Below are 57236 nucleotides of genomic sequence, written 5' to 3' on the forward strand. Positions count from 1 at the left end.
AGGCGCGAGAGCTGCGTGTCCGTGTAGGAGAACAGCCGTCCCTGCAGCAACGGGTCGTTGGAGAAGTCGATGCCTTTGACCAGATGGCCCGGGTGGAAAGCGATCTGCTCCGTCTCCGCGAAGAAGTTGTCCGTGTTGCGGTTCAGCGTCAGCTTGCCGACCTTGCGCACGGGGATGAGCTCCTCCGGCCAGATTTTCGTCGGGTCGAGGATGTCGAAATCGAACTTGAACTCATCCTCTTCCTCCAGCACCTGCAGGCCGAACTCCCATTCCGGATAGCGGCCGGCCTCGATGGAGTCATGCAGGTCGCGGCGGTTGAAGTCGGGGTCCTTGCCGCCCAGCTTCTGCACCTCGTCCCAAACGAGCGAATGCGTGCCGAGCACCGGCTTCCAATGGAACTTGACGAAGCGCGCCTTTCCCTCCGCGTTGATAAGGCGGAACGTGTGGACGCCGAAGCCCTCCATCATGGCGTAGCTGCGGGGCAGCGAGCGGTCGGACATCGCCCACATGACCATATGGGCGGTCTCCGTGTTCTGGACGACGAAGTCCCAGAACGTGTCGTGAGCCGACTGCGCCTGCGGAATCTCGTTGTGCGGCTCCGGCTTGACCGCATGGATGAAGTCCGGGAACTTCATCGCGTCCTGGATGAAGAAGACCGGCATATTGTTGCCGACGAGGTCGAAGTTGCCCTCCTCCGTGTAGAACTTGACGGCGAAGCCGCGCACGTCGCGCACCGTATCCGCCGAGCCGCGCGAGCCCGCGACGGTGGAGAAGCGCACGAACACCGGCGTCTGCTTGGACGGGTCCTGCAGGAAGCCCGCTTCCGTCAGCTCCGCGAGGGGCTCGTACACCTGGAAATAGCCATGAGCACCCGCTCCGCGCGCATGCACGATGCGCTCCGGGATGCGCTCATGATCGAAATGCGTCATCTTCTCGCGGAAGTGGAAGTCCTCCATCAGCGTCGGACCCCGCACGCCCGCCTTCAGCGAATGCTCGTCCTCGGCGACGTGAAGGCCGGTATTGGTCGTCAGCTTCTGTCCGTCGTTGTCTACGGTGAAGCCCTTCAGCTGCTCGGTCTTGTCCGTCTCGTTCCGGTGCCCCTTCGGCTGATTGCTCATGAAAAGAAGTTCCTCCTCTAAATCGAGTTCTAGTCTTCTCTCCTTTAACCGACGAGGACTGCTGCCAATCAAACGAATGCGAGCACGGCTAAGCGGCGCTCGGCTCCGGGCCTTCCTGCGGAGCCCGATCCGATCCCGGCTGATTCGTTCCGGCCGCCTCCGTCCGCCGGAATTCGCCCAGCTCCCGTCGCAGCCCGTCGGACATGTCCCGCAGCTGCTCCGTCGATGCGGACACCTCCTGCATGACGCCCCGCTGGGCGGCGCACAGCTCCTCCGCCCGGACCGAATGCTCGGCGATCGATGTCGCCAGTCCGAGCAGATCATCGCTCGTCGCCAGCAGCTCCTCCATCGAGGCCGACAGCTCCTCGGCGGCGGTCGACACTTCCTGCGCCTGGCGCGCGACGACGGCGATGGCTCCGTTCACCCCGTCGAAGGCGAGGCCGGTCCGCTCCAGCTCGGCAGAGCCCGCCTTCGTCTCCTCGAGCCCGCGGTCCATCGCCTCCGCCGCCTCTTCGGCCTGAAGCGCCATGCCGCGCACGGTCTCGGCGATCTGCACGGAGGAGGCCGACGTCTCCTCCGACAGCTTCTTGACCTGCTGGGCGACGACGGCGAAGCCTCGTCCATGCTCGCCTGCGCGCGCCGCCTCGATCGAGGCGTTGAGCGAGAGCAGCTTCGTCTGCTCCGCCACGCCGGCGATGACGTCCGTCACCCGGCCGATCTCCCTCGCCTGCAGCACGAGGCGCTCTACGGACGCAGCCGCCTGGGCGATCGAGCGGCCGACCGAGTCCATCCGTCTGCGCGCCTCGTCCATTCTCCGCTTGCCTTCTTCGGCGCGAAGCCGGGCCTGCTCGGACGACTCCGCCGTCAGCGAAGCGGACTCGGCGACGCCGCTCAGGCTGAGCGCGCCTTCCTCGAGCGCCGTGCGGTTGTCGCCCATCCGCTCCCGCTGGCCAGCCGCCGAATCCGAAATGAGGCGCACCGACTCGAGCATGCGGACCGAGTCCTTCTCCGCCGCCGCCGAGCTGAGCGCCAGCAGCCGGGCGGAACCGCCCAGCTCGTCCGCGCTCCCGCCGACGGCATCCAGCAGCTGGGACAGCCGAGCCTTCATCGCGTTGACCGAGTCGGCCATCGCGCCCAGCTCGGCGATGCGCGGCCGCTCGATGTCGTCCACGGCCAGATTGCCGGCGGCGATCTCCGCCGACAGCCGGGCCGTCGCCCGCGTCGGCCGGACGATCCGCTGCGTCAGCCAGGCGGCCGCGAACGTTCCGATGAGCACCGTCGCCGCCACGACGGCCGCCATCAGGCTACGCGTCCTCGCCACCTGCTCGTTCGACGCCGCTACCGCTTCGTCCAGCCGCGTCTGCTCGAACGCGGCCAGCTCGTCCGCCTTTGCCGTCAGCTGCGCCGACAGCGGGACGCTCTGCTCCACCATGAGAGAGGAGTAGCCCTCCGTATCGCCCCGCTGACGCAGCGTCGTCAGCTGCGCGACGATTTTTCCGTACGCCGCTTCGAGCTGCTTCAGCTCTTCGGCGAGGCGGATCGCCTGCTCCTCCTCCAGACCGGCCTGCAGCCGCTCCATTTCCGCCGCAAAAGCCTTCCGGTCCTGATTGTACGCGGAATAGTTCTTCTCCTGGCCGGTGATGAGGTACCCGCGGATGTTCCTGTCCTCGCTCGCCGCGGCATAGCGCAGGTCTTGGATCGATCCGATCGCTCCCACCCGATTCTCGATGAGCCGCTCGTAAGACCGATTGACGGAGCTGATCTGCAGCCAGCCGGCGGCGCCGACGACGGCCGTGAGCACAAGCACGCCCGCGAATCCGAGCGTTAGAACGGTACGAAGCTTCATGGGTTCACCCTCGCTTAGGATAGATTGGGATGGGACTTTATGGATACATTAGACTATATATAGGCCTAAATTACCATACAATCATGCCAGGATTTTGTATAAATGAATCTTTAGACCTATCCCGATTCATCCATTAGGCTTTCATTGATTTATCTAGTATTATAGATATAAGAACCATTACCTGCTCTCAAGGAGGAATTTTCCGATGACCGCCCCTGACCCGATCCCCTACTCCCTGCTCGACCTCGCTCCCGTCACGGAAGGCTCGGATGCGGCCGAGTCGTTCCGCCGGACGCTTGAGCTCGCGCAGCTCGCCGACGAGCTCGGCTACACGCGCTATTGGCTGGCCGAGCACCACAACATGCCCGGCGTCTCCAGCTCGGCCACCTCGCTCATCATCGGCCATGTCGCCGGCGGCACGAAGCGGATCCGCGTCGGCTCCGGCGGCATCATGCTGCCGAACCATGCGCCTCTGGCGATCGCCGAGCAGTTCGGCACGCTCGAGTCGCTCTATCCCGGCCGCATCGACCTCGGACTCGGCCGCGCCCCCGGCTCCGACCAGCCGGCAGCGCGGGCGCTGCGCCGTGGCCTGACGGCCGGAGGCCAGGATTTCCCCGAGCTGCTGAGCGAGCTGCGCGGCTATTTCGACCCGTCGCTCGGCACGGCCGCTCCAGGCGTGCGAGCGGTGCCGGGCGAAGGTCTCGACATTCCGATCTGGCTGCTCGGCTCCAGCGGCTTCAGCGCCCAGCTCGCCGGCGAGCTCGGCTTGCCGTTCGCGTTCGCGAGCCATTTCGCGCCCGACTATCTGCTGCCGGCGCTATCGCTCTATCGCAGCAGCTTCAAGCCGTCGCGCCATCTCGATCGGCCCTATGCGATGGTCGCCGTCAACGTCATCGCCGCCGATACGGACGAGATCGCCGCGTGGCTCGCTACGTCCCAGCAGCAGCAGTTCCTGAACATCATCCGTGGCCGTACGGGCAAGCTGCAGCCTCCGGTCGACTCGATGGACGGCCTGCTGTCCCCGCAGGAGCAGGCGATCCTGACGGGCACGCTGCGCTATTCCATCGCCGGCAGCAAGGAGACGGTCAAGCGGCGGCTGCCGGAGATCCGCGAGGAGACCGGAGCCGACGAGTTCATCGTCGCCAGCCAGATTTACGACCATCCGGCGCGGCTGCATTCCTGCCGCTTGACGGCCGAGGCGTTCCGCGAGCTCGGCTGAGCGGCGCCCATAACGGACAAAAGCGAGCTTCTTCCGCCAGGGAGAAGCTCGCTTTTTTGGGCTACGGACTTCGCTGGACGCGCCCGTCCGATAGCCGGACGCGGGCTTGCGCCGGCGGCCGGAGCCTTTCATTTCCATATTTCGGATTGATCGGCTATTGAAGTAACTGTATAATAGCTCATGCCCATTGTTATCCAGCAGCACGGCATGACCGTTCCGATGAAAGAGGGGGATTCCGATGATCGGAGTCATAGTCGTAGATCCATATCAGCTCGTCCGGCGCGGCATCACGTCGATCCTTTCCGGAGTGGACTCCATCCATGTCGTCGGCGAGGCGTCCGACCGCAAGGAGGCGCAGGCGCTCATCCAGAGCCTGCGTCCCGACATCTGCATCATGAACAACCGCATCAATCAGCAGAGCGGTCTGGACGTCATCGGCCAGCTCAGGCAGGCCGGAGCGGCTTGCCGGTTCGTCTACCTGACCTCGTCGATGCCGCCGGCGGAGCTGAAGCGCGCGCTCGAGCTTGAGGTCGAAGGCCTCGTCCTCAAGGAAGCGCTTCCCGAGGAGCTGATCCATGCGATCCGCATGATCTCCCGGGGCCGCAAGTATTATGATGTCGAGCTGCTCGAATCGCGGCTGACGGATCAGCCCGCCGACATCACCGCCGGCCTCACGCCCAAGGAGAGCGAGGTGCTGCAGATGCTGAGCGAGGGACTGTCCAACAAGGAGATCGCCGCGCGTCTGGTCGTGACGGAGTATACGGTCAAGAAGCATGTGAGCCAGATCCTGTCCAAGCTCGACCTGCCGGACCGCACCAAGGCAGCCTTGTACTATCATCAGAGCCGGTCCGCGATCGGCGGCTGAGCCGGACCCGGCCTATAAGCAGAGCCGGCGGACTTTCGTCCGCCGGCTCTTTTTTGATGCGTTCGCGGCGGTCAGTCCAGCGGCCCCGCGATGCCGCCCCAAGGCAGCAGGCGCAGCAGCGCATAGCCTTCGATCTCGCCGGACGGCACCTGTCCGAGCTTCGGATTGCGGCTATCCAGGCTGGCCCCGGGGTCGCGGTTGTCTCCGAGCACGAACACATGCCCCGGCTTCACCCGCTGCGCCTCCATGTCCTCGGGCATGCCGACGGCATAAAGCTCCGGGAGCGCTTGGCTGTCGACGTAGACGATCCCGTCCCGGATCTCGACGACATTGCCGGGCACGCCGATGACCCGCTTGATGAGCCGGTAGCCGAGGGTGCTGCTGGCGATGATCGCGACGTCGCCGCAGGACGGCTCGTCGAGATAGCGGGAGAGCTTGTTCACGAGCAGGATGTCCCGATCTTCCAGCGACGGCAGCATGGATTGCCCCGACACGCGGCTCAGACCCGCACTCTGCGTGATAAGAAAGACGGCGGCGGCAGCCGCCGCCATGTACCGAATCCAGCCCCACACCTCTTTGCTGCGGCCGCTCACGGAGCTTCGCCGCCCTCATAGGTATCGCCCGAGACGGTCGGCGGCGGGGAGGCGGCCGGTACGTCGACCCCGGACAAGGAAGCGAGCGCGGATGCCGTGACGGCATCCAGACGGGAGGCGTACGCCCGCTTCTGCTCCTCGCTGTCGAAGCTGCGGGAGGCAAGCAGCGATTGGGCGTAATCAGCGATCTCCTGGCGCTTGGCCGCTTGCAGCTCGGCGGAGAACCGCTCGAACTCGGCCGCCTGGCGCTCGAGATCCGAGCGCAGCTGCTGCTGCAGCCGCTCCGCCTGAAGGGCGGTCTCGTCCTGGATCGCGCGGTCCAGCTCGGTGACAGCCGCGTCGGCCTGCATGCCCGCCCAGGCCATGATTTTGCTCTTCAGATCGACGTCGGCATAGGCCGCTCCGGCCGTTATCGCCATCGCGGCCGCGACCGCTCCCGCACCGATGGCCGTCCTTCTCGCCCATCCATAGCTTCCGGCCCTCGCTCCGCTCCGCTGCTTCCTCATGTCGGTTACCGCTCCTTCTCGTTCAGGCGGGTGAAGCGAAGGACATGCCGGGAATTCCCGCCATGCCCCATTCCTCCGCTGCTGTATTCGTGGAATTACTTGATGACGGCCGCGGCTTCCAGAGCGGCGAGCGCAGCCGCCGTCTTCGTGTCGGCTTCAGCCTTCACATTCGTCTTAGCCGCTTCGACCTGCTGCTTCGCATAGTCGTTCAGCTCGGCGCGCAGCTCGGCGATTTTCGCTTCGATGTTGGCGCGGATCGCTTTGTCGGACGTTGCGGCTTGATCCTGGATCAGCTTGTTCAGCTTGTCCTGGCGGTCCTTGATCGTCGCCGTGAGGTTGTCCGTGGACGACTTTTGATAAGCGGCGACATCTTTGCCGACTTGCTCCACGCTTTTCTTGGATTGGTCCTCCACGGAGCTTTTCAGGCCGTTCTCGCCATATTTCTTCGCTTCGCTCTTGAGTCCGTCGACCGTCGCGTTCACGCCGTTCACGAAGCCTTGGAAGTCCGAAGGAGCTTTCGCGCTCAGGCCGTCGGCCGCCGCGTTCACTTGGGTGATGTAGTCGTTCTTCTGCTTGTTGATGGCCAGCATGGAAGCGTCGGACTGATCTTTCTGGTAAGCCGTTACGCCGGTTGTGGAATCGGTTTTCAGCTGATTGTACTCATTGTTGTAGCTGCTCAGCTTTTTCCCGTAATCGATCGTCGCATCCACAGCGACCTTGGTCGTAGCCGCGCCGAATTTCGTGTTGTACCAGCTGTTGAACTGACCGGCGATGTCAACGCCTGCGAAGGCCGTTCCCATGCTGGCTACGATGCCTGTAGCGACGACGCCGACTGCGATTTTCGTTTTGAGCGATTTGATGGCCATGATGGAATGATCCCCTTTGAATTGGTTTTGGTTGCGATATGTAAGGCTTCCCGCATTCGGCTTGGCGCCGATTCGAGCGCTTAATCCCCCTGCGTCAGCTCCGTCAAAAGCTCGTCCAGGCTGCGTTCCAGCTCATCATCCGCGCGGGCTTGCGCGGCCGCCGCCGCTTCCTCGAACCTCCGGTCGATGGCTCCATTCGGCCCGGCAAGCTCGGCTTCCGCTTCGTCCAGCTCGCGAAGATAACGTTCCAGATGCTCGCTGTAGGTGTCGAAAGCTCTCTGACGCGCTTGCTCCGCGGCCTCTTCGACCTGCTTCCCGTAGGTTGGCGCGGCCTGCTGAGCGAGCAGGTCGGCGGCTTCCCGGAACGACTCGGCGGCTTGGCGCTCCGCCCCCCAGCGCAGCTCGTCCGCTTTCTTGCCGAAAGCGTCTGAATACCATTCCTGCACAGCCGCTGTGAAGCCCGCCTGGCCAAAGGCTGTTCCCGAACCGATCGCCGCCGCGAGCCCTAGCGCTGCCGTCGTGGCAGCCAAGCTTCTCCGTTTCATCCCGTTCACCTCGACCTTCCGTCCCAAGAGCTTTCGTCCTGCTGTCTGTACTCAGTATAGAGGGAAGTCCTGCGTCGAGGCCTCCCCCCCGAGGATACTTTGCGGTGTTCCTGGCTGCCCCAATTTTTCCAATCCATTGGAATACTGCGGTCGAGGTTTTGCGAGCGGTAGGATGCTACTCTTCCTTCACGAGTTGTCCATCCCAGCCCTAGTGTAGTGAACGAACGATCCAGGAAAGGTATCCTTTGGCACCATACCGTCATCGAATGCTGTCGACGAAAGTCGGAATTTGTCATTCTTTGGACCTAGAGGACCGTCAGGCTGCCTCTGGACCGTCTTCCGTTTACCGAATCAGTCGTCCGGTTATATTACTTCCACGACAGGAAACGCAGGTACGGATACAAGCTCGACGAATCCACGAAAGCGAGGTCATTGGAGATGAGCAAAAAAATCGTAGGCGTATACGACACGGAGCAGGCGGCGATCGAGGCGATCGAGCTGCTGAAGGAGCGGGGCGTAGAGAGCGAGGACATCTCGATCCTGGCCCGCGACAAGGGCGATGTCTCGACGATTCAGGAGGAGACGGGCACGATGGCGCCGGAAGGCGTCGCGGCCGGCGCGGCAGGCGGCGGCATGCTGGGAGGACTGACAGGCCTGCTCGTCGGCATCGGCGCGCTGGCGATTCCGGGCATCGGCCCGATCGTCGCGGCCGGCCCGATCGCCGCCGCGCTTACGGGCGCAGCGGTCGGCGCGGGAGCCGGCGGACTGGTGGGCGGCCTGATCGGCCTGGGCATCCCGGAGAACGAAGCTTCTCTTTATAATGAATACGTCCAGGACGGCAACATCCTGGTGCTGGTCGAATCGCGCGCCGAGCGGGACCACACGGTGTACGACTCCCTGCGGAGCACGGGCTCCATCAACGCCCCGTCGTATGAGCGCGACGTGCAGCCGTACAACCAGACGGCAGCGGCGACGGATCTGCCCGGCGATGCAGGCGCCGTGCCAGCGGGCGAGGTGTATCCGGACGGCACGCCGGTGCGTGGCGGACGCGCCGATGCGTCGACGACGATCGGCGTCGACGGAAGCAGCTACGTCGACACGGACCTGGACCGCGATCGCGACGGCCGGGTCATGGGCAGCGACCGCGATCCGGTGGACGGCAGCTATCGCGCCGCCGACGGCTACGCGGAGCCGGGCCGCACGCGGGACGCGCGGTATTATGACAAGGACGGCGTCCGTCGCGACGGCCCGCCGCTGGACCAGGACCGCGACGGCGACGGCGACGTCACGCTCAAGGAGCGCGCCCAGAACCTGCGCGACAAGTTCTAGGGAAAAAGGGGCTGCTCCATTAGCGCCTCTATCCGAAGAAGCAGCGGCTTCATCTAGGTGCAGCCGCAGGAAAAACGCGAGAAGAAGCCGAGGCTCCGGCTTCTTCTCGCGTTTTTGGTATGGAGGTGTCGGCGCTCATTGCAGGCAAAGGCAAACCGGACCGGCGGACCGAGCAGCCGACGGTACGCCGCAGCCTGCCCAAGCCTTGATGCGGAAAGGTTTCTTTTAGGGGCCTGGAATGCTGGCTGGGCCGTCGCTGGGCTGGGCCGTGGGCCTGGGCAGCTCGAAGCTCGATGTCCTCTCCGCCATAACGACTCGTGGTGCGCTTAGCGGCCTTTTTTTCGCGTTTCGGACAAGCTAACGACGCATGTGACGCTTAAACCCTCTAAACACCCTGATTCAGCTCGTTTTCTTGAGCTTTTTTAACGCTTCGCTCACCACACATCGTTAGCTTGATGGGCACTCACAATAGAGCCTTCTACCAAGCTGATGCGTCGTTAGCCCACTGGCTTCGGTTAAAGGAATCGCAGCGGCAGCTTCGAATCTCCTCTCAACGAACTCCAAATGGATGCGTCTGCTGCCAGCGGCTCCGTGCGGACATGGCTTGTTTCCCCGTCGGCACTTACGCTGATTTTTTCAGAGCAGGCAGCGTCGGGCAAAAGACAGCGCTTGGAAGTTCAGTCCTTAGCCTGGTCTAAAAAAACGTCCCGAGCCGCTTCGAAGCGGCTCGGGACGTTTTGACCTATCTATCGGGGAGGCGCTCCAGCAAGGGAATTTCTTCCCTTGCTGTACGCGGCCACGCCAGCCTCCAGCCGGGCGGGCCGCCCGGCTCAGGAAGCTTCGCCCGCCTCCTGGAACGCAGCCGCGGATTCGCGACGGCGCGTCATGACGAGGTTGAGCACGATCGCCGTGATCGAGCCGGTGACGATGCCGCTCTGCATCAGCATCGACACCTCGGTCGGCAGCTGCGCGAACATCGACGGCACCGTCGCGGAGCCGAGTCCGACGGCGAGGCTGCAGGCGACGATCATGAGGTTGCCTTCCTTGCGCAGGTCGACCTCGGACAGGATGTTCATGCCTGCCGCGGCGACAGAGCCGAACATGACGATCATCGCGCCGCCGAGCACGGCGTTCGGGATGACGGTCGTCAACGCCGCCAGCTTCGGCAGCAGGCCGAGCAGCACCATGATGCCGCCGGCGGCGAAGATGACGTTGCGCGTCTTCACCTTGGTCAGCTGGATCAGGCCGACGTTCTGGGAGAACGCCGTGTACGGGAAGGCGTTGAGCACGCCGCCGAGCATGATCGCCGCTCCCTCGGAGCGGAGGCCGTTCACGATCTGGCGCTGCTCGACCTTCTGGTCGGTCGCCTTGCCGACGGCGAGATAGACGCCCGTCGACTCGACCATGCTGACGATGTTGACGAGGATCATCGTGCCGATCGCCACGAGGCTGAACTCCGGCGCGCCGAAGTAGAACGGCGTCGGGACGTTGACGAGCGACGCCTCGGCGACGCCGCCGAAGCTGACCATGTCCATCGCATACGCCGCACCCGTGCCGGCCGCGAGCCCGACCAGCACCGCGACGGCCCGCAGGAAGCCGCGCGCGAAGCGGCTGACGAGCAGGATGACGACGAGCGTCAGCAGCGCGAGCAGCAGGTTGCGCGGCGCGCCGAAGTCGGCGGCGCCCTGGCCGCCGGCGACGTTGTTCATCGCGACGGGGATGAGCGACAGGCCGATGATCGTCACGACCGAGCCGGTGACGACCGTCGGGAAGAACCGCAGCAGCTTGCCGTACAGCGGCGCGGCCAGCACGACGAACAAGCCGGAGACGATGATCGCCCCGTAGACGGTGGCGAGGTTGTACTCGGAGCCGATGACGATCATCGGGCCGACGGCCGTGAACGTGCAGCCGAGCACGACCGGCAGGCGGCTGCCGAACCAGCGCGAGCCGATGACCTGCAGCAGCGTCGCCAGGCCGCAGGTGAACAGGTCGGCGGCGATCAGATAGGCGATCTGCTTTTCGGTCAGGCCAAGCGCGCCGCCGATGATGAGCGGCACGACGACCGCGCCGGCGTACATCGCCAGCACATGCTGCAGGCCGAGCGCGGCGACCTTGCCGGGAGCGAGCGGCTTAGCCATGCGAGCCTCCGCCCTGGGCGCCGGAGGCCGCGGCTGCGGCCTCCGCTTCGCGCACATAGGTCACTTCGCCGGGGCGCATGGACGCGATCCGCGCCAGCGAATGCACCTCGACCCCGAGCGCCTCCAGCAGCCCGCGGCCTTCCTGGAAGCTCTTCTCGATGACGCAGCCGACGCCGCGCAGCTCGGCGCCCGACTGCTTCACGATGTCGACGAGGCCGACCAGCGCCGCGCCCGTCGCGAGGAAGTCGTCCACGATGAGGACGCGGTCCTGCGGCGTCAGGTACGACTGCGAGATGCTCACCTGATACGTCTCCCCGCGGGTGAACGACACGACCTCGGAGGTGAACAGGTTCTCCGTCAAGGTGACGGCCTTCTTTTTCTTCGCATAGATGAAAGGCACGTCCAGCGCGATGCCGGCGGCCATGGCGAACTGGATGCCGCTCGCCTCGATCGTCAGCACCTTGGTGATGCCGCGACCCGCGAAGATGCGGGCGAACTCCTGCCCGATCTCCAGCGCCAGCCTCGTGTCGACCTGGTGGTTCAGGAACGAGTCCACCTTCAGCACCTTGTCGGAGAGGATCAGCCCTTCCCGGCGAATCCTTTGCTCCAGCTTTTCCATCATTCGTCGCCCCTCTTCCCCTCGATTCCTCTCATCCGGCAAAACAAAAGACAGACCTCCCCTGGCGCGCTGCTCCAAGTGAGATCTGTCTGCGATGACAAGTCCTGTCGGCGCCCGGACGAAGCGGCCCGGCTGGCCTGATTCCAGGTCCAGTCCGGCCGCCCGCGCGGGCGCTCCCACTCATAGTCGGACGATTGCGATGGTCGTCCGGTAGAAACTTATGGGCCATATCCCCATGATTATACGAGCTTGTATTCAGTTATCTTTTACGTATCCTACACAATTCGACAAGGGCTGGCAAGCCCCAAAATCCGACATCGCCGCGCCTCTAGCTCGCTCGCCCGCCCTTGAGCCGCTCGTCCACCCGGAGCATCAGCAGGCCGCTGGCCAGCAGCAGCGCCGAGCCCGCGTAAAACATCAGGTCGAGCGTGAAGTAGTCGATCAGGAATCCGCCTGCGATGACCGCGATGCCGGAAAACAGCGCGATGCCGGTCTGGTAGCGGCCGATCTTCTCGCCCCGGCCGGGCTCCCCGTCGGTCAGATCGGCGAGCAGCGCCTTCTCGCAGGTGCGCTGCATCGCTCCGAACGCGCCCATCGCGATCTGCAGGACGTACACCTGGGCGATGCTCGTGGCGAGCGGGAACAGCAGGAACAAGCCGGCCATGCCCCACGAGCCGATCAGCATCAGCGGCGTTCGGCCGAATCGGTCGGACGAGCGGCCGAACCAGCCGTTCAGGAATGCCGAGCCGATCGTGAACAGGCCGTAAGCGATGCCGTATTCCGCGAAGCCGCCTCCGATCTCCTTGACCTGAATGAGGTAGAACGGAAAGACGATGCCCGACCCGAGCGTCATCGCGTTCTGCGACAGCATGACCCAGCGCAGCGCGCTCCGCTTCATCGGCCCTCTCCCCTTTCTTCGCTTCCATAAGTCTCGTACCACTCGTTCCAGAACAGGCTTTTCGGATCGACGTTCCGCTTGACGGCCGCCAGCTCCTCCCAGTCCGGGTAGCTCCGGCGGAACTGCTCCAAGGTCGCATAAGGCTGATAAGTCAGGTAATAGGTGCCTCCGAACGACTGGGCCAGCCCGATCATCCGCTGCGTCAGCCGCTCCAGCCTCTCGATTCGAGCCTCGCTCCGCTTCTCGTTCATCAGCAGCACGAGCGCTGCCCGGTCCTCCGAGGCGCTGTAGGACAACGCCGACTCGCCGTTCTGCGGCATGTAGCGGACGGTGATGTTGACGACGTTCAGCGGCTCCTCCCGCAGCAGCTCCCGCAAGCCGTCTACGAACGCCTCGTACCGGTCCAGCGGGATGAAGTATTCCTGCAGCAGGTCGCTATGCTGCGCATCCCGATACTCGAGAAAGTCGCTCTCCGGCCGCATCGCGTTGTTGCGCGTGATGAGCGCGCCTTGCTCCGAGCGGAAAAGCCGCTCCTGGAAGCTCCAGCTCAGGCTTTTCCCCCATCCGTACTTGCGCTGCAGGCCGAACACGAATCGCGTCAGCTCGACCGCCCGGTCCTGCTTGAGCTCCCGGTCGCCGCGCTCCAGCGGCAAGCCTGTCCGCCGGTACTCCGTCATGTACATCCGCTCGAGAAAATGCTCCGGCGCCGTCGACAGCCTTGCGATCAGCAGCCCCGTATCCGGCGACCGGGCCGCCTCCTCGAACCGCTGCGGGAACTCGCGGTACGTCAGGATGCTTGTCCGCGCCTCGTACACCTCGTCCGCGGTCAGCTCCAGCGTCGCCTCGAGGATGACGCCGAGTCCTCCGAAGCCTCCGATCGCGGCGCGGAACAGCTCCGGCCGCTCCGCGCGGCTCGCCGTCACGATGCTTCCATCGGCCAGCAGCACCCGGATGGAGCGGACAGTCGAGATGAGCGGGCCTTCCGACGGATCGCGTCCGTGGATATTGGCGCTCAGCGAGCCGCCTAGAGTGAACAAATTCTGGGACTGCATGACGCGCACCGACAGGCCGAGCGGGTTGACCGCTTGTTGGATATCGGCCCAGGTAGCGCCGGCCTCCGCTGTAATGGTCCTCGCCTGCTCGTCGATCGCGAGAATGCGATCATACCGCTTCATGTCGAGCACGACCGCTCCCTCGGCAAACGTCTGTCCGCCCATGCTGTGGCGCGTGCCGGCGATGCTGATCTTGCGCCCCTCTGCGGCCGCCTCCCGGATGGCCCGGCGAGCGTCCTCCGCGCTGCGGACGGCGACTGTCCGGTCTACACGCGCGCTGACGACGCGGCCCACATCGGTCGCCTCCTCGCCGCGAGGCAGGGCCGACCTCGCCTGCAACGACAGCGCCAGCAGCAGCGCATAGACCGCGCAGGCGGCCAGCGCGACCCGCCAGCGGCGCCCGCTGCTCATCCGCCGGCCTGCCGGGCCTCGGCGGCCAGGCCGTGGCGGTACTGTCCCGGCGTCATGCCGGTCCAGCGCTTGAACGCCCCGTGAAAAGCGCTCGGCTCCGAGAAGTGGAGCAGGTAGGCGACCTCCGCCACGCTCAGCTCCTGCTTCGCCAGGTAGCGGAGCGCCAGCTTGCGCCGCATCTCCGCGGCGACGCCGGCGAACGTCGCGCCCTCGCGCTGCAGCTTGGCTTGCAGGCTGCGCGCGCTCATGCCGAGCGCCCGCGCGGCCGCGGCCAGCGAAGGAGGCGCCGCTCCGGTCCGCTCCAGCAGATAGCGCGTCAGCTCGCGCGTCGTCGCCTGGCCTTTTTCCAGCGACTCCAGCATCCGGTCGGCCAGCGCCTGGAACTCCTGCCGCAGCCTCTCGTCCCTCGCCATGACAGGCCAGTCCAGCACCTCGGCCGGCAGCCGGATCGCATCCTCCGCCGCCCCGAACGCCGGCACCAGCCCGAACACGTCCCGGTACCGCTCCGGTTCCGCCGCCGGCGCGTGCCGGAACGACACGCCCGCCAGCTCCACCGGACGGCCGACAAGCCGCAGCAGCGAGCGGCAGAGCGAGGCGACCATGTCCTCCGTGCAGTGCCGGGACGCCTCCAGCGCCGGGTCGTTCAGCCGGAAGCGCAGCTCCGCCAGGCCGTTCTCCGCCGGCGCAGCCTTCAGCTCATAGCCGCTGCAGATCATTTCGTGGTACTTGTTCATCGCCTGCACCGCTTCGCCGGCTGTGGCGCAGTGCTGGACGACGTAGCCCGCCACGCCGAGATCGGCCAGCTCCATCTCCGCCCCTTGATGCAGGCCGAACAGCGGATCGCCGGCGAAGCGCGCCGCCTCGTCCATGAGGCGAGCCATCTCCCCATGCGCGATCCGGGCATCGCCTCGCTTCAGCAGCTCCGGATCCAGCCCCGCTTCCCGGCAGAAGCGTCCGGTATCGAGCCCGCGGGCGGCCATGCCGCGCACCGATGCCGCCAGCAGCGTCACCGTCATTCCGTTTTCCCTCATGCGATCCCTCCTGTGCGCGTTCCGTCACTACCCTCGCGCCTTCGCTCACTGCGCGGCGCATTACGGCCAGTTTATCATAGAATCAACCTCATCCTGGAAGAAAAAAGGAGACCTGCCCATGTCCCGCCGCATCGCCGTCATCATCGGCCATCCCGATTCCGAAAGCCTCTGCCACGCGCTGGCCGCCGCCTATATCCGCGGAGCCGAAGCCTCCGGAGCGGAGGTCAGCGTACTCGATCTGGCTTCGCTGGATTTCGAGCCGAACCTGCGCTACGGCTACCGCAAGCGCACCGAATTGGAGCCCGATCTGCTGCATGCCCAACATACGCTGCTGGGTGCCGATCACACCGTCTGGATTTTCCCGATCTGGTGGGCCTCCATGCCTGCCGTCCTCAAAGGCTTCCTCGACCGCGCGCTGCTGCCCGGGTTCGCTTTCCGCTACGACGACAGCAAGCCGCTGCCGGTGAAGCTGCTGGGCGGCAAGAGCGGACGCATCATCGCCACGATGGACTCGCCAGTTTGGTATTACCGAACCCTACTTAGGGATGCCGGCATCACCGTCATGAAAAAGGGCGTGCTGGAGTTTTGCGGCATCCGCCCGGTCGGCGTCACCCGGCTGGGCTCCGTCCGCGGCTCGAGCGACGAGCGGCGCAGACAGATGCTGGCCCGGGCCGAGCAGCTTGGGCGGGCGCTGAAGTGAACGTGGCCGAGACTCGCTGCAAGCGGCTGTTCACGCGCCTATGCCCATGGATGACGGCTTGATTCATCCAGCCGCTGCCCCTAGCCCTCGTTCCTCCCGCCCGACCATGGCCGCTCCTCATGCAAAAAGCGTCCAGATCCCGATGATGCTGAACAGAGCCGTATTCGAGTTGATCGGCAGCAGCCTGCCGTCGCAGTAAGTCCAGCCTCGCGGAGCAAAATTCGTAGCGAACAGAGCCACATGCCCGAGCATCGGAACCAACGCCGAAGCCGCCTTTACTAAAATCGGGCACGCGCCAACAAGAAGAACATCGCTAGAGCTTTGACCTTCGGAACCGCTCTGACAGAGGATCGAATTGACATCATCCTGAATCTGGCCTATTATGCATCTTAGACATAACAAACTTTATCCATCGGAATAGGAGGTGATGAATTCACGAAAGCACGACAACCGCATCGAACGAGCTAGCGCCAGATCGAGCATCGGCGGGCTGACCAGATCACTGGAGGCTGAGGATTTTTTCCCAGGCCTCTTTTTGTCGTTCTTCCAAGGACAACAAATGAGGGAGCTTCGGGTGAAGTGAACCATATCTGATGAAAAGAGAGGTCTTGCGAATGAACAGGTTCAAATCGAACCCCCTCCGGCTGCTTGCTTTGATTGCCTTGATCGTTTCCCTTCTCTCCGGCATCGCCTACTCCTACTCCGATCCGAAGGATACGACAGCCTTCGCGGCACCGGCCCAGCCCAACATCGTCTTCATCCTGACAGACGATCTCGACGAAGGCGTCTTTGAGAAAGACGCCGGCCTCCAGGCCCTCTTGGCTCAGAAGGGCACCACGTTCAACAAGAACTTCGTGGAGCTGTCCCTCTGCTGCGCATCCCGGACCTCCATCCTGAGAGGACAGTACGCGCACAATACGGGCATCTATACCAATGACGCCTCCTCCGGCGGCGGCTTCCAGACGGTGTTCCGCAAAGGACTGGAGAACTCCACCGTAGGCACCTGGCTCCAGGATGCCGGGTACAGAACCGCCTTCTTCGGCAAATACCTGAACGGCTACCCGAACGGGGCTCCTTCCTCGACGTATATCCCGCCAGGCTGGACAAGATGGTTCAGCCCGAACGGGGGAAGTCCGTATTCGGAATACAATTACACCGTGAACGATAACGGGAGCACCGTCTCCTACGGCAATTCCGAAGCGGACTACGGAGTGGACGTCATCTCCCAGAAAGTCTCCGCCTTCATCAGGAACACGACGACCTCCTTTCCGAACAAGCCCTTCTTCACGTGGGTCGCGCCTTATGTCCCCCATGGACCGGCCACCCCTCCGGCTCGCCACAGCGGCAAATACGCCGGCGCGCAAGCCCCTCGCACGCCGTCCTTCAACGAGGCGGACGTGAGCGACAAGCCGGCTTGGATCCGGAACAAGCCGCTCCTGACGGCCGCGCAGATCGCGACGATCGACAACCTGTATCAAAAGCGGCGGGAATCGCTGCTGGCCGTGACCGATCTGGTGCAGAACGTCATCGATACGCTGGCCGCTCAGGGCGTGCTCGACAACACCTATATCGTCTTCACTTCCGACAACGGCTTCCACCAGGGGCAGCACCGGCTCAACTCCGGAAAGAACACGGCCTTCGAGGAGGACCTGAACGTTCCTCTCGTCATTCGCGGACCCGGCGTTCCGGCGGGTCAGGTCGTCAACCACTTCACCGCCAACGTCGATCTTGCGCCCACCTTTGCCGAGCTGGCCGGGGCGGCCGCGCCAAGCTTCGTCGACGGCAGATCGCTCGTCCCGTTCCTGAAGGGAACGACCCCTGCGGCATGGCGGCTGGCGCTGCTCAACGAGCATGCCGGACCGGTCACCCTCAACGCGAACACCGCGAGCGGCGTGCTGGAGCCTCAGGACCCGGGAGACGCGCAGGCTCTGGCTTCGGGAGGAGCTCCCGCCTACGTCGGGCTCAGGACCAAACCGGTCATCACGACCTCCGTCAAATCCTACGGTCCGCTCAACTACGTCGCCTACAGCACAGGGGAGCATGAGCTCTACGACTTGAAGACCGACCCCAATCAGTTGGACAACGCCTTCCCGGCATTGACCGCCGCTGACCCCGCTCTCCGGCAAAAGCTCGATGCTTGGATCGGCAAGTTACAGAATGCTTCGGGTCAAGCCCTTCGGGACGCCGAAGAAACGGTTCCGCAGTAGTCCGCCCTGGACTGCATCTGCACGCGACAAAGGCGCTCCGGCCACGGAGCGCCTTTCGTTCGTTCTTCTGCCTTTTTCCCCGCGAGGGCTGGGTAAGAGGGGGCTTTTCTGATACAATAACGAAAAATTCACTCAGAGTAGGGGATCGATATGGAGTACATCAGCACGAGAGGAAAAGTGTCCGGGGTCGGCTTCATCGACGCCATCCTGATGGGGCTGGCCGACGACGGCGGCCTGCTGGTGCCGGCCCGCCTGCCGCAGCTGTCCGAGGCTACGCTCCGGCAGTGGCAGGAGCTCCGCTACCAAGAGCTCGCCCTGGAGATCTTCTCCCTGTTCATCGGGGACGAAATTCCGCGCGACGAGCTGAAGCAGCTCGTCGACGACAGCTACGCCACGTTCCGCGACGAGGACGTGACGCCCGTACGCGGCCTGAGAGACGGCCTGGACGTGCTGGAGCTGTTCCACGGTCCGACGTTCGCGTTCAAGGACGTGGCGCTGCAGTTCCTCGGCAACCTGTACCGCTACGTCGCGGCCAAGACCGGCTCGACGATCCATATCCTCGGCGCGACGTCCGGCGACACCGGCGCCTCCGCGATCGAGGGCGTGCGCGGCAAGGAAGGCATCCGCATCTGCATCCTCCACCCCCACGGCAAGATCAGCCAGGTGCAGGAGCTGCAGATGACGACGATCGACGACGCCAACGTGCTCAACCTGGCGATCGACGGCACGTTCGACGACGGGCAGCGCATCATCAAGGAGCTGTTCGCCGACGTGGACTTCAAGCACCGCTACCACTTGCGCGCGATCAACTCCATCAACATCGCCCGCATCCTCGCGCAGACCGTCTACTACTTCTACGCCTACCTGCAGCTGGCGAAGCGCGGACAAGCCGGTCCGGTCAGCTTCAGCGTGCCGACGGGCAACTTCGGCGACATCTTCGCCGGCTATCTGGCCAAGCGCATGGGCCTGCCGGTCGACCGCCTCCTCCTCGCGACCAACGAGAACAACATCCTCGCCCGCTTCGTCTCAGAGGGCGCGTACCAGCCGGGCGAGTTCCGCGGCACGCACAGCCCGTCGATGGACATCCAGGTCGCGAGCAACTTCGAGCGCTACCTGTTCTACCTCTATGGCGAGGACGCGGCGAGCGTCGCCGCGCTGATGGAGCAGTTCAAGCAGCAGGGCTCCCTCTCGATTCCGGCCGACAAGCTCGCGGCCGTGCAGGCCGACTTCTCCGCCCATGCGGTCGGCAACCAGGAATGCCTCGACACGATTGCGCGCTACCATCGCGAGACCGGCTACCTGCTCGATCCGCATACGGCCTGCGGCGTCGCGGCGGCCGACCGCATCGCCACGGCCAGCCCGGCCGTGGCGCTGGCGACGGCGCATCCGGCCAAGTTCGACGAGTCGATCCGGCTGGTCGGCATCGAGCAGGCGTACCCGCCGCAGATCGCCGACCTGTTCGAGCGGCCGACGCATGTCGAGCTGTCGCCGGCGACGGCGGACGCGATCGCGGATCGGCTGAAGGACTTCTTCGAGCAGAAGCGATAGGAAAGAGCAAAGCCCCGGCAGCGGATGCCGGGGCTTCTTTTTTTGCAGCTCACGCGGCTCCACACAAAAAAGCGCATCGTTCCCGCATAGGGAACGATGCGCTTTTTTGCGAGATCAGGAGCTCTTGATCTCCAGCACCTTGTACTGGATCTTGCCTATCGGGGCGTCGACCTCGACGGTATCGCCGACATGCTTGCCGATCAGCGTCTTGCCGAGCGGGCTCTCGTAGGAAATCTTGTTGTCGATGACGTCGGCTTCGGCCGGCGCCACGATGCGGTACTGCAGCTTCTCGTCGAACTCCTGGTCGAGCAGGGAGACGAGCGAGCCCACCGTCACGCGGGACGTATCGGAGCTGTCCGCGACGCGAGCCTTCTTGAGCATCGCCTGGATCTGCAGGATGCGCGTCTCCATGAACGCCTGGTCTTCCTTGGCGGAGTGGTACTCGCTGTTCTCCTTGAGGTCGCCGTAGCTGATCGCCGTCTTGATGCGCTGCGCCAGCTCGCGGCGCTTCGGACCTTTCAGATCCTCGAGCTCCGCCTCCAGCTTGGCCAGTCCTTCGGCCGTCAAAATGATTTCTTCGTTCGCCATGATCGTTCTCTCCTATCGGGTTGCTGATGCCCTCTAGTGTATCACAATCCGGTAGGGCCATGCTGAGCGGGCCCGTCCATCCAGGCGACGGCTTGATTCGGAGGCCTCATCCCTGCGCCTGCTCCAGCGGCGCGATCAGGCGATGCCGTCCGCGCAGCGGCACGTAGCCGAGCCGGCGGTTGATCGCGAGCATCGGCTCGTTGAGCGAGTCGTTGTCCGTCCGCAAGTACCTGGCCCCGGTCCGCAGCGCGAGGCGGATCGACAGCAGCTTGAGCGCGCGGGCGATGCCCCGGCCGCGATAGTCCCGCGCGACGCCGGTATACTCGTGGTACATGCCTCGGGACTCCTCGTTGAACAGGACGTTGCAGATGCCGACGGGACGCTCCCCGTCCATCGCGACGAGCACGCGCTCCGGCGCGTAGCCCTCCACCTGCAGGCTCCACTTGAGCCACTCCTCGAACGGCAGCGTCTCGCCGAGGAAGCCCGGAATGTCCTTGTACGTCGACGTCTCCAGCTCGTGGAGCCGCCGCAGCGTCTCCTCGCCCGGCGGCAGGTCCGCCAGCGTCGCGAAGGCGATGCCCTCCTCCTCCAGCTGCTCGATGGCGGCGCGGTCCTCCGGCTGCGAAGGATCCTCGCCCGTCGCCAGGTCGAGCAGCGACTGCCACGAGCGCCGCTCCGTCTCGAAGCCCCCGCAGCGGGCAAAGGCAAGCGCCCGCTCGTCGTCGTCCCAGCACTCGCTGAGCAGCGTGTCCGCCCCGGCTTCGCGCGCCCATTCGCGCGAGAGGCGGGACAGCTCCGCGCCGATGCCCCTTCCATGCGAGCCGGCGGCGACGAGCACGAAGTGATTCACCATGCCCGGCGGCGTCCAGGGCGCGCGCCAGATCGTCGAATAGCCGACGATCCGTCCGTCCTCCGCCTCGGCTATCCGGCGCAGCCGGTCGTAGCCTTCCAGCTTGCCTTGCTCGTTGCGATGCAGATGGCCCTTCTCGTACATCTTGCGGTCTTCCTCGGCCAGCGCCTCCGCTGTCGTCGGCTCCGCCAGCCACTCGTTCCATAACGCAGCCATGCCGTCGTAATCGTCCGGCAGCCGAAGCGCCCGGATGTTCGTTCCGATCAATCGCAGTCCTCCCTGTCCGCCTGTGGGCGTGCTTGATGCCTTCATTATGGAAGCCTGCCGCATGCCCGGTAAAGGGAGGAAATGGATATAGCCAAAGAAGGGCGGCCCTGCACGTCCGTTCAAGGACATGCAGGGCCGCCCTCCTCGGCAGCCGGACTCTCCTAGACGCCGGCCGCGGCCGGCTCCTTGCCCTCGCCGCCGCGCAGCTGCTTGCTGCGCAGCTGGCCGCAGGCGGCGTCGATGTCGGCGCCGTGCTCCAGCCGCACGCTGACGCTGACGCCGTTTTTCTTCAGCACGTCGTAGAAGCCGTCGATCGCATCCTGCGCGCTGCGCCGGTACTGGCTGTGCTCGTCGACCGGGTTGTACGGGATGAGGTTGACGTTGGCGAGCTTCAGCAGCTGCGGGCGGGAGCGGACGAGCTCGGCGAGCTGCTGCGCCTCCTCGCGGCGGTCGTTCACGTCCGCCAGCAGGATGTACTCCAGCGTGATGCGGCGACGGGTGCGCTCCAGGTAGTAGTCGATGCTGTCGAGCAGCTTCGCGATCGGATACGCCTTGTTGATCTTCATGATGCGCGTGCGCAGCTCGTCATTCGGGGCGTGAAGCGATACGGCGAGGTTCGCCGGCACGCCGCTGTCCGCGAAGTCGCGGATTTTGGCCGTCAGGCCGCTCGTCGACACGGTGATGTGGCGCGGCCCGATGGCCAGCCCCTTCGGATGCTGCACGATCGCGAGGAAGTCCATCAGATGCGCGTAGTTGTCAAAAGGCTCGCCGATGCCCATGACGACGATGTGGCTCACCCGCTGCCCTTGCCCGGCATCGTCGAGGAACAGCTGCACGCGCATGATCTGCTCGGCGATCTCGCCGGCCGTCAGGTCGCGGCTCTTGGCGAGCAGGCCGCTCGCGCAGAAGCTGCAGCCGATATTGCAGCCGACCTGCGTCGTCACGCAGACGCTGAGGCCGAACTTGTGCTTCATGAGCACCGTCTCGATCAGGTTGCCGTCCTGCAGGCGGAACAGGAACTTCACCGTCCCGTCCACCGACTCCTGGCGCGTGTGCTCCTCCAGCGTGCCGATCGCGTACGATTCCTCCAGCAGCCGCGCGACCTCCGGCTTGACGCCGGCCGCCTCCATGCCCGCGAAGTCGCGCACCCGCTTGCGGTACAGGCTTTCCCATGCCTGCATCGCGTGGAACTTGCGGTGTCCCCGCTCGCCCAGCCAAGCTTCCAGCCCTTCCTGTGTGAACCCGTACAGGGAAGTCATCGTTCCATTCCTCTTTTCTGAGACTGACAATCATTGTCATTTATAATAATAGTAACCATGTAAGAATAGGCATAATATAATAATGACTACAAACTAGACCTGCGGGCAGCAGCCTCGACTGCGCCCGCGAGCCAGGTCGGGAAAGGTCGGGACTTCCATGCCGGACTATCATCACCTGGAGCATGTCAAAACGCAATCCCGATCCAAACGCACGCTCTGGATCACGCTGCTGCTGACCCTTTTCTTCACCATGGTCGAAATCGTCGGCGGCCTGCTGTCGAACTCGCTCGCGCTGCTCTCCGACTCCGCCCATATGATCTCCGACGTCATCGCGCTCGGCCTCAGCATGACCGCCATCTACATGGCTTCGCGCCAGCCGGACTCGCGCTATACGTTCGGCTACCTGCGCTTCGAGATCATCGCCTCGTTCCTGAACGGACTGGCGCTGGCGGCGATCTCCGTCGGCATCCTGGTCGAGGGCGTCCGCCGCTTCCTGCGGCCGGAGCCGATCGACTTCGGGCTCATGCTCGTCATCGCATCGATCGGGCTCATCGTCAACATCGCGCTGACGATCGTGCTCAGCCGCAGCATGAAGGAGGAAGACAACCTGAACGTGCGCAGCGCGCTCTGGCACTTCATCGGCGACCTGCTCAGCTCGATCGGCGTCATCGTCTCCGCGCTGCTCATCCTATGGACCGGCCGCGTCTGGCTCGATCCGCTCGTCAGCGTCGTCATCGCGGGCATCATCTTCGCCGGCGGCGCGCGCATCACGCGCGAGGCGTACCTCGTGCTGATGGAGTCGGTGCCGGGAGGGTTCGACCTGGAGGAGATCCGCCAGGCGATCCGCGCCGTCGAAGGCGTCGAGGACGTGCACGAGATGCACCTGTGGGCCGTCTCGACCGACCACTACTCCCTGACCGCGCATGTGTTCGCCGACGAGCGCATCCAGCCCCACTGCATCATTCTTGCCATCAACGACACGCTTCAAAAGAACTTCGGCATCTCCCACTCCACCGTGCAGGTCGAGCATGCCCGCATCCATCCGCATGGCGAATACGGCGCCGCGTTCCTGCGGCGCCAGCGGCTCGGCCTGCGCTCGAGCGGCCGGCGCGTCTAGCGGGGGCTCGGCGCATGCAGGCGCTCGCCTGCGCCGGCAAGCAAGCGCTTGATGCCGTCAAGCAAGCCGTTCAAGCCGCCGGGCCCGGCTTCACGTCCATTTGGCCGCCCACAGCTTCATTTCCTTGATGATCTGATGCAGGTCCTCGCCCTTGGGCGTCAGCGTGTACTCGACCGTGACCGGCACGGTCGGGTATACTTTGCGCTCCAGCACGCCCTTCTGCTCCATATGGCGCAGCGTGCTCGTGAGCGCGCGCGGGCTGACCGCCGGGATGAGCCGCTGCAGCTCGCCGAAGCGGCGCGTGCCGCAGAACAGCTCCCGCAGGACGAGAAAAGCCCACTTGCCGCCGATGACGTCGAGCGTCTTTTCGATGTTGCAGTCGATCACGTCGGGCTTTTTCGGTACATAATTGTTGGCTGCCAAGTCGAACGCTCCTTCTTCGAAAGCTAGTAACCTCAAGTATAGTAGATAACCCTCGTATAATAAAGTGACGAATATTTCACTACTTCCATCACGGTAGAAACATGCGTACAATAGGGGCTGATCCGAAATCCGATTCCATTGGAGGGATATCCCGATGAGCATGAATTACCGCAGGCTGGGAAGCGCCGGCGTCAAGGTGAGCGACATCAGCCTGGGCAGCTGGCTGACGTACGGAGGGTACGTGGAACGCGAGAACGCCGTCAAGGCGATCCATACCGCATATGATCTGGGCATCAACTTTTTCGATACGGCGAATGTCTACGAGCGCGGAGCGGCCGAGACGCTGCTCGGCGAGACGATCAAGGCGTTCCCGCGCCACTCCTACGTGCTGGCGACCAAGGCGTTCTGGCCGATGGGCGACCTGCCCAACGACCGCGGCCTCTCGCGCAAGCATCTGACCGACCAGTTCCATGCGAGCCTCAAGCGGCTGGACGTGGACTATGTCGACATCATGTACTGCCACCGGCATGATCCGGAGACGCCGCTCTACGAGACGCTCCGCACGCTGGACGACCTCGTGCGCGCCGGCAAGGTGCTGTACGTCGGCGTGAGCGAGTGGACCGCCTCGCAGATCGCGGAAGCGCATGCGATCGCCGATCGCTACCTGCTGGACCGCATCGTCGTCAACCAGCCGCAGTACAATATGTTCAACCGCTACATCGAGCCGGAGATCATCCCGTACAGCGAGCGCAGCGGCGTCGGACAAGTCGTCTTCTCGCCGCTCGCCCAAGGGCTGCTGACCGGCAAGTACACGTCGGCGTCGGACATCCCGGCGGACAGCCGCGCGGCCAAGCTCGACTGGGTCAAGAACGGCATCACCGAGGAGAAGATCGGCAAGGTGAAGCAGCTCGCCTCCGTCGCCTCCGAGCTCGACCTGACGGTCGGCCAGCTGGCGCTCGCCTGGATCCTGCGCCAGCCGAACGTCGCCAGCGCGCTCGTCGGCGCGAGCCGTCCCGAGCAGATCGTCGAGAACGCCAAGGCTTCCGGCGTGAAGCTGGACGCCGAGATCGTCGAGCGCATCGAGACGATCCTGACCGGCGAGAACAAGTAACCGTAAAAAGCCGTGCCGCTTGTCAGCAAGCTGACAAGCGGCACGGCTTTTTTAATCAGAGCGTACGCTCCATGAACTCCAGCCGGTTGCCGAACGGATCGTTCGCATAGAAGCGGCGGATGCCTTCTTCTTGTCGAGCCTCATCGTCGGCGGTCGCGGTTCCCGCTTCTTCCAGCGCTTGGCGGAGCGCCTCCAGTCCGGTCACGAGAAAGGCCGGATGCGCCTTGCAGGCCGGGACAAAGCGGTCCTGCACGCCGATATGGACCTCATGCCGGCCGCAGCGGAACCAGACGCCGCCCCGCTTGGCCAGCTCCGGCGGCTTCGGCAGCTCCTCCCACTGGAGCTGGCCGCCATAGAAGCGCCTCGCTTCCTCCTCGCAGCCTGCAGGCGCGGCAAGCTGCACATGGTCGATCCCCTCGTAGGCGAAAGCCATTCAAATCCCCTCTTTCCGGCGATGGACCGGGAGCGAGGCGGCCTTTCCTTCCCTCTACTCCAAGTACCGCTCCCGCAGCAGCATGCGCTCCTGCTCGGTCACGCCCAGCCCTTGCTCCAAATACCCGTCTGTGGAGCCATATGCGCTCCTCATCTCGTCGAGCGCGCTCCGGATGTAGTCCAGCGATACGCCGAGCACGGAGCGCACGAAGCCGAGCACCCGCTCGTCCGGGAGTACGGCCCCGACCTGGGCGAGGATGCGCTCCGTCGCTTCCGCCCGCGAGCCCTCGGTGGCCATGTAGTCGGCGGCGATCGTCTCCTCGGAGGCGCCGAGCGCCAGCAGCACGACGGCGGCCGCGAAGCCCGTCCGGTCCTTGCCGACCGTGCAATGCCACAGCACCGGGCGGCCTTCCGCCTCCAGCAGCGCGCGCACGAGGCGCGCATAGGCGCCGCGCGTATGCTCGTCCGTCACGAACTGCCGGTAGATGCCGGGCAGCGGGTCCTCCAGCTTCCCTCCCGCCGCCATCTGGCCGAGCAGCTTCGGAATTTCGCTGGAGCTGAAGTTGCCTCCGAACACCGGCAGCTGCACATAAGGCGTCTCGCCGATGCGCGGCGTCGGCACCTCGACGCCTTTGTCCGCCGTGCGCAGGTCGCAGATGAACGCGAGCCCGAGCGATTCCAACAGGCGGAACTCCTCCTCGCTCAGATCGGTCAGCTCTCCCGACCGGTACAGATGCCCCGGCTTGATCCGCTTGCCGTCCGCAGCCGGCAATCCGCCGAGCTCTCTCAGGTTCAGCCGCCGCTTCAGCTCAACGCGCAAGCCGTCGGGGCCTCCGCCCGTCTTGTCTGAATCCACCATCTCTTGGCCTCCCTCCCGGTCAGCCGGATGCCGGCTGCCGTGTCAACGAACCTATTCGCTCTTGAAAGGAGCGTCTCCTGCACCGCCCTGAGCGAGATCGGCCAAGGGAAAAGGAGGGCTGTGCCGTCTTCACCGGCATCAAGCTCGACCGACCTTCAGCCCTTCATGGCGTGGTCGCCTGATCGACCCGGATGCCGACATTTTCCGGCTCCGCTTCGACATCCATGCCGTCCTGGATGACGATCGTCCAGCTCGCGCCGTTTTCCAGGTACGAGCTTCCGATGATGACGGGCACGGCCGCATGAGTCTGCTTGAGGGCCATGCGGATCGCCTCCTGCCGCGACAGAGCCAGCTCCTGCGGATCGTCGCTGTCGATTCGCTCCACGGACGCCGCCTTCGCCTGGGCCGGATAGGATTCATTGATGCCTCCGACAAAGCGGACCCGCACCTGCTGGCCGAGCTCGACGGATGTCCGGCTCGTGACGGATACCGCGTTGCCGGACGGACCTCCCTTACCGGTCAACAGGAACCCGCCCTTGTCGATGCGGACGACGTAGCCGGTCATCACAAGCTCGGATGGCGTCTGTTCGTCTGGGATCTGGATCGCCTGAATCCGTCCGTCTTTCGCTTGATCGTCCTCGATCCGAACGGTCCAGCTTCCCTCTTCTGCGGCATAGATGACATTATGCACGACCGGAACGGCAGGCTCCGGCAGCTGCTCCAGCGCCTGGCGGATCGCTTCGGCTGCCGTCAGGGACGCGCCTGCGAACGGCTCCCCCTCCTCCTTCAGCGGCTGGACGGAGCTGGCGCCGCCCTGACCGGGATAGCTGGATGCGATCGCATTCCCTTGAATGACGACAGCCACCTTCTGCCCGACCCGGGGAAGCTCCCCTGCGGCCGTGAACCAGACAGCCTCGTTGCGCGGCAAACCAGGCGCGGAGGAAGTGAACAGGAACTGCCCCTCCTCGACGCGCACGACATGCCCGATCCATGGCGGAGCTTCGGAGCCGACCGGAGGCGGAGGCTTCGCGCCGCCGCTCGAGCCGCAGCCCGCCAGCACGCTGGCCAGCAGGGCGAGCGCGGCCAGCAGGCCAAGCAAGCCGTGATGGCGCAGGCCGAGGGCTGCCGGACCTTGCCGATCCGGGCGGCGGTGGCGCAGCCTGGAGCCTTCCTGCCTCTTTAGATCCGAGCGGCGATGGCTGAAGGCGGACATTCCAGCCAGGGCGGGCCGGAATAATCTGACTTGGGCATGGTCGGGAGGCGTGTGGACGGCATTCGATTCCTGCTGCCGGACGGCTGGACTTCGCATGGACGATCCCCTCTCTCGAGTCGGCTTCAGACGGGCCAAGCGGCCCCTGCTGCCCTCCATGACGCAGGCGCCCACCCAAATGTTGCCGGCATGCTTTCAGATGCCGAATCCGGAAGATCCCCCTGCCGCCGGCCGCCTGAAGAGCGACGTGCGCACGAAGAGCGCCAGTCCCAGCCCTACGGAGAGCGCAGCGAACGCGATGCATACCGCTTGCAGGCCGAGACGGTCCGCCAGCAGGCCGACGAGCAGCGTAAGCCCGATCTGCAGGCCGCCCTGCGCCATATCCGACGCGCTGGCGACGCGGCCCATCAAGTCCGGCGGCACCTGCTGCTGGAAATACGTCGCATAGCCGGCCCCTGCATACGCCATGCCGAACCCGAGTCCGATGAACGCCGCCGCCGGCATCCAGAACCCGTCCGATAGATAGAAGAGCAGGTAGAAGAGGCAGGTCAGGAACGTGCCGCCGCCGAGATACCAGAGGAACGGCACGCGCCGTGCGAGCAGCGCCGCCGTCGACGCGCCGGCCAGCGAGCCGATGCCGGTCATGCTGACGAGCAGGCCGTACGCCTCCGGGGACAGCGCAAGCTGCTCGAGGATGAATGTCGCCTCCTGCGAGTCGATCGCCGCTCCCAGCAGCATCGCTCCTTGGAAAAGGCCGTACACGAGCAGGAACGGCTTGGCCGAGCGAGCGAAGCGTCCGACCTCCCGCCAGTCGGCGGCCAAAGCCCGCAGCTGCGGCAGCCGGACTTTCCCTGGCGCGGCCAGGGCGGAGCCTGCAGGGAGGCTCGGTTCGTCGGCGGAATTCGAGCCATGAAGGGAGCGTTCGGCTGCACCGGCGGCCCACTCGCCCCGATCCGCCTCGGCCTCCTTGGGAGCCGCAGACGCGACTGCGCGGCCTTTGCCTACGGGCGGCAGCAGCGCGATCATGCCGGCGCAGGCGAAGAACGTCGCGGCATTGAAGAAGATGCTGAAATCCGCGCCCCATAGCGGGATGAGCAGGCCCGAGACGGCCGGCCCGAGCAGGAACGCGCCGGAGCTGCTCATGCCGAGGATGGAGTTGAAGCGCGCCCGCTCTTCTCCGGGGATGAGCTTGACGATGTACACCTGCTGGCTAGGGCCGAAGAACGAGCCGGCGAGCCCGATCAGGAATACCAGCCCATAGATGCCCCACAGCGTGGAGACGAAAGGAATGGCCGCCATCAGCGCGCCGCGCACGACGTCGGAGGCGATCATCAGCCGCCGCGGATCGGCCCGGTCGACGATGCTGCCCGACCAGAAGTTCGTCAGCAGCAGCGCGGCAGGGCGCAGCACGAACAAGCCCGCCACGGCGGCGGCCGAGCCTCCGCTCAGATCGAGCACGGTCAGGTTGATGGCGACGAAGTAGATCCAGTTGCCGAGATAGGACAGCCCCAGCCCGCTGACGAGCAGGACCGCTTGCCTCCACGTGGTCATCACGATAGCGCCTCCAGAGATGAATTTATTTCCAGAATATCACATCTTGAACTAGCGCCTAGACGGAGGATGTGGCATTCTCGTGGCGGGACAGCAGGCGCGGCAGCGGCGCGAGCCCCGACGCGAGCCCCGGCTTCCATCCATGAAAAAAACAGACCGGCAGCCGGTCTGTTTTTCGCAGCAAATAGGCCTTGCCGCAGGAGAGGGCGGCCGTCCCGCCGCAGGCCAGGCGTCAGTCTTCGATCGCCTGGTAGGCCGTGGTCCAGAAATCATGGATCAGATGCGCGGAAGCCGAGGTGGACATCCCGACCTGGGTGAGCACGACGCCGGAAAGCTGCTTCGCCGGATCGGCGTATGCCGCAGTGCCGGTGCCGCCGTCCCAGCCGAACTGGCCGACGGACGCATAGTCGGCGCGGTAAGTGCGGACCGCCATGCCGAAGCCCCAACCGCCCTGCTGCCCTTGGCCATGCGACAGGTGGACGTTGTTCTTGGCCAGAACTTCCCGATGCGCTTGCTGCTCGGGCGTGAGGCGGTTGGTCGTCATCAGCTCGACGGCAGGGCGGGAGAGGATGCGCTCGTTCCCGTGCCTTCCCCCGTTCAGCAGCATCTGCAGATAAGCGTGATAGTCTTCGACGGTGGAGAGCAGCCCGCCGCCGGCTGCGTGGAACTGAGGCGGCTTGGAGTAGCGTCCGCCTGCGCCTTCGTCCCAGACGTGGAACGCTCCGGTCTGCGGATCGGGGATGTAGGCGGGCGGCAGCCGGTGGATCTTGGCCTCGGGCACGTAGAAGCCGGTATCCTTCATGCCGAGCGGGTCGAGGATGCGGTCCCGCAGGAACGTCTCGAACGGCTGGCCCGAGACGCGGGCGACGAGCACCCCGAGCACTTCGTTGCTGACGTGATACTGCCACCGCTCTCCGGGCTGGTAGCTGAGCGGAATCGTGCCGAGCCGGCGCATCCATTCGTCGGGCTCCGGCATCTCCAAGCCGGGGGCGTCGTACAGCCCTTTTTCAAAAATCGCGGTCTGGCCCGGAGTTCCCATCAGCGTCAGGTCGACGCCGAGCCCGAACGTGGACGTCAGCAGATCGCGCACGGTGATCGGCCGGCGCGCCGGCACCGTTTCGTCCAGCGGGCCGTCCGGCCGCTTCAGCACCCGTGGATTCGCCAGCTCGGGCAGCCACTTGTCGACCGTGTCGTCCAGATGAAGCTTGCACTCGTCGAGCAGCGCCATGACCGGCGCGGCCGTGACGATCTTGGACGTCGACGCCATCCGGAAAATCGTGTCCCGGGCCATCGGCGCCCCGCCGTCATGGCGCATCGTGCCGAGCGCGATCGCATGCGTCTCGCCGCCGCGGCTGACCAAGGCGACGAGGCCGGGAATGCTCCCGGACTCCACATGCCGCTCCAGCACGCCGCGCATGCGGTTCAATCCTGTTTCCGTAAAGCCTCTGCCGCTTGGGTTCGTCGTTTTCATTTCGATTTCCTCGCTTCTAGTAGATTTTTTAGATGACCGTGACGTGGGACAGATCGGCATCCATGCCTTTGAGCAAGGCGAAGGTCAGCTTATCCATGGTCGCGCCGTCGAAGCAGATGGTTTTAAGCATGCGATAATAGCGCTTGGTCAACGTGAAGCCCGGCTGGAACGAGACTTGACGGAGCGAGGCGTTCCGGAACGAAGCGCCGGCCAAAGCCGCGTTATCGAAGCAGACGCCGATGAACGTCTGTCCGTCGAATCGCTGCCCGCTCAGGTCGGACTGCTTGAAGTCGACCCCTTCGAACACGCAGTCTTCAAATCTCGTACTCCGAAGATCCGCTCGGGTCAGGGCGACGTCCGTCAGCGTTGCCCCGGCGAACCGGGCTCCGTCAAGCGCGGAGTTGCTGAACCGGGTCCGGACAAGGATCGCGTTCGCGAAGCTGGCGTTCGTCAGGTCAAGCTCGCATAGGCTGCAGTCGGTCAGATTCGCGCCATCGAATCGGACCTCGCGCACATCGCTGCTTTTGAGCGTGCTGCCGGTCAAGTCCGCGCCTGAGAAGTCGGATTTTTGCAGCGCGCTGCTGTTGAATTCTCCTCGTTGGACCGTGACGCCGGCGAGATCGCTTTGGGCCAGGTTGCCGGCGCTGATCGTCGTCGATGCTTGCTTGCGGGAGGGTTGAATGGTTTTCATGAAAAATTCCATCTCCTTTGAATGGGGGTTGGTCTTGATATCCCTATCTTGTGGTTTGATTCGTACATACCGACCGTCGGTATGTATTGAGCAAAAACGTAGCTGCCTTTCGGCAGGCTAGTCGTCTTTGCGTTCGGCTCGCACGGACAAGCGGAACAGCTCCTCGTAGCGGCGAAGCATCTGGTCATCGAACAGGTCGAGTCCCAGGCCTTTCAGAATTTCATCAAAGAACTTCACCTTGCGCAGCATCGCCTCGGGCGAGGCCTCGATGACCGCCGGATTCAGCCACAGATTCGTCAGCACGAGCAGCACTTCGCTGAGCTCCTGCGGGTAGTCGGTGCGGATCGAGCCGTCCCGCATGCCTTCTTCGATGATCGGCTGGATGTGGATCGGAGCGGCCTTCTGGAAAATATGCTCGATCTGGGCCGCCAGCAGCTTCGGATTGCGCAGGAGGCTCGGCGTTGCCGATGCGACTTCGTTCTGGGCGGGATTGTCGAGGGAAGCTCGGGATATGGCGCGGAGCTTCTCCAGGCCGCTCAGCTTCTTGTCGTCCCGAATCGCGGACAGCATCACGTCCACGTCCTTGAACAGATGGTCGATGACGGCCTGCATGATCTCTTCCTTCGACTTGAAGTGGTGGTAGATCGCTCCTTTCGTCAGCCCTCCCAGCTCGTTGATGATGTCCTGCACGGACGTCTGCTCGTAGCCTTTTTGGATGAACAGGCCGAGCGCCGCGTTCAGGATCTGGCTGACCGTTTCTTCAGGGTATTTGTTTCGGGCCATTTGTCTTCCTTTCTTTCATACATTCGGTTGGTATGTAATCACTATATGCTCCCCGTTCGTATCTGTCAACCTTTCCCATGAAAAAAATCCCTCCGGGTCAGCGAAGCAAAAAGAGGCCGTCCCGAGGACCGCCTCTTCTTGCCCGTATGCGGTGTTGCCGGACACGGGGCAAAAACGTCCCTGCGCGAGCTGCAAGCACGCCCTATCCCCGCAGCCGCAGCTGCGCGCAGGACGGCAAGACGACGTCGGCATCCGGCAGCTCGCCCGCCTGGGCCGCCTCGGCCAGGCCGATGGCGGCGCCCGCTCCGGCGGCCCGCGCCATGCGCATGTCGCCGTTCGTATCGCCGACGACGGCGACGCGCGCGGGGTCGACGCCGAGCCGGCGGCAGGCCAGCTCGACCATGTCGCCGTACGGCTTGCCCCGGTCGACCTGGTCGGTGCCGATGATCTCGGCGAAATATCCGTCCAGGCCGAGCCAGCTCAGATGCTGGACGGCGGACGTCGTCTCGTCCGCGGTCACGACGGCGGCCGGCAGCCCGGCCGTCCGGCAGGCGGCCAGCAGCTCCGGCACGCCCGGCAGCGCCAGCGCGGGACGCTTCTGCTGCATGAGGCCCTCGGCCCGGTGCAGCCCTTCCTGGGCGAAGACGCGCGCCTCGCTCCAGCTGAGGCCGCGCCGGTAGCCGCATGCCGTCAGGAGCGCCAGCAGCTCGGCCAGCGTGCCGGCCGCAAGCGGCCCGCTCCGGTCATAGCCGGAGGCGACGCCGTCCTCGCCGAACGAGATGCCCCATTCCCGGCCCAGCTCAGCCAGCGGCAGCGCCGGGAACCCTTTCGCCTCCAACGGCGCCGTGAAGCCCTCCTGCATATGCCGCGTCCATGCTCCCCACGTATAGCTGAATTCCAGCAGCGTCCCGTCCTTGTCGAACAGGATCGCCTCCACCTCGAAGCTCTTCTCTCCTGCCAGCAGCAGCGCCATCTTCTTCCTCCGTTCGCGAGTCCGACTTCTGATCTCCATTGAAGAAGGTTCGGCTCTGCAAGTCAAGGCGAATACGCAAAAAGCGCCCGTTCCTTCGCGGAACGGACGGGTTTTGCCGGCCGCGCTCTCCTCCTGCGGAGGCCGCCGCGCTCCTCCCGCTTAGAACGTCGTGAAGCCGAGCCGGTCCTGCACGCGGTACAGGATGCGCTTGATCCATTCGGTCTTCTCCTCGTACTCGCTGTAGTCGAGCGTGTAGCGGGCGCCGTCGTTCGTCCACAGCTTGCGGAAGTACGCCTCCAGCTCGGCGGCGGGGCGGCTGTCCGGGCCGGCCTGCACCCGCAGGTTCGTCTCCAGGTTGAGATCGTCCAGGTTGCGCGTCGTGAAGTTGGCCGAGCCGTTATGGATGACCGCGCCGTCCCGGCCGGCGACGAGCATGAGCTTGGCATGGTACTGCTCCTGGTCTGTGTTGTACCAGCGCACCTCGATGCGGCCTTCCGTCCGGTCCCGCAGCTCCGCCGCCACGGGCCGGTTGGGCACCCCGATCTTGGAGTTGCCGAACGCGACCTCGTTCGGATCGAGGATGAGCCGCACCTGCGCGCCGCGATCGGAAGCTCGGACCAGCGCCTGCACGACGTCGCGGTCCGCCAGATAGAACATCCCCAGCCAGATCCGGTCGCCCGCCTGGGCGGCATCCAGGTCGCGCAGCACATGCGCGCGGATGCGTCCCTCGGTGAGCAGCTGCACGGAGGCTTGCTCCGCTGCGGATGCGGCTGGGGCGTCTGCCGCGGATGTGGATGCGGATGCGGACGAAGCCGGATTGGATGCGGCTGCAGAAGGCGTGTCAGAAGCCGGCGCCGGCGCGAGCTGATCCGGCCCCGGCAGGCGCACGTTCGAGCCGGAGAGGTCGATCGCCGCCTGCTCGCTGCGCAGCGCCTCGGCCAGCAGCTTCGGCACGCCGGTGACGGCATAGCCGCTGTTGGAGTTGTAGAAGCTCGCGTCATGCGCATTTGCGCTGGCGACGACGAGCGTATCCTCGGTGATGAGCACCTTGCGGTGATTGGCCTTGGCGTTGACGAGCTTGAGGTAGGAGCGGACGGTCATGTCGGGCGCTCCGGTCGCCATCTTGTTGGGCAGCCAGCCTTGGCCCTTCGGGCTGATCCAGCCCGCCGTCAACCGCCACGCGGCCGTATAGAGCGGATTCGAATCCCGCAGCGGGTCGACGTCAGTCACGACGACGGGGATGCCGGCTTGCCGGAGCCGCTCCAGATCCGGCGCGGGATGCGAGCCGTAGGAGGTGTTGACGTCATCCGTGATGACGGTGACGCTCAGCTCCGGAAGCTCTTTTTTGCGGGCGATGAGCGCATCGGCGACCGGCCGGCTCAGCGGCGGGAAGGACTGATCCTCGTTGTAATACCCGTTGAAAAGAAACAGATCGAGCACGACGAACCGCTCGGCTTCCCCGATCGCCCGGAGCATGCGCGCAAAGATCGCCTGCTCCGTCGTCTTGCCCCCGTCCTCGTCCTCGTACGTGAGATCGGTCAGCAGCTCAAGGCCGCCCTTCGGCACGGGATGGACCGCCCCCTCGAACGAGACGCCGGACGGCAGCGGCTTGTTGGCGTGGTAGATGACGACGCCGGCATACAGCAGCAGCAGCGCGAGCGCCAGCGGCAAGCCGACGCGCCGCTTGCACCTAGGAGGACTGGAGGCGGCATGAGGGCGACCGGGGGGAGGCGACCCGATGACGCGGCGGCGCTTGCGCAGGGTAGCCGCCGGAGAGGCCGAGTCCGGCTCGAGCGGCGGACTCGTCCCCAAGGAGGCGGCGCGAGGCTCTGCCGGTTCGGAAGGACTCGGTTGGAATGGATTGGAGGATCGGGCTTTGCTCATGGAAGGCCTCTTTCTGCGTCTGCGGGGAGTAGGTTCTTCTCCATGAGTACCGCTGCCTGTTCGCTTTGAAACAGGAGGCGCCTGGAAGGGCGTCAGCGGAGGCTCGCGGGCGGCGGCGGGCGGCGGCGGGCGGCACGCTGAAGGTAGTCTCGACCCCGTCAGACGACGGAGGCGACAGCGTGCGGCACGCTGAAGGTAGTCTCGACCCCGTCAGACGACGGCGGCGGCGGCGCGCGGCACGCTGAAGGTAGTCTCGACCCCGTCAGACGACGGAGGCGTCAGCGTGCGGCACGCTGAAGGTAGTCTCGACACCGTCAGACGACTGGGGCGGCAGCGGGCGGCACGCTGAAGGTAGTCTCGACACCGTCAGACGACAGAGGCGGCAGCGGGCGGCACGCTGAAGGTAGTCTCGACCCCGTCAGACGACGGAGGCGGCGGCGTGCGGCACGCTGAAGGTAGTCTCGACCCCGTCAGACGACGGGGGCGGCGGCGTACCGCACGCTGAAGGTAGTCTCGACCCCGTCAGACGACGGCGGCGTCAACGTGCCGCACGCTGAAGGTAGTCTCGACCCCGTCAGACGACGGCGGCGACAACGTGCCGCACGCTGAAGGTAGTCTCGACCCCGTCAGACGACAGAGGCGACAGCGGGCGGCACGCTGAAGGTAGTCTCGACCCCGCCAGACGACGGAGGCGACAGCGGGCGGCACGCTGAAGGTAGTCTCGACCCCGTCAGACGACGGAGGCGGCAGCGGGCGGCACGCTGAAGGTAGTCTCGACCCCGTCAGACGACGGTGGCGACAACGTGCGGCACGCTGAAGGTAGTCTCGACCCCGTCAGACGAAGGCGAGCCTCGGCGGCGGCCGCTCTTACTTCACGCGGCCGCGGCGATGGCGCTCGGGATCGGCAGCGAAAGGCGGCTCCGGCTCCGGCCGAGATGCGGGCTCGGCAGCCGCAAAGCCGTATCGCTCTTCTTCGTAGGCGCGAAGAAGAGCGTCGAGCCCGGAAGCCGGCTCCGCATCCCTTGCGGAGCCGCCGCTTCGGCGCGGTTCGCTCGCGAGCCGCTCCAGCTCGCACACATGCTCCGCCGGCGTGCGGTCGGCGCGGTACTCGTAGCCGCGTCCGATCTCGCGGGCGATCAGCGCGCGGTACCGGCGGCGCGCCTCGCCGCCCGGTCCGGCGGCCGGATCGTCTCCGCCGGCGCCGCGGCGGCCACGCCGCTTGGCGCCGCCGAGCCGCTCCAACCGGACGACTTCGTCGACATAACCCGTATCCGGCCCTGGACGGCGCAGCTCGCGAGACAGCCGCAGCCAGCGCAGCAGACGGTCGAGCGCCAGGCGCAGCCGCTCCGGCAGCCAGCGGCGCACGAGCCGGTACAGCAGCGCCGCCGCGAGCGCCGCCACTGCGGCAGCTGCGGCATAGGCGAGCCACTCGCCGAGCCACTCCAGCCAAGCCGGCGGCGGCTCGGCCGGAGACATGGGGGGCAGCCCCGGTTCGCCAGCCGGCGGCTCCTGCGCGGGCGGCGGCGGCTCCGACGAGCCGGAGAACAGCCGCTGCAGCATCGCGCGCACGCCGTCCAGCAGCGCCTGCAGCGGGCCGAGCCAGAGAGTCCCGAGCGCGAACAGGGCGACGACGCCGAGCGCGAGCCGCCGGTTGAGCGCGGCCATGCCCGGTGTTACCGCGCGGCGGCTATCCTCTGCATGCGACGCCCGGCGCAGCTGCCAGCCGTTCCAGCGCAGCAGCAGCAGGCTGATCGCGGCAAAGGCGAACAGCAGCAGGCTCGGCCGGTACGGCAGCAGCCGCTCCAGCCCAGCGCCGGCGAAATAAAGCCCTGCCGCCAGCGCGAGCCCGGCCAGCGCCAGGCGCGCGTCGCCGCCGAGCCATAGCCGGCGGCGTCCGTGCCGGCGGCCGCGCTGGGCGGCGGCGGCGGCCAGCGCGGCAAGCACGGCGGCAGCGATGCCCGCCGCCGCCCCGTCGCCGGACGGCGCGGACGCCCAGCCGAGCTGGCCGCCCCGATCGCGGCGGCCAGCGCCGGCAGCCCGCGTCCCGCGCCCGAGCGGCCGCGCCGCGCCTCGCGCAGGCCGCTCCAGCCGCCGAGGCCGTGCAGCAGCGCACCGAGCGCCCACAGCAGCGGCGCGGCCAGCGCCGGCACGGCATATTCGGCGGCCAGCACGGCCACCGGGTAGAACGCCGCCGTTTCCGGCAGCGTGCCCCACAGCAGCAGGCCGCGCCGATCCTCGGCCCGCTGCGCCGCCTGCCCCGATGCTTCCAGCTCGAGCGTCGCGCCAGGCCTGCCAACTGCGCCGGACCACGCATCTGCGGCGGCCTCCGCTCCTTTCGCGGTCGGGCCTTCGGCAGGCGGCGCCTCCCCCAGCCCATGCGTGGCGGAGGCGCCGGACCTCTTCCTCGCTGCGTCCGGCTCCCGTCTCCTTGCTTCGTCCGGCTCCTCCCGGCCTTCGTCCATCCGCCTCCGCCCGCTCATGCCGTCTCCCTCCTTCGCTTGGCGACGGCCCCAGGAGGGCGCACGATCGTCACGCCGTGCCCGAGCGCGGACAGCCGCTCCGCCGCCTCCCGCAAGCGGGCCGACTCATGCGCCGTGATGAGCAGATAATCGAGCCGCTCGCCGCCTTGCTCCTGCCGCTCCGCTTCCTGGCGCAGCAGCTCGTGAAAAGGCACCCGCGCCTGCGGCGCCACCGCCGCCATCGCCTCCAGCAGCGGCTCCAGCGCCAGGCCTCCGTAGCCGGGCTCCACGCGGTCCGGCAAGCCGGCCGCTTCCTCGGCCAGCAGCGCGTTATGCGCGAAGCCCGCGCCGAGCCCGCGGCGCAGCAGCTCGGCCGCGCTCGCGGCGGCGCAGCGCAGCGCCTCCTCCAGCCCCGCCGCGTCGTTCACCCGGCCCCACATCGTCTCCGACTCCTCGACGTTCAGCAGCAGCATCGCCCGCGGGTTCGCCGTGTGGCCGTAACGATGCACCTGCAGCCCGGCGGAGCGCGCCGAAGCTTTCCAATGGATGCGGTTCATCGCGTCCCCGGGCGCATAGTCCCGTACGCCGCTCGTCACGAACGGGTCCTCCGCCACCCAGCGCCGTACTTCCAGCTCCCCTTGCCAGCGCAGCCACGACTCCGGCAATTGCTCCATCCCGGTCAGCTCCGGGTAGACGATGAGCCGCCACGGCAGCTCGACCTTGACCGACGGCGCGAACAGGCCGAACAGGTCGCCGCCCGTCAGCGTCGCGGTGCCCATGCTCCAGACGCCCCGGCTCGCGCAGACGGCGGCATGGCGGCGGATGATCCGCACCCGCGGCGGCAGCGCGAACAGGCTCGCATGGTTCTGGTAGATCGAGCCGGCGCTGATCGACATCTGTCCCGTCCCGCGAAACGACAGCCCCGCCGGCAGCATCGCCTCCAGCCGCAGCCACGGCACCGGCAGCCGCTTGCCGTTCTCGATCGTCTCGACCATCTCGATGGCCTCTCCCGCATGGCAGGCCGTCGCGCTGAACGAACGCTCCACCCGCACGCCGCGCAGCGCCCAGCGCCCGAGCAGCAGTCCCTGCAGGCCGAGCGCCGCCGCCAGCGCGGCCAGCAGCGCGAGCATCGCCATCAGCGGCCTCCCTCGCCGGCGCCGGACGAAGCCCTCGCGCCTCCCGCAAGCCCGGACCCCGCCGCTGTGCCGCCTGCCGATCCGCCCGCAGCTCCGCCTCCCGCCGCCGCGCCGCCTTTCGATCCGCCTCCCTCTGCCGAGACGCCCGGACCCCCAGCGCGTCTCCCGCCAGCGCCCGCTCCAGCGCCGCCCGCGCCCTGGGCGAGCGCGGCCAGCGCTTCCTCGCTCGGCACGGGCACGCGCGCCAGCGCGTCCTGCACGATGCGCTCGGCGGCGGCCGGCTGCGGCTCCTGGCGGCGGCGCGGCACGATGCGGTGGGCGCACGCCGGCACGGCCAGCCGCTTGATGTCGTCGGGCAGCACGTACGCGCGCCCCTGCATCGCCGCGTACGCCTGCGCCGCGCGCAGCCACGCCTGGGTGCCGCGCGGGCTGATGCCGAGCCGCGCGTCCGGATGCTCGCGCGTCGCCTCCGCGAGCTCGACGAGATAGGCGAGCAGGTCGGGATGGACCGCGACCTCGCGGCACCGGCGCTGCGCCTCCAGCAGCTGCGCCTCTCGGGACCGGTTCCCTTCGTCCGCGCGGCCGCCCGCCGCCGCGGAGCCTTTGCCGCCCGCGACCCCGCCCCGCTCCAGCCGTCCCTCCGCCGTCCGCCGCAGGATCTCGACGCCCTCCGCCCGATCCGGGTAGCCGAGCTTCATGCGGATCATGAACCGGTCCATCTGCGCCTCCGGCAGCGGAAACGTGCCCTGGCTGTCGATCGGATTCTGCGTCGCGAGCACGAGGAACGGCTCCCGCAGCGCCATCGTCTCGCCCTCGATGCTGATCTGGCGCTCCTCCATGCACTCGAGCAGGCTCGACTGCGTGCGCGGCGTCGCCCGGTTGATCTCGTCGGCAAGCACGATCTGCGTGAACAGCGGGCCCGGACGGAAGCGGAACTCGCCTTCCTTCTGGTTGTAGTAGTGGATGCCTGTCAGGTCCGACGGCAGCAGGTCCGGCGTGAACTGCACCCGGCGGAACTCCAGCCCGAGCGCCGCCGCCAGCGACTGCGCGAGCAGCGTCTTGCCCGTCCCCGGCACGTCCTCCAGCAGCACATGGCCCGAGGCGAGCAGCGCCGTCAGCAGCAGCTCCACCTCCTCCCCCTTGCCTACGATTGTCTGCGCCAAGCTTGTCCGAACGGCATCGGCAAGCGCTTTCACCTGTTCCATGTCCTCTCTCCTCCCCGGCCCTCGGCCGCCCTCTGTCTCCTGATTCTACCAAAAGCCGGCCGCCCTGGCACGGAAAGCCGCCCGAAAAAGGAGGACGGGCCGCCCGGCTCCTGCTACACTGGAGCCAGAAGCTTTGCGCTAGGGAGGCCAGCTCGTCGGCTGCCTCCCGCTTCCTTTGCTGCAGGAGGCGCTCCGCCTCCTGACCCCATTCCCGTCAGGCCGAGCGCCTGCCCGAAAGGCTGTGAGCTCCTTGTCTCATCCGCACGAACAACCGAACTCGACTCCTGCTTCTGATCCGACTGCGACTACATCGCCGTCAAGCCCGCCCGAAGCCGAATCGCTCCTCGCCGCGGCCGAAGCCTACGCCCGCGCCGAGCTCGGCGGCGATACGAGCGGCCACGACTGGTGGCATGTCCAGCGCGTCGCCGACATGGCCCGCCGCCTCGCCGCCGACGAAGGCGCCGATCCGTTCCTCTGCGTGCTGGCCGCGCTGCTGCACGACGTCGCCGACGAGAAGCTGAACCCGTCCAAGGAAGCGGGCATGGCCAAGGTCGCCTCCTGGCTGGAGGCGCGCGAGCTGGCCGACGGGGACCGGGAGCATGTGCTGGAGATCATCGGCACGATGTCCTACAATGGCGGGGCGAATCCCCCGATGCGCACGCTGGAGGGCCGCGTCGTCCAGGACGCCGACCGGCTGGACGCGATCGGCGCCATCGCCGTCGCGCGCACGTTCGTCTATGCCGGCCACGTCGGCCATCCGATCCATGATCCCGAGCTGCCGCCGCGCGACAGCCTCGTGCTGACGTCCGAGGAATACCGCAGGGGCAAAAGCACGGCGATCAACCATTTTCACGAGAAGCTCCTGAAGCTCAAGGACCGCCTCAACACGCCTGCGGCCAAGTCCATCGCCGAGCAGCGCCATGCCTTCATGCGGAGCTATCTGGAGCAGTTCCAGCAGGAGTGGGACGGCGAGCGGTAGCATCGCTGCGGCACCATCACAAGCTAAGGAGGATGCCATGACCCGAGAGATCCGCTTGCTGACAGCCGAGGAAGGAACATGCGAATATTCGATTGCCGGAAGCGGCCCGCCGGTGTTGCTTTTCCATGGAGGGCATTCCAATTGCCTGGAGGAGTTCGGCATCCGCTCCTTGCTGCATGCGGGCTATTCGGTCTTGATTCCGTCCCGTGCCGGATATGGGAGGACGACGCCGCTTCGGGACCTGGAGGCCGCCTGCCGCCTCTATGGCCGAGCGGTCGAACGTTCTGCGTCCGGCAAGGTCCACGTCATCGCCGTATCGGCCGGCGGACCCTCCGCCATCGCCTTCTGCTCCCTCTATCCGGAGCGGGTCGCCAGCCTCGTGCTGCAATGCGCCGTTGCGAAGCCTTGGCTCGGCCCGTCCGACTCGACGTATCGAGCGGCGCGGCGGATGTTCAACCCCCGCATGGAAAAAACGGTATGGACCGCTCTGGCCGTTTTTTCCTCGGCTTTTCCAGCATTGGCCTTCCGCTCGATGGCTCCATCCTTCTCCTGCTTGCCCTACTCCGATGTCCGCAAGCGTCTCGCTCCAGATTATCGCGATGCGTTCCGCCGCATGTGCTCCCGCTACCGCTCCGGATTCGGGTTCCTCATCGACCTGGAGCAGACCGGCCACGACTATTCTCGGGAACTCGCCGGCATCCAGGCGCCATCGCTGGTCTTGCACAGCCCTCAGGACGCTTCCGTCCCCTTCGCCCATGCCCATCACGCGCACAGCCTGCTGGCCCGATCGGAGCTGGTCGAGCTCGACAGCTGGGGGCATCTGATCTGGCTGGACCAGCATGCGGCAGAGCATGACCGACTGCTTCTTTCTTTTCTGGAACGCTCGGCGCGCTGACGCCTCTTGGCTGGCCTGGAGCCTCCATGCAGGGACAAAAAGGCCCTCGCGGGCCTAGCCCCGAGGACCTTCTTCATCGCTCTTCTTCCTACAAGCTCTTCGCGCCGAACGTATCGCCGCCCTGGATCGTGCCGGACTCGAAGCCCTTGTAGAACCAGCGCTTGCGCTGCTCCGACGTGCCGTGCGTGAAGCTCTCCGGCACCGCGTAGCCGCGGGCCTTCTCCTGGATGCTGTCGTCGCCGACCGCGCTCGCGGCCGTGAGCGCCTCCTCGAGATCGCCTTCCTCCAGCAGGTTCTTGCCCTGCGCATGATGCGACCAGACGCCGGCGTAGTAGTCCGCCTGCAGCTCGAAGCGCACGAGGTACTTGTTGAACTCCTCCTCGCTCAGCTTGTCGCGCAGCGGCATGATCTTGTCCGACGTGCCGAGCAGCGTCTGCACGTGATGCCCGACCTCATGGGCGATGACGTAGGCCATGGCGAAGTCGCCCGGAGCCTGGAACTGCTGGCGCAGCTCGTCATAGAAGCTCAGGTCGATGTACAGCTTGCGGTCGCCCGGGCAGTAGAACGGCCCTACCGCCGCCTGCTGCGTGCCGCAGGCCGACTCGACCGCGTCGTTGTACAGGACGAGCGTCGGCTTTTCGTACGTCAGGCCCTGTTGCTGGAACAAGCCGCCCCAAATCTCCTCCGTATCGGCCAGCACGACCGAGACGAACTGCGACAGCTCCGCCTCCTCGGCCGTCTCCTCGTACGGCTGGGACTGCTCCGTGCCCGCGCCCCCGGTGACGCCGCCGAGCAGGTCGCCCGGGTTGCCGCCCATCAGCGTGACGAGGATCAGCAGGATGATGCCGCCGATGCCGCCTCCGATCGCCGTCTTGCCGCCGATGCCCCTGCCCCGGCGGTCCTCCACGTTCGCGCTGCCTCTTCTCCCTTGCGTCCGCATCCCGTTCTCCTCCGTACCTTCGTTTTATTGAAGATATACCCGCATCGGGACGGTTGACGCGAAGGGAGCGCAAAGGACGTCGGCCAGCCGGAAGTCCGCGAGCCGGGGCCTAGAAGAAGCAGCCGCCGTAATCGGCCTTGCGGTCGCGCCACACCATATGCACATGGCCGCGGCCGGGGAGCGCCTCCTCCGCCAGCGTGACGGTCTCCAGCCACAGGCGCGGACCGTCGATCCGGACATACGAGCCAGGCACGCGGTCGTCCGTCGAGCCCGACCAGCCGATATACGTCCGCTCCAGCGCTTCGGGCGAAAGGTAATCCGCGAGCAGCGCCTGCGCCGACGCGGGCGCGGCCGTCCGCACCCAGGCGGCGACGGACGCGCGCACCCGCTGCTTCTGCTGCTCGCCGAGGTGGGAGTACGGGATGCCCTCCGCCTCGGGAAAGTGCCCGTCCTTGCCCGGGCCGAGCAGCACGTCGGCGCGGCTGTCGCCGAGGCGGGCCGCCGCCATCTGGTCGGGCGGCAGCGAGCGCAGCATCGCGTACATGCTCTCCAGGCGCGGCTCCATGACCGCCCAGTCGCGCCCGCCGGCGGAGAACAGCCGCGGCTCGATGCCGAGGAACATCGGCGTCAGGCCGATCTCGCGCGTGTTGCTGGCGAGGTTGAGCGCGAGGTGCCGTCCGCTGAGCTGGAGCATCCACGGCTCGCTGCCGCTCGGGTCGCCGAGGAACGCGACATGGTACAGCGCCGAGCCCCAGCGCGGATTGCCCCCGGCGGCGGACGACATCTTGTCGTCGGCAAGGATGATGCCCCGCGCCGTATCGTAGCCGTCAGCGCTGAGCGCTTCCCGCAGCATCGCCTTGAGCGCCTCCAGGCTGTCCTCGCCGAGCGTGCCGAGCGCGATGCCGTTGCGCGGGAACTCGTCGACCGGACGGTTGCTCCAGCTGACGGCATGCTTGGCCGTAAAAGGAAGCCGCAGCGCTTCCCGCTGCGGCGGCGTCAGCGTCGCCTCGAACGCCGTCGCCAGACAGACGAGCCGCGGCGGAGCGTCAGGCTCGTCCGCTCGGGCGGCTGCGCCCGGCTGGGCGGGCGCAGCCGGGCATCTCGCCTCGGCGGACGGCGCGATCTTGCGCGCCATCGCCTGGCCGACCGCGGCGTCCGCGACCGCCAGGCCGCTCTTGCCGCCGGGAGGCGCCGGCGTCTGCTTCGTGGGCGGCGGGGCAGGCGCGGGCAAGGGCGCGCGATGAGTCGCCGCAGGCTTCGGAACGGGCGCCGACCGTTCGACGCCAGGCGTCTCGCGCGGCGAGCTCGCCCCGAGTGCGGCTTTGATCCGGCTCGGCGCTGGCCGCACCGGGGCTTTCGCCGCTTCTAGCAGCGCGCTCGCCACGGGCGCGGCCTCCCCCGTCCCGCCTTTCTCCGGCAGCCCCCGTGCCGTTCGTTCCGTCAGGCTCGCCGTACGCGGCGCGATCGCGGCCGCCTGCACCTCCGCGACGGGGGAAGCGGCTGCCAGCGGCTGTCCGATGCCTGCCGCCCATGCCGCCCATACGGCCGCCGCAGTCCAAGAAGCCGTCCTTTTCCATCCGCTCTGCTTCAAGGTTCTGTCCTCCTCGATCCAATTTCCACCTGCTAGCTTTTTCCTCCCTTCTCCTTTTTATGCGCGGCCTCGGCAAATGCAAAAACGTCCAAAGGGGGCGCGTGGCCCGTCCTTTGGACGTCGAGTCTGGGCGGACTGGGGCTGGGAAGGGCTGCCGCCTAATCAGGCCTTCCCGCAGCGCTTGGCCGCGCGGCCACGTGATTCGCCTACGTGCGGAACCGGCCGACCAGCGCCTGCAGCTCGTCGGCCATCTGCGCCAGCGACTGCGCGGAGGCGCGCATCTGCTCCATCGAGGCGAGCTGCTCCTCCGTCGAAGCCGCGACCTCCTGGGCGCTCGCCGAATGCGACTGGGCGACCTCGGCCATGCGGCGGCCGGATTCCGTCATCTCGCCGGCGCGGACTCGAATCTGATCCGCCACCGCCGCCATGTCTTCCATATGCGGCGTGATGCCGCGGGTGCCGCTGAGGATGATGCCGAACTTCTCGGAAGCCCGGCTCGACACCTCGACGCCGTCCTCGGCGCTGCGCATCGCTTCCTCCATGAGCCGGGCGGACTCCTCCGTCTCCTGCAGGATGGCTCCGATCAGCGCGCCGATCGAGCCTGCCGACCGTTGCGACTGCTCGGCGAGCGAGCGCACCTCGCCCGCGACGACGGCGAACCCCCGTCCGTGCTCGCCGGCGCGGGCCGCCTCGATCGAGGCGTTGAGCGCCAGCAGGTTCGTCTGGCGCGACAGCTCGCCGAGCACCTGCAGGATGCCGCGTATTTCCCGCGAGCGGTCCGACAGCGAATGCACGACCTCGCTCGCGCGGCCGATCGACGCATGGATCGTCCGCATCTGCTCCAGGTTGTCGGCGACGATGCGCCCGCCCTGCTCCGCCTCCCGGCTTGTCCGGCGGGACAGCTCCAGCACCTCGGACGACGTAGCCCCTACGAGCTCCGCCCCTTGGGCGAACTCCTCCAGCGTGGCGCGGTTCTCCTCGACGCGGGCGGCCGTCCACTCCGCTCCGCCCGCCATCTCCTCGATCGCGGACGCCACCGACTCCGATGCCCGCGCCGATTGCTCCGCCCCGCTGCTCAGCTGCTCCGCCGCGGAGCCGAGGCTCCCGGCATGCACGGCGATGCCGCCTACCATGCCGCGGATATGGTCGGACATGCGGCGGAACGAGTCGCTCAGCTCCCGCAGCTCGTCGCGGCCGCGCACTTCCGGCTGCTCCCCCGTCAGGTCGCCGTCGGCCATCCTCTGCGCGACGCCGTTCAACCCGGCGAGCGGACGGCTGATCATGCGCGCGGCGAACCAGCCGGCAGCGATCGCCACGGCCGAGGCCAGGAGGCAGATGGCGGCCACGAACAGCAGCCCTTGCTCCGCTTTCCGCTTCGCTTGCTGCTTGCCGGCTTCGATGACGTCCTTTTCGATCCATTCGGCCAGAGCATCGCTCTGCAAGCGGATCTCTTCGCTGAGCGGCTTGATGTCCGCCTGGCCCTCCTGAGCGGCTTGGCGCTTGTTGACGAGATACGCGTTCATGATGCGCACCGTCAGCTGGCGGAACTGCAGATTCGCGGTTTGAATGCGCTCCAGCCGTTCCCGGGACTCCGGCTCGTCGCTCCGCCGCAGCGCGGACGCGATCGTCTGATCGATCCGATCGTTGGCGGCATACAAGCCCTCCTTGAAGGACGGATCGTCGTACAGCAGGAAGGCCCGCAGCTGGCTTACCTGGCGTTCCGACAGCGTTTGAATCGTCTGCGCATCGGCTTGCAGCTCCGCAGCGACATCGGTGATGTACGCGTACGAAGCCTGCGTCGACTTCGCGTTGAGATAGGAAAGGACGGATGCGACACCGAAGAGAAGGGAGACGAGGACGAAAATAGCAACTAGCTTGTGCCTAAGCTTGATTTTCATGCGAAAATAATCCTTTCCCGATTAGAATGCTTTTTATTTCGACATGATAAGGGAAAGTTATGAGAGAATAATCGCGTTAATTCGCTAAAGTAAAATTACTTTCAGGAATATTATTTATATATGAAATTGTATTTCATAGCCGTTCATGGACGCAGCCATGCGAAAAGCCTGCGCGAATCTTGCAAAAGATTCGCCGCAAGCCGATGGAGGTATAAAAACCTATCAGGCTCGACCATCCTAAGGCCAAGGAGGTGAAATCCATGGCAAAAGACGTGCGCTGTGAAGTCAACTCGTGCAAGCACTGGGGTGCCGGCAACAACTGCAACGCATCTTCGATCTATGTCGTAGCCCGCAGCAGCAAGCCCAGCCACTCCGACGAAACCGACTGCAAAACCTTTGAACCGAAAGTGTGATCCCTCTAAAGGCGGCCGTGCCAGCGGTCGCCTTCTCTTCTTTAGCTTAACCAATAATGATTCTTATTATCAGTTGAAACGAAGATTTTCCCATGCGCGCCGAGTCCGCCCTTTCTTGGACAAGCCTTGGAATGCAAAAAGAGGCAGCCGTCTCCGACTGCCCCTTCGGTTCAAGTTTCGGCCTCATGCCGTTGCCTCATGGCTTCTCCTCCAGCCCCGCTTCCCGAGCTTCCTTCTCCTCGCCCGGCTCGCCCGACGGCTCTCCCGCCCGGAGCAGCTGCCGGCTGCGTCCGAACCCTATCCCGAGGCCAAAAATGAGCAGGCCGGTCGCGACGAGCAGCCGCTCGATCGGAATTCGGTCCGCCAGCGGCCCGAACAGCAGCATCCCGAGCGGCATCATCGAGCTGGAGATCATGCCCATCACGCCGAACACCCGGCCGAGATAGCTCTCCTCCACCTTTTGCTGCAGCAGCACGGTCGCCGGCGTGTTGAACACCGGCATCATAAGGCCGACGAGCGCCATCAGCGCGAGGTAGACCCAGAAGCTCGGCACGACGCCGAGGCCCGCGCAGGCGAGGCCGGTCACGAGGAAGCTCAGCGTCATCGTATGCGCCTTGTTGCGAAAGCCCTGCCACGCGGCGATGAGCAGGCCGCCCGCCATCATGCCGACGGAAAACGCCAGCTCGATCGCCGTCAGCCGCCACAGGTCGGGGCCGAAGCTGCGCGTCACCTGCAGCGGACTGAGAAACGCCGCCGGCGAGATGAGGATCATATACAGCGCCATGAAGAAAAAGAACGGCTTGAGGAAGCTATGCTCGCGCACGTAGCGGACTCCCTGCCGCAGGTCGGCCAGGTAGCCCCTCTCCTGCGCATCCGGGGCCGCCTGCCGCGGCTTCTCCCGAACGAGCAGGAGCAGCGTGAGCACGCCGACGATCGCTGTCGCGACATCGATGAAGAAGATCGCCTGCAGCGGAGCGACCGACAGCAGCCCGGCGCTGACGACCGGCGCGGCGAACATCGTCATCGCCTGCAGCGTCCCGTTCACTCCGTTCACCCGCGTCAGCTGCTCGGCCGGCACGAGCTGAGGGATGAACGCGCCGACCGCCGGCGTCTGCACGCCGGTGCCGAGAGCCCGGATGGCGGACATGACGAACAGCAGCCACAGCGCATCGTATCCCGCGAGGAACAGCAGCGCCATGACGAGCGTCGTGAGGGCGATCAGGCTGTCCGAGTAAGCGATCAGCTTCTTGCGGTCATACCGGTCAGCCCAGACGCCGGCGAACGGCGACAGGAAAAACGTCGGCACGAAGCCGCATAAAATCGCGATGGTCATCATCGCTCCGGAATCCGTGCTGAGCGTAATATGCCACATGATGGCGTACTGGACCAGCGAGGACCCGAACAGCGAAATCGTCTGGCCTCCGAGGAACAGCGAGATCGTACGTTTCCAATTCCTATCGGTCGTTGCGGATGGGGCAGGCATGCTAAGGCGTCCTCCTTCGGGATCGGCTCTCTGCCGATCGGCTCCTTCCAGTCTAGCATAGACCATACGGGCCGATTTCTTTCCGATGGCTTTATTTCCGCGCCGACTCCTCCCGGCCACGGTTTTTTGGGGGAAAATAAAAAGACCTCGGACCCGCCGGTTTGGGCGGAGCCGAGGTTCTTGAGCTTAGTGGATGCGACGCATTGTTTCAGGCAAAACGTCTCGAAAAAGCCGATGCTGTCCGTCCGGAAGGCAAGCACGCCAGGGGGCCGTCAGCGGGAAGCCCGCTGGCCGGCTTCCTAGCCGCGAGGCTGGCCGCCGCGCGCGCCTTGAGCGGACGGAGCGGTGCCGGCGGAAGCCGGTCCGCGGCCGGAGCCGCCGCGCCGGCGCTTGCGCTTGCGCCCGCCGCCGGCCGTGCCCGGCTGCTGCGCCTCCGCGCCGCCGGCCGCAGGACGCTGCTGCGCCTGGCCGCCCGGCTGAGGGCGTCCGCCCTGACGTGCGTTGCCGCCGCCGTCGCCTTGGCGGGAACCGCCTTGGCCTTGCTGCGGACGACCGCCTTGACGCGCGCTGCTGCTGCCGCCGCCTTGACGGCCGCCGCCCTGGCTTTGCGTCAGGGACGGAAGCGTCGGCTCGCCGGCGGCCATCGGGTACGGATGCTCGCGCACGACCGGCACCTTTTTCTTCGTCAGCTTCTCGATGTCCTTGAGGTATGGAACCTCCTCGTCCTCGCAGAACGAGATCGCCGTGCCGCTCTTGCCGGCGCGGCCCGTGCGGCCGATCCGGTGCACGTACGTCTCCGGGATGTTGGGGAGGTTGAACTGGATGACATGCGCCAGCTCGTCGATGTCGATGCCGCGCGCCGCGATGTCGGTCGCGACGAGCACGCGCGTCGCGCCGCTCTTGAAGTTGCCGAGCGCCGCCTGGCGGGCGTTCTGCGACTTGTTGCCGTGGATCGCCTGGGCCGTGATGCCGGCCTTGGTCAGCACGCGCACGACGCGGTCCGCGCCGTGCTTGGTGCGGGTGAAGACGAGCACCGACTCGATCGAGCGGTCGCGCAGCAGGTGGATGAGCAGCTGCGGCTTGTTGTCCTTGTCGACGAAGTAGACGGACTGGTCGATCCGGTCCACCGTCGAGGACACCGGCGTGATCTCGACCGTGACCGGATCATGGAGCAGCGAGTCGACGAGGCGGCTGATCTCCGGCGGCATCGTGGCCGAGAAGAACAGCGTCTGCTTCTTGGCCGGGATGCGGGCCATGATCTTCTTGACGTCGTTGATGAAGCCCATGTCGAGCATGCGGTCGGCCTCGTCGAGCACGAGAATCTCGACATGCTGCAGGTCGGCGTGCTTCTGGTTGATGAGGTCGATGAGGCGGCCCGGCGTCGCGATCAGGATGTCCATGCCGCGCGCCAGCTGGATCTCCTGCGCCCGCTGGGACACGCCGCCGACGATCGAGAAGCAGCGGATGTCGGTGAACTGGCTGTACGCGCGGATGTTGTCCTCGATCTGGATCGCCAGCTCGCGCGTCGGCGTCAGGATGAGCGAGCGGATGCGGCGCTTGCCTTGGGGCTTGCCGCCCTGACTGCTCAGCCGCTGGATGATCGGAATCGAAAAGGCCGCCGTCTTGCCGGTGCCGGTCTGCGCGCAGCCGAGCACGTCGCGGCCCTCGAGGGCCGCCGGGATGGCCTGCGCCTGGATCGGCGTCGGCTCGGTGTAGCTTTCTTTTTCAAGCGCTTTGAGAATCGGGGAAATCAGCTTCAAATCGGTGAATTTCATTGGGTCTCCTATCGTTTTGAATGATCTATTTTCACGGGATGGTCGAACTTGCAGGCTCCGTTTTGGTTCAATCCGCGAATATTCATTTCTATCATAACGCAAGCTTCCGACGAAATATACTGCCCCGGCGCCCGATCGCATGCGATTCGGCAAAAAAAACCGCTCCCTCCCGCATCGGACAAAGCGGGAGAAGCGGCTCCGGCAGCGAGGCCTGGCAGACGCGGATCAGTGGGCTTCCACCTGATCGACATGGCGGATATGCTTGCGGTTCGCGGCCAGAAAGACGACCGACAGCAGCACGAAGGCGGCGCCGACGTAGAACGGCACGCTGTGCCCGAATCGCTCGCCCAGCTTGCCGGCCATGTACGGCGCGATCGCGCCGCCGATGAAGCGCAGGAAGCTGTAGGCGGCCGACGCCGTCGAGCGCTCGACCGGAGCGGCGTTCATGACGCCCGTGGTGATGAGCGTGTTGTTGTTGCCGAGCAGCGCTCCGGCGAACACGACGCTCGCGATGACGACCCATTGGACGTCGGTCCAGATCGCCATCGCCAGCAGCGTCAGTCCGAACAGCGCCAGCATCGCGCACATCGTCTTGACCGTGCCGTACGCCCGCTGCAGACGCGGCGCCATGAACACCGACGTCAGCGCGAGCAGGATGCCCCAGCCGAGGAACACGTAGCCGATGCCGCGGATCTCCAGCCCCATGACGAACGGCGCATAGGCCATGAGCGTGAAGAAGCCGATGTTGTACAGGCAGGCCGTGAGGCCGAACACGAGCAGCGGGCGGTGGCGGACGAGCGCCGTGATCGGGTCGGACAGCGAGATGCGGCGGACGGGATCGGCGGCTGCGGCAACCTGGCGCTCCTTGGGCATAAGCACGATCAGCGCGACGAAGGCGGCGACCATGCAGCCCGCGACGCCGAGGAACGGCCCTCTCCAGGACAGCGTCCCGAGCTCCCCGCCGAGCAGCGGTCCGACCGCGATGCCGATGCCGATCGCCGCTTCATAGAGGATGATCGCCTTGGTGACGCCGCCGCGCGACATCGACACGATCGCGGTCAGCGCGGTCGCGACGAACAGCGCATTGCCGAGCCCCCAGCCGCCCCGGTAGGCGACGAGCTCCCAGATGCCGCCGGAGATGCCGCCGAGACCGGCGAACAGCGCCACGATGACGACGCCGGCGAGCAGCGTGCGCTTCATGCCGAGCCGGCTCGAGATGAGGCCGGTGACGAGCATCGCGACCGCCATGACCGCGTTGTAGCTCGTGAAGAGCAGCGTCGTCTGGCTTGGGCTGGCGTTCATTTTTTCCGATATGGCGGGCAGGATCGGGTCCACGAGCCCGATGCCCATGAACGAGATGACGCCCGCGAAAAAGACCGCCCACACGGCGCGGGGCTGGTTGAAGATGCTGGCAGACGGCTTCGCCGCCTCCTGGACGGCCTCTGCCGTCAACGTCGATTTTGCCACGCTGCTGTCACTCCTGTTCTTGGTTCCAGGCTTGCCTCGCTTCGTCGATGCGCGCCTGCAGCTCATGGTATTCCTCGCGGACGCGCCCGATCTGGCTCAGCTTGGCGTCGATCATGGCCAGCTGCCGCTGCACGGCCGCCTCGAGCCGCAGCACGGCGGCGCGCTTCTCCTCGCCCGTCTCCTCCCGCACCGTCTGCCGCAGCTGCGTCAGCTCCTCGTGGATCGCCACATACTCCTGCAGCTCCTGCAAGGAAAATCCGAGCGCGTCGCGGGCGTCGATCAGCTTGCGCAGCCGCTGGACATGCTCCTCGCCATACAGCCGGTAGCCCCCGTCGCTCCGCTCCGGAGCGAGCAGCCCGATCTCCTCGTAGTAGCGGATCGTACGCTTCGTGAGGCCGGTCATCTGCGCGATGTCCTCGATCCTATACATCGCTCCACCTCTTTAGTTATTTATATTTTATTACTAAATTATTATAAGGTCATGTTACCACTTCATTACCTTAACGTCAACGTGAACGTTGGATGGAAAAAAACCCGCAGACGGCTTGAAGGCCGCTTGCGGGTGGAGGAAACGATGTCGGTGCGGCGCCATGCGCGCCACGCCTGGCGCCGGATCAAGGCAGCGCCAGGAATTGCTCGGTGAACAGCTTCAGCAGGTGATCGAGCGTCGTCGGATCGCTGTACGTCGACGCTTCCGTGTCGATCGTAATGACCCGGCCGGCTTTGACGGCCGGAATGCCCTTCCACGTCTCGGTCTCGAAGACGGGATTCTTCATGTCCTTGGTCTGGCTGAGGACGATGTAGTCGCCGGCATAGTCGCCCAGCTTTTCGCTGGAGAGCGCGTAGTAGCCCGGTCCGAGCACGTCCTTGGTGACGTTCTCCGGCATCTTGAGCCCCATCGCCTGGTACAGCACCTCGGTGCCGCGCGCCCAGTTGTTGCCGAACACATAGATGTTCTTGGCGTCGTACTCGTAGACGGATACGGTCGAATCCTCGCCGATCTTCGCCTTGATCTGCTTGCCCGCCTCCGCGGCGCGCGTCTTGAAGTCGTCGACCCATGCCTGGGCATCGGCTTCCTTGTTGAGCAGCTTGCCGATCTCGACCTGCTGCTGCAGGTAGTCGAGCTTGCCCCACGTATAGGCGACCGTCGGCGCGATCTCCGCCATCTTGTCGAGGTTCTTGTTGTGCGTGCCGGCGATGATGAGGTCCGGCTCGAGCTCGACGATCTTCTCCAGGTTGTCCTCGGAGACGATCTCGACGCCCGCCAGCTTGTCCGTGAACAGCGGATTCTTGCCGGTCCATTCGTCGACGCCGACGAGCGGGATGCCGAGGGACAGCACGTTCGGCGCGCTGCCCAGCGCGATGATGCGCTGCGGGTTCGCCGGCACTTCCACCGGGCCGGATTCCGCCTGGTAGGTAATCGTGCCGGTCGCGGCCGGAGAAGCCGATGCCGCCGGCTCGGAGCCGGAATTAGCCGTGTTGCCGGAGTCTTTCGTCGATCCGCAGGCGCTGAGAACGAGCGTCAGCGTCAGCGCGATCGGTGCAAGCCATTTTTTCATGTGGAGAATCCCCTTTGTGTGTCTATGTGTGCAAGGCTGTTGTTGATAATGATTATCAGTATCGACATACTCAATATAAAGGGATGGACCCTCTCTGTCAATAGGCAAAAACAGGCCCTCGCCCGCCGGTTTGCCGAAGAAAGAATCGTGGTAATTCCGGATTAAATACCTTGCGGTCATCGGCAGCGCCGGAAGGCGAGCCGGACCGTCGGACGGAGGCGTCGCCATGAGCGAGTTCGGCTTGGAAAACGGAACCGGCCCGGGAAGGCCGGCCCGGAAAGCGATGGTCATCCTGAATCCTTCCTCCGGGAAGGAAAAGGCGGCCGGCTATGCGCGGGACATCGAAGAGGTGCTGCGCGACAAAGGCTACGAAGTCGAGCTGCGCGAGACGGCCGGCGAGCAGGACGCGACGCGCTTCTGCCGCTCCGCCTGCGAGATGCGCTGCGACCTCGTCGTCTCGATGGGCGGCGACGGCACGCTGAATGAGACGATCAATGGCTTGATGCGGCAGGAGCATCGTCCACGGCTCGGCATCGTGCCGCTCGGCACCGTGAACGACTTCGCGCGGGCGCTCGGCATCCCGCTCGATCCGCAAGCGGCGATCGCCGCGATCGCTTCGGACCGTTTCCGCCACGTCGATCTGGGCCGGATGAACGATCGCCTGTTCACGAACGTGGTGGCGGCCGGCAACATCGCCGAGGCCGTGGCGGCGGTCACCTCGGAGGAGAAGTCGAAGCTCGGCTCGCTGGCCTACCTCAAGGAAGGACTCAAGGAGCTGGTCTCGCAGAAGGCTTACCCGATGCGGATCGACTATGACGGCCAGTCGTGGGAGGGCGAGTCGCCGCTGTTCGTCGCCGCGCTGACGAACTCGGTCGCCGGGTTCGAGAAGATGGTGCCGGAGGCGTCGGTGGACGACGGCCTCATCCACGGCTTCATCTTCAAGGACCTCGGCCTGCTCGGCACGCTGAGCGCGGGCTGGTCGCTGTGGGCCGGCAGCCTCAAGGAGCATAAGGACGTCATCGCCTTCACGGCGCGGCAGGTGAGCGTGCGCTCGTCCGAGCGCGTGCGGACCAACGTAGACGGAGAGGAAGGCCCCGACCTGCCGCTGGAGCTGCAGGTGCTGCCGGGCCATGTCGAGGTCGTCGTGCCGGAGGAGGCAGGCGGCTGACCGCATTTTGCCGGGCTCCATGCAGTCGCGAAAAAGAGCCGCTCCGGCCGGAGCGGCTCTTGGCGCTGCAAGCTGCGGGCCGCCGTCCTCGCGGACGCGGCTCTGCCGTCGATGGACGCTATTTCACGATTCCGAACCGGTCGTACAAGGCCGTCGAGCCGGCTTCGGTCGTCGTGTACACCTGGAACGTGAGGCGGTCCGTGCTGACCGTGACGCCGGTGAACATCTCCTTGCCGGGCTGGCCGTACTTGTACGCGTACGGGAACGGGCCGGACTTCGGCGTATAGCGCTTGTCCCCCGCGGCATTGCTCGTCACGTACAGCGTGCCGTTTGGCCGCACCATGTCTCCGTTCGCGTCCAGCGTCGGATTCGTTTGCGGCGAGTTCGCCTTCATCGGATACGTCCGCGTGTACGTGTGGTCATGCCCGCCGAGCACCGCGTCGATGCCGAGCTCGTCGAACACCTTCGTCAGGTTGTTGCGGAAGAACAAGATATCGGAGGAGCTGGAGTGGTTGGCGACGGAGTAGGGCGACTTGTGCAGCAGCACGATCTTCCATTTCTTCGACGAGGCGGCCGCATCGGCGCGCAGCCAGGCGACTTGCTTCTGGTAGATCGGATCGGAGCCGCTCGCTTCGTCGAACTCCGTGTTCAGCACCATGAAGTGCGCCGGGCCGTAGTCGAACGAGTAGACCGAGCCGGCCGGCTGCGCGCCCGTGCCCGTATCCGGCAGGTTGAAATGCCAGCCGAAGTTGCTGTAGCTCTTGCTCTCATGGTTGCCGACCGCAGGTGCAAGCGGCAGCCGCCGCAGCAGCTCCGCCGGCTTGCCGAGCACCCAGCCCCACTGGCTCTCCAGGTCGCCGTTGTCGACGAGGTCGCCGGTCACGGCGACGAAGCGGGCATCCGGGAACTTGGCCATGCCTTCGGTCAGCGTATGGTTCCAGGTGACGAACTCGCTCTCGGTCGTTCCCTGCGGATCGGTCGTGAACAGGAACGAATACGAGGACGGGGATGATTCCGCCGTGCGGAACGTGCCGACCGCGCTCCAGCGGCCGCTCGTGCCGTCGCCGGCCCGGTAGCTGTACGTCGTGCCGGGCTTCAGCCCCGTCGCCGTCGCCTTGTGGCTGACGTAGGACGTCTTTTTGCCGGCGCTTTTGTCGGAGCTGGAGGCGTATGCCTGGATCGACTGGGACGTGCCGGCGATGGATGTCGCCGCAGCGGAAGGCCAGGTGGCGTCCGTGTACGTCCCCTCGACGATCTCCAGCCGGGTGCCGGTGACGGCAGACGGCGTGTACCAGGCGAAGGCGCGGGAAGAGGCCGGATCGCCGGAGAACGTCATGGCCAGCGATGCCGGGGCTTCCGCGCCGCCGCCGGGCGTGCCGGAGCCGGTCGGAACGGCGAGCAGCTGCATGTCCCAGTACAGGTCGGAGCTGCTCGGGCTCTGGTTGTGCACCTCGGCGGCGATGATGTTGACGCCCGGCTTCAGCGCGGCGCGGAGCGCGGCCGTGAGATCGGCTTGCATGACGACCGGCAGGTCCTTGCTCGTCGTGGCCAGCGTCGAGTAGGACACCGTCCCGCTCGGCATGCTGGCGCGGTAGACTTCCTGGCCATTGGCGTACAGGACGAGCCCGTCGTCCACGCCGAACAGGCCCTGGAAGCTTTCATAAGCGGAAGGATCGGCGATCGCGATGGATTTGCTGAAGTAAGAGGCCGTGTTCTTCTGGCTCGTGCCGGGGCCATAGGCGATGACGGTCGACACCTTGCCGAACTCGCTGGAAGGGGCCACATTGTTCGTCGCGTTGCCGGACGAGTCCGTCTTGTAGCCGAGCGGAGCTTGTCCGCTCTTCCAGCCGGAGTAGTCGTAGGACGCGCTCTTCATCGCCGCGCCGTAGTCCTTGCCCTCGTCGCTGTAGCTCCAGCGGTCGGCTTTGGCGATCAGGACCGCCGGGCTCGCGGCGGCGTGGACCGCCGGCGGCTCCTGCAGTCCTGGCAGCAGCGCCGCTCCGAGCAGCGATGCCGCGAGCAAGATGCGGGGCCAAGCTTGAATTCGGTTCATCATTCTCCTCCATTCCTGAATGAAATCATCTTACTTTAGCACCGAACCTTTTCCACAAGGTTACCTGGAGATGAATGTTATGTTAATAAATGGATGCGGGAGTCCGGTTGGAATAGAGGTTGAAGCGCTTGCTCGGGCTATGTCAAAATGAATAGGACGCGGATCGTGCGCGGATTCATTCCAGCGGAGGGATGGGATGCGGGATGCTCCGCTGCTATTCCGCTGGACACATTCCCGATCAAGGAGGCAACCGAGCGATGAGAACATTCAAGCTGGGCGCGAGCGCCCTGGAGGTGCCGGCGGTCGCCGTCGGCTGCATGCGCATCAACTCGCTGGACAAGCCGGAGGCGGAGCGCTTCGTCCGCAGCGCGCTGGAGCTCGGCGCGAACTTCTTCGACCATGCCGACATCTACGGCGGCGGCGAGTGCGAGGAGATTTTCGCGGAAGCGGCCGGCATGAGCCCGAGCGTGCGCGAGGGCTTGATCCTCCAGTCCAAGTGCGGCATCCGGCCGGGACAGTTCGACTTTTCCAAGGAGCATATCCTCGGGTCGGTCGACCAGATCCTGCAGCGGCTGCGCACCGACTACCTGGACGTGCTGCTGCTGCACCGTCCGGACACGCTCGTCGAGCCGGAGGAGGTCGCCGAGGCGTTCGACCAGCTGGAGCGCTCCGGCAAGGTGCGGCACTTCGGCGTCTCCAACCAGAACCCGATGCAGATCCAGCTGCTGCAGAAATCGGTCAAGCAGCCGCTCGTCGCGAACCAGCTGCAGCTGAGCATCACGAACAGCACGATGATCTCGCAGGGCTTCAACGTCAACATGCAGAACGAGGCCGCCGTGAACCGCGACGGCAGCGTGCTCGACTTCTGCCGGCTGCACGACATCACGATCCAGCCTTGGTCTCCTTTCCAGTATGGCTTCTTCGAGGGCGTATTCCTCGGCAGCGAGAAGTTCCCGGAGCTGAACGCCAAGATCGACGAGATCGCCGGGCGCTACAGCGTCAGCGCGACGACGATCGCGATGGCCTGGCTGCTGCGCCATCCGGCGAACATGCAGCCGGTGACCGGCACGACGAGCGTCGAACGGCTCGCCGACTGCGTGCGCGCGGCGGACATCCGCCTGACGCGCGAGGAATGGTACGACATCTTCCGGGCGGCGGGCAACGTGCTGCCTTGATGCGTGCGGCTGCGGTAGCAGCCGGCGGACTTGCTGCGCAGCAACAAGAGGGCTGTCCCATGGGTCGGTTGAACGACCTT

49 protein-coding genes, 1 pseudogene and 1 riboswitch (1 of these 51 only partly in view) are annotated in these 57236 nt (G+C 65.7%); of the genes and pseudogenes, 13 read left to right on the plus strand and 37 right to left on the minus strand.

Translation table 11 applies throughout. From position 1 onward, the window contains the following. Together HGI30_RS22340 and HGI30_RS22345 are read right to left on the minus strand one after the other, a co-directional pair. A protein-coding gene (locus HGI30_RS22340) for a catalase (RefSeq protein WP_168909520.1) crosses the window boundary here: on the minus strand, positions 1 to 1118 show its 5' portion. It extends 943 nt beyond the left edge of the window; only the first 1118 of its 2061 coding nucleotides appear in the window; it begins with the start codon at positions 1116 to 1118; the stop codon falls past the left edge of the window. Positions 1119 to 1206: 88 nt separating this feature from the next. Next, entirely contained in the window at positions 1207 to 2964 is a 1758-nt protein-coding gene (locus HGI30_RS22345; protein ID WP_168909521.1) for a methyl-accepting chemotaxis protein, read from the minus strand. A gap of 205 nt (positions 2965 to 3169) precedes the next feature. Between HGI30_RS22345 and HGI30_RS22350 the strand changes: the two genes are divergently transcribed. Further along, positions 3170 to 4183: an LLM class flavin-dependent oxidoreductase gene (locus tag HGI30_RS22350; RefSeq protein WP_168909522.1), complete on the plus strand. Its 1014-nt coding sequence runs from the start codon at positions 3170 to 3172 to the stop codon at positions 4181 to 4183. A 238-nt stretch (positions 4184 to 4421) separates the two neighbouring features. Next, the gene (locus tag HGI30_RS22355; protein WP_235680253.1) at positions 4422 to 5048 is read left to right on the plus strand and encodes a LuxR C-terminal-related transcriptional regulator; all 627 of its coding nucleotides are present in this window, start codon (positions 4422 to 4424) and stop codon (positions 5046 to 5048) included. 71 nt (positions 5049 to 5119) lie between these two features. On the opposite strand, the gene lepB is transcribed toward HGI30_RS22355, so the two are convergent. From lepB to HGI30_RS22375, 4 genes are all read right to left on the minus strand, one after another. Further along, entirely contained in the window at positions 5120 to 5641 is a 522-nt protein-coding gene (lepB, locus tag HGI30_RS22360; RefSeq protein ID WP_168909523.1) for a signal peptidase I, read from the minus strand. Further along, positions 5638 to 6147 (minus strand): hypothetical protein, encoded by a 510-nt coding sequence (locus HGI30_RS22365; protein ID WP_168909524.1) that lies wholly within the window; start codon positions 6145 to 6147, stop codon positions 5638 to 5640. Before HGI30_RS22365 ends, lepB begins: the two co-directional genes overlap by 4 nt. A gap of 95 nt (positions 6148 to 6242) precedes the next feature. Continuing rightward, positions 6243 to 7013 (minus strand): hypothetical protein, encoded by a 771-nt coding sequence (locus HGI30_RS22370; protein ID WP_168909525.1) that lies wholly within the window; start codon positions 7011 to 7013, stop codon positions 6243 to 6245. Between the two features lie 80 nt (positions 7014 to 7093). Continuing rightward, positions 7094 to 7558, minus strand: a complete 465-nt coding sequence (locus HGI30_RS22375; protein ID WP_168909526.1) for a hypothetical protein — start codon at positions 7556 to 7558, stop codon at positions 7094 to 7096. 438 nt (positions 7559 to 7996) lie between these two features. On the opposite strand from HGI30_RS22375, the gene HGI30_RS23720 reads away from it, so the two are divergent. Then, positions 7997 to 8887: a general stress protein gene (locus HGI30_RS23720; protein WP_168909527.1), complete on the plus strand. Its 891-nt coding sequence runs from the start codon at positions 7997 to 7999 to the stop codon at positions 8885 to 8887. 830 nt (positions 8888 to 9717) lie between these two features. Here HGI30_RS23720 and HGI30_RS22385 read toward each other — a convergent pair. From HGI30_RS22385 to HGI30_RS22405, 5 genes are all read right to left on the minus strand, one after another. Continuing rightward, a complete protein-coding gene (locus HGI30_RS22385) occupies positions 9718 to 11025 on the minus strand; it encodes a nucleobase:cation symporter-2 family protein (RefSeq protein ID WP_168909528.1) in 1308 nt (435 codons plus the stop codon). Further along, positions 11018 to 11644, minus strand: coding sequence for a xanthine phosphoribosyltransferase (locus HGI30_RS22390; protein WP_168910055.1), 627 nt, complete (start codon positions 11642 to 11644; stop codon positions 11018 to 11020). Before HGI30_RS22390 ends, HGI30_RS22385 begins: the two co-directional genes overlap by 8 nt. Positions 11645 to 11807: 163 nt before the next feature. After that, a riboswitch (purine riboswitch) is annotated at positions 11808 to 11911 on the minus strand. A 61-nt stretch (positions 11912 to 11972) separates the two neighbouring features. Continuing rightward, a complete protein-coding gene (locus HGI30_RS22395) occupies positions 11973 to 12542 on the minus strand; it encodes an MFS transporter (protein WP_168909529.1) in 570 nt (189 codons plus the stop codon). Beyond that, on the minus strand, positions 12539 to 14005 hold the full coding sequence (locus HGI30_RS22400; protein WP_168909530.1) for an FAD-binding oxidoreductase: 1467 nt from the start codon (positions 14003 to 14005) through the stop codon (positions 12539 to 12541). Before HGI30_RS22400 ends, HGI30_RS22395 begins: the two co-directional genes overlap by 4 nt. Beyond that, a complete protein-coding gene (locus HGI30_RS22405) occupies positions 14002 to 15036 on the minus strand; it encodes an AraC family transcriptional regulator (RefSeq protein WP_168909531.1) in 1035 nt (344 codons plus the stop codon). The genes HGI30_RS22400 and HGI30_RS22405 overlap by 4 nt, the downstream gene beginning before the upstream one ends. A 118-nt stretch (positions 15037 to 15154) precedes the next feature. On the opposite strand from HGI30_RS22405, the gene HGI30_RS22410 reads away from it, so the two are divergent. Then, positions 15155 to 15736, plus strand: coding sequence for an NAD(P)H-dependent oxidoreductase (locus HGI30_RS22410; protein ID WP_168909532.1), 582 nt, complete (start codon positions 15155 to 15157; stop codon positions 15734 to 15736). A 117-nt stretch (positions 15737 to 15853) separates the two neighbouring features. Here the strand turns inward: HGI30_RS22410 and HGI30_RS23725 are convergent, their stop codons facing one another. Continuing rightward, a complete protein-coding gene (locus tag HGI30_RS23725) occupies positions 15854 to 15988 on the minus strand; it encodes a tail fiber protein (protein WP_168910056.1) in 135 nt (44 codons plus the stop codon). Positions 15989 to 16350: 362 nt separating this feature from the next. On the opposite strand from HGI30_RS23725, the gene HGI30_RS22420 reads away from it, so the two are divergent. Both HGI30_RS22420 and thrC read left to right on the plus strand, forming a co-directional pair. Continuing rightward, positions 16351 to 17943 (plus strand): sulfatase family protein, encoded by a 1593-nt coding sequence (locus HGI30_RS22420; protein WP_168909533.1) that lies wholly within the window; start codon positions 16351 to 16353, stop codon positions 17941 to 17943. A 150-nt stretch (positions 17944 to 18093) separates the two neighbouring features. After that, positions 18094 to 19491: a threonine synthase gene (thrC, locus tag HGI30_RS22425; protein ID WP_168909534.1), complete on the plus strand. Its 1398-nt coding sequence runs from the start codon at positions 18094 to 18096 to the stop codon at positions 19489 to 19491. A 114-nt stretch (positions 19492 to 19605) separates the two neighbouring features. Here the strand turns inward: thrC and greA are convergent, their stop codons facing one another. The 3 genes from greA to rlmN all read right to left on the minus strand — a co-directional run bounded on the left by greA (position 19606) and on the right by rlmN (position 22455). Further along, positions 19606 to 20079, minus strand: a complete 474-nt coding sequence (greA, locus tag HGI30_RS22430) for a transcription elongation factor GreA (protein WP_168909535.1) — start codon at positions 20077 to 20079, stop codon at positions 19606 to 19608. 106 nt (positions 20080 to 20185) lie between these two features. Further along, positions 20186 to 21196: a GNAT family N-acetyltransferase gene (locus tag HGI30_RS22435; RefSeq protein ID WP_168909536.1), complete on the minus strand. Its 1011-nt coding sequence runs from the start codon at positions 21194 to 21196 to the stop codon at positions 20186 to 20188. 161 nt (positions 21197 to 21357) lie between these two features. Further along, entirely contained in the window at positions 21358 to 22455 is a 1098-nt protein-coding gene (gene rlmN / locus HGI30_RS22440) for a dual-specificity RNA methyltransferase RlmN (RefSeq protein ID WP_168909537.1), read from the minus strand. A 157-nt stretch (positions 22456 to 22612) separates the two neighbouring features. Here rlmN and HGI30_RS22445 point away from each other — a divergent pair, with 157 nt between their 5' ends. Beyond that, the gene (locus HGI30_RS22445; RefSeq protein ID WP_168909538.1) at positions 22613 to 23572 is read left to right on the plus strand and encodes a cation diffusion facilitator family transporter; all 960 of its coding nucleotides are present in this window, start codon (positions 22613 to 22615) and stop codon (positions 23570 to 23572) included. Positions 23573 to 23662: 90 nt separating this feature from the next. Here the strand turns inward: HGI30_RS22445 and HGI30_RS22450 are convergent, their stop codons facing one another. Further along, a complete protein-coding gene (locus tag HGI30_RS22450; protein ID WP_235680254.1) occupies positions 23663 to 23995 on the minus strand; it encodes a winged helix-turn-helix transcriptional regulator in 333 nt (110 codons plus the stop codon). Between the two features lie 160 nt (positions 23996 to 24155). Here HGI30_RS22450 and HGI30_RS22455 point away from each other — a divergent pair, with 160 nt between their 5' ends. Next, positions 24156 to 25106, plus strand: a complete 951-nt coding sequence (locus HGI30_RS22455; RefSeq protein ID WP_168910057.1) for an aldo/keto reductase family protein — start codon at positions 24156 to 24158, stop codon at positions 25104 to 25106. A gap of 55 nt (positions 25107 to 25161) precedes the next feature. On the opposite strand, the gene HGI30_RS22460 is transcribed toward HGI30_RS22455, so the two are convergent. From HGI30_RS22460 to HGI30_RS22515, 12 genes and pseudogenes are all read right to left on the minus strand, one after another. Then, positions 25162 to 25539, minus strand: coding sequence for a VOC family protein (locus HGI30_RS22460; RefSeq protein ID WP_168909540.1), 378 nt, complete (start codon positions 25537 to 25539; stop codon positions 25162 to 25164). 54 nt (positions 25540 to 25593) lie between these two features. After that, on the minus strand, positions 25594 to 26397 hold the full coding sequence (locus HGI30_RS22465) for a tyrosine-protein phosphatase (protein WP_168909541.1): 804 nt from the start codon (positions 26395 to 26397) through the stop codon (positions 25594 to 25596). 163 nt (positions 26398 to 26560) lie between these two features. Then, entirely contained in the window at positions 26561 to 27706 is a 1146-nt protein-coding gene (locus HGI30_RS22470) for a DUF3221 domain-containing protein (protein ID WP_168909542.1), read from the minus strand. A 96-nt stretch (positions 27707 to 27802) separates the two neighbouring features. Continuing rightward, a complete protein-coding gene (locus HGI30_RS22475; protein WP_168910058.1) occupies positions 27803 to 29158 on the minus strand; it encodes an MFS transporter in 1356 nt (451 codons plus the stop codon). A 232-nt stretch (positions 29159 to 29390) separates the two neighbouring features. Beyond that, a complete protein-coding gene (locus HGI30_RS22480; protein WP_168909543.1) occupies positions 29391 to 30629 on the minus strand; it encodes a serine hydrolase domain-containing protein in 1239 nt (412 codons plus the stop codon). A gap of 28 nt (positions 30630 to 30657) precedes the next feature. Continuing rightward, positions 30658 to 31320: a pentapeptide repeat-containing protein gene (locus HGI30_RS22485; protein WP_235680255.1), complete on the minus strand. Its 663-nt coding sequence runs from the start codon at positions 31318 to 31320 to the stop codon at positions 30658 to 30660. Between the two features lie 117 nt (positions 31321 to 31437). Then, the gene (locus tag HGI30_RS22490) at positions 31438 to 32103 is read right to left on the minus strand and encodes a TetR/AcrR family transcriptional regulator (protein ID WP_168909545.1); all 666 of its coding nucleotides are present in this window, start codon (positions 32101 to 32103) and stop codon (positions 31438 to 31440) included. Between the two features lie 202 nt (positions 32104 to 32305). Continuing rightward, positions 32306 to 33076, minus strand: coding sequence for an HAD family hydrolase (locus HGI30_RS22495; protein ID WP_235680256.1), 771 nt, complete (start codon positions 33074 to 33076; stop codon positions 32306 to 32308). Positions 33077 to 33235: 159 nt separating this feature from the next. Then, positions 33236 to 34747, minus strand: coding sequence for a phospholipase D-like domain-containing protein (locus HGI30_RS22500; protein ID WP_168909547.1), 1512 nt, complete (start codon positions 34745 to 34747; stop codon positions 33236 to 33238). A gap of 1080 nt (positions 34748 to 35827) precedes the next feature. Further along, positions 35828 to 36904 (minus strand): hypothetical protein, encoded by a 1077-nt coding sequence (locus tag HGI30_RS22505; protein WP_168909548.1) that lies wholly within the window; start codon positions 36902 to 36904, stop codon positions 35828 to 35830. A gap of 532 nt (positions 36905 to 37436) precedes the next feature. After that, positions 37437 to 38555 (minus strand): DUF58 domain-containing protein, encoded by a 1119-nt coding sequence (locus tag HGI30_RS22510; RefSeq protein ID WP_168909549.1) that lies wholly within the window; start codon positions 38553 to 38555, stop codon positions 37437 to 37439. A 206-nt stretch (positions 38556 to 38761) separates the two neighbouring features. Then, a pseudogene (locus tag HGI30_RS22515) lies at positions 38762 to 39760 on the minus strand (AAA family ATPase); the annotation flags it as partial. Between the two features lie 250 nt (positions 39761 to 40010). Here HGI30_RS22515 and HGI30_RS22520 point away from each other — a divergent pair. After that, positions 40011 to 40739, plus strand: coding sequence for an HD domain-containing protein (locus tag HGI30_RS22520; RefSeq protein WP_168909550.1), 729 nt, complete (start codon positions 40011 to 40013; stop codon positions 40737 to 40739). Between the two features lie 37 nt (positions 40740 to 40776). Next, complete coding sequence (locus HGI30_RS22525; RefSeq protein WP_168909551.1) at positions 40777 to 41634, plus strand: alpha/beta fold hydrolase; 858 nt, start codon at positions 40777 to 40779, stop codon at positions 41632 to 41634. Between the two features lie 88 nt (positions 41635 to 41722). On the opposite strand, the gene ypfJ is transcribed toward HGI30_RS22525, so the two are convergent. The 3 genes from ypfJ to HGI30_RS22540 form a co-directional block, all read right to left on the minus strand. Beyond that, complete coding sequence (gene ypfJ / locus HGI30_RS22530; protein ID WP_168909552.1) at positions 41723 to 42574, minus strand: KPN_02809 family neutral zinc metallopeptidase; 852 nt, start codon at positions 42572 to 42574, stop codon at positions 41723 to 41725. Between the two features lie 109 nt (positions 42575 to 42683). Further along, complete coding sequence (locus HGI30_RS22535) at positions 42684 to 44165, minus strand: DUF3500 domain-containing protein (RefSeq protein WP_168909553.1); 1482 nt, start codon at positions 44163 to 44165, stop codon at positions 42684 to 42686. A gap of 206 nt (positions 44166 to 44371) precedes the next feature. Next, complete coding sequence (locus tag HGI30_RS22540; RefSeq protein ID WP_168909554.1) at positions 44372 to 46063, minus strand: methyl-accepting chemotaxis protein; 1692 nt, start codon at positions 46061 to 46063, stop codon at positions 44372 to 44374. A 260-nt stretch (positions 46064 to 46323) separates the two neighbouring features. On the opposite strand from HGI30_RS22540, the gene HGI30_RS22545 reads away from it, so the two are divergent. Then, positions 46324 to 46476 (plus strand): DUF1540 domain-containing protein, encoded by a 153-nt coding sequence (locus HGI30_RS22545; protein WP_168909555.1) that lies wholly within the window; start codon positions 46324 to 46326, stop codon positions 46474 to 46476. A gap of 196 nt (positions 46477 to 46672) precedes the next feature. On the opposite strand, the gene HGI30_RS22550 is transcribed toward HGI30_RS22545, so the two are convergent. The 5 genes from HGI30_RS22550 to HGI30_RS22570 all read right to left on the minus strand — a co-directional run bounded on the left by HGI30_RS22550 (position 46673) and on the right by HGI30_RS22570 (position 52760). Next, complete coding sequence (locus HGI30_RS22550) at positions 46673 to 47959, minus strand: MFS transporter (protein WP_168909556.1); 1287 nt, start codon at positions 47957 to 47959, stop codon at positions 46673 to 46675. Positions 47960 to 48258: 299 nt separating this feature from the next. Continuing rightward, the gene (locus HGI30_RS22555; protein WP_168909557.1) at positions 48259 to 49734 is read right to left on the minus strand and encodes a DEAD/DEAH box helicase; all 1476 of its coding nucleotides are present in this window, start codon (positions 49732 to 49734) and stop codon (positions 48259 to 48261) included. 225 nt (positions 49735 to 49959) lie between these two features. Then, positions 49960 to 51201, minus strand: a complete 1242-nt coding sequence (locus HGI30_RS22560; protein ID WP_407945001.1) for an MFS transporter — start codon at positions 51199 to 51201, stop codon at positions 49960 to 49962. A gap of 7 nt (positions 51202 to 51208) precedes the next feature. Next, positions 51209 to 51631 (minus strand): MerR family transcriptional regulator, encoded by a 423-nt coding sequence (locus HGI30_RS22565; protein WP_168909559.1) that lies wholly within the window; start codon positions 51629 to 51631, stop codon positions 51209 to 51211. Between the two features lie 184 nt (positions 51632 to 51815). Next, on the minus strand, positions 51816 to 52760 hold the full coding sequence (locus HGI30_RS22570) for an iron-hydroxamate ABC transporter substrate-binding protein (RefSeq protein ID WP_168909560.1): 945 nt from the start codon (positions 52758 to 52760) through the stop codon (positions 51816 to 51818). Positions 52761 to 52986: 226 nt separating this feature from the next. Between HGI30_RS22570 and HGI30_RS22575 the strand changes: the two genes are divergently transcribed. Beyond that, positions 52987 to 53928, plus strand: a complete 942-nt coding sequence (locus HGI30_RS22575; protein WP_168909561.1) for a diacylglycerol/lipid kinase family protein — start codon at positions 52987 to 52989, stop codon at positions 53926 to 53928. Positions 53929 to 54046: 118 nt separating this feature from the next. Here HGI30_RS22575 and HGI30_RS22580 read toward each other — a convergent pair whose 3' ends face one another. Then, complete coding sequence (locus HGI30_RS22580; RefSeq protein WP_235680257.1) at positions 54047 to 55984, minus strand: purple acid phosphatase family protein; 1938 nt, start codon at positions 55982 to 55984, stop codon at positions 54047 to 54049. Positions 55985 to 56238: 254 nt separating this feature from the next. Between HGI30_RS22580 and HGI30_RS22585 the strand changes: the two genes are divergently transcribed. Then, the gene (locus HGI30_RS22585) at positions 56239 to 57156 is read left to right on the plus strand and encodes an aldo/keto reductase (RefSeq protein WP_168909562.1); all 918 of its coding nucleotides are present in this window, start codon (positions 56239 to 56241) and stop codon (positions 57154 to 57156) included. Positions 57157 to 57236 lie beyond the last annotated feature (80 nt).

It is taken from the genome of Paenibacillus albicereus, assembly GCF_012676905.1.
Lineage (GTDB): Bacteria > Bacillota > Bacilli > Paenibacillales > Paenibacillaceae > Paenibacillus_O > Paenibacillus_O albicereus.

Bases quoted from the DNA above. Each gene is read 5' to 3' on its own strand.
- HGI30_RS22470 (WP_168909542.1), bottom strand. From the start codon at position 27,706: ATGCGAAGTCCAGCCGTCCGGCAGCAGGAATCGAATGCCGTCCACACG.
- HGI30_RS22405 (WP_168909531.1), bottom strand. From the start codon at position 15,036: ATGAGGGAAAACGGAATGACGGTGACGCTGCTGGCGGCATCGGTGCGC.
- HGI30_RS22545 (WP_168909555.1), top strand. From the start codon at position 46,324: ATGGCAAAAGACGTGCGCTGTGAAGTCAACTCGTGCAAGCACTGGGGT.
- HGI30_RS22475 (WP_168910058.1), bottom strand. From the start codon at position 29,158: ATGACCACGTGGAGGCAAGCGGTCCTGCTCGTCAGCGGGCTGGGGCTG.
- HGI30_RS22555 (WP_168909557.1), bottom strand. From the start codon at position 49,734: ATGAAATTCACCGATTTGAAGCTGATTTCCCCGATTCTCAAAGCGCTT.
- HGI30_RS22540 (WP_168909554.1), bottom strand. From the start codon at position 46,063: ATGAAAATCAAGCTTAGGCACAAGCTAGTTGCTATTTTCGTCCTCGTC.
- HGI30_RS22400 (WP_168909530.1), bottom strand. From the start codon at position 14,005: ATGAGCAGCGGGCGCCGCTGGCGGGTCGCGCTGGCCGCCTGCGCGGTC.
- HGI30_RS22510 (WP_168909549.1), bottom strand. From the start codon at position 38,555: ATGGCGATGCTCGCGCTGCTGGCCGCGCTGGCGGCGGCGCTCGGCCTG.
- HGI30_RS22375 (WP_168909526.1), bottom strand. From the start codon at position 7,558: ATGAAACGGAGAAGCTTGGCTGCCACGACGGCAGCGCTAGGGCTCGCG.
- HGI30_RS22580 (WP_235680257.1), bottom strand. From the start codon at position 55,984: ATGATGAACCGAATTCAAGCTTGGCCCCGCATCTTGCTCGCGGCATCG.
- rlmN (WP_168909537.1), bottom strand. From the start codon at position 22,455: ATGACTTCCCTGTACGGGTTCACACAGGAAGGGCTGGAAGCTTGGCTG.
- HGI30_RS22490 (WP_168909545.1), bottom strand. From the start codon at position 32,103: ATGGCCCGAAACAAATACCCTGAAGAAACGGTCAGCCAGATCCTGAAC.
- HGI30_RS22445 (WP_168909538.1), top strand. From the start codon at position 22,613: ATGCCGGACTATCATCACCTGGAGCATGTCAAAACGCAATCCCGATCC.
- HGI30_RS22355 (WP_235680253.1), top strand. From the start codon at position 4,422: ATGATCGGAGTCATAGTCGTAGATCCATATCAGCTCGTCCGGCGCGGC.
- HGI30_RS22570 (WP_168909560.1), bottom strand. From the start codon at position 52,760: ATGAAAAAATGGCTTGCACCGATCGCGCTGACGCTGACGCTCGTTCTC.
- HGI30_RS22455 (WP_168910057.1), top strand. From the start codon at position 24,156: ATGAATTACCGCAGGCTGGGAAGCGCCGGCGTCAAGGTGAGCGACATC.
- HGI30_RS22370 (WP_168909525.1), bottom strand. From the start codon at position 7,013: ATGGCCATCAAATCGCTCAAAACGAAAATCGCAGTCGGCGTCGTCGCT.
- HGI30_RS22585 (WP_168909562.1), top strand. From the start codon at position 56,239: ATGAGAACATTCAAGCTGGGCGCGAGCGCCCTGGAGGTGCCGGCGGTC.
- HGI30_RS22385 (WP_168909528.1), bottom strand. From the start codon at position 11,025: ATGGCTAAGCCGCTCGCTCCCGGCAAGGTCGCCGCGCTCGGCCTGCAG.
- ypfJ (WP_168909552.1), bottom strand. From the start codon at position 42,574: ATGCGGACGCAAGGGAGAAGAGGCAGCGCGAACGTGGAGGACCGCCGG.
- HGI30_RS22395 (WP_168909529.1), bottom strand. From the start codon at position 12,542: ATGAAGCGGAGCGCGCTGCGCTGGGTCATGCTGTCGCAGAACGCGATG.
- HGI30_RS22460 (WP_168909540.1), bottom strand. From the start codon at position 25,539: ATGGCTTTCGCCTACGAGGGGATCGACCATGTGCAGCTTGCCGCGCCT.
- HGI30_RS22525 (WP_168909551.1), top strand. From the start codon at position 40,777: ATGACCCGAGAGATCCGCTTGCTGACAGCCGAGGAAGGAACATGCGAA.
- HGI30_RS22365 (WP_168909524.1), bottom strand. From the start codon at position 6,147: ATGAGGAAGCAGCGGAGCGGAGCGAGGGCCGGAAGCTATGGATGGGCG.
- HGI30_RS23720 (WP_168909527.1), top strand. From the start codon at position 7,997: ATGAGCAAAAAAATCGTAGGCGTATACGACACGGAGCAGGCGGCGATC.
- HGI30_RS22345 (WP_168909521.1), bottom strand. From the start codon at position 2,964: ATGAAGCTTCGTACCGTTCTAACGCTCGGATTCGCGGGCGTGCTTGTG.
- HGI30_RS22410 (WP_168909532.1), top strand. From the start codon at position 15,155: ATGTCCCGCCGCATCGCCGTCATCATCGGCCATCCCGATTCCGAAAGC.
- HGI30_RS22465 (WP_168909541.1), bottom strand. From the start codon at position 26,397: ATGGTGGATTCAGACAAGACGGGCGGAGGCCCCGACGGCTTGCGCGTT.
- HGI30_RS22550 (WP_168909556.1), bottom strand. From the start codon at position 47,959: ATGCCTGCCCCATCCGCAACGACCGATAGGAATTGGAAACGTACGATC.
- HGI30_RS23725 (WP_168910056.1), bottom strand. From the start codon at position 15,988: ATGCTCGGGCATGTGGCTCTGTTCGCTACGAATTTTGCTCCGCGAGGC.
- HGI30_RS22565 (WP_168909559.1), bottom strand. From the start codon at position 51,631: ATGTATAGGATCGAGGACATCGCGCAGATGACCGGCCTCACGAAGCGT.
- HGI30_RS22350 (WP_168909522.1), top strand. From the start codon at position 3,170: ATGACCGCCCCTGACCCGATCCCCTACTCCCTGCTCGACCTCGCTCCC.
- HGI30_RS22575 (WP_168909561.1), top strand. From the start codon at position 52,987: ATGAGCGAGTTCGGCTTGGAAAACGGAACCGGCCCGGGAAGGCCGGCC.
- HGI30_RS22495 (WP_235680256.1), bottom strand. From the start codon at position 33,076: ATGGCGCTGCTGCTGGCAGGAGAGAAGAGCTTCGAGGTGGAGGCGATC.
- HGI30_RS22480 (WP_168909543.1), bottom strand. From the start codon at position 30,629: ATGAAAACGACGAACCCAAGCGGCAGAGGCTTTACGGAAACAGGATTG.
- HGI30_RS22420 (WP_168909533.1), top strand. From the start codon at position 16,351: ATGAACAGGTTCAAATCGAACCCCCTCCGGCTGCTTGCTTTGATTGCC.
- greA (WP_168909535.1), bottom strand. From the start codon at position 20,079: ATGGCGAACGAAGAAATCATTTTGACGGCCGAAGGACTGGCCAAGCTG.
- HGI30_RS22390 (WP_168910055.1), bottom strand. From the start codon at position 11,644: ATGGAAAAGCTGGAGCAAAGGATTCGCCGGGAAGGGCTGATCCTCTCC.
- HGI30_RS22485 (WP_235680255.1), bottom strand. From the start codon at position 31,320: ATGAAAACCATTCAACCCTCCCGCAAGCAAGCATCGACGACGATCAGC.
- thrC (WP_168909534.1), top strand. From the start codon at position 18,094: ATGGAGTACATCAGCACGAGAGGAAAAGTGTCCGGGGTCGGCTTCATC.